This window comes from Gottfriedia sp. NPDC057991 (assembly GCF_042886615.1).
Classification (GTDB): domain Bacteria; phylum Bacillota; class Bacilli; order Bacillales; family Bacillaceae_G; genus Gottfriedia.
Genome location: NZ_JBHVQN010000003.1, coordinates 258,872 through 316,542, shown reverse-complemented (window position 1 = coordinate 316,542; position 57,671 = coordinate 258,872). Strand labels below are relative to the sequence as shown.

The 57,671-nt window shown below is 33.5% G+C and carries 55 protein-coding genes, 2 riboswitches and 4 other annotated features (1 of these 61 cut by a window edge); of the genes, 43 read left to right on the top strand and 12 right to left on the bottom strand.

The annotated features are described in order from the left end of the window. The 4 genes in view from ACFVR2_RS13000 to ACFVR2_RS12985 are tightly spaced (at most 21 nt apart) and all read left to right on the top strand, a layout consistent with a single transcriptional unit that may run on beyond the window. Window positions 1-1,082, top strand: partial view of a PTS mannitol transporter subunit IIBC gene (locus ACFVR2_RS13000; protein ID WP_387362801.1) — the 3' portion only. Its footprint begins 352 nt before the window's first position; only the last 1,082 of its 1,434 coding nucleotides appear in the window; the start codon falls outside the window, past its left edge; it ends in the stop codon at window positions 1,080-1,082. 21 nt (window positions 1,083-1,103) lie between these two features. After that, complete coding sequence (locus ACFVR2_RS12995) at window positions 1,104-3,206, top strand: BglG family transcription antiterminator (RefSeq protein WP_387362273.1); 2,103 nt, start codon at window positions 1,104-1,106, stop codon at window positions 3,204-3,206. A gap of 11 nt (window positions 3,207-3,217) precedes the next feature. Then, a complete protein-coding gene (locus tag ACFVR2_RS12990; protein WP_387362271.1) occupies window positions 3,218-3,655 on the top strand; it encodes a PTS mannitol transporter subunit IIA in 438 nt (145 codons plus the stop codon). Between the two features lies 1 nt (window position 3,656). Further along, entirely contained in the window at window positions 3,657-4,820 is a 1,164-nt protein-coding gene (locus ACFVR2_RS12985; protein WP_387362269.1) for a mannitol-1-phosphate 5-dehydrogenase, read from the top strand. 92 nt (window positions 4,821-4,912) lie between these two features. Here ACFVR2_RS12985 and ACFVR2_RS12980 read toward each other — a convergent pair whose 3' ends face one another. Further along, window positions 4,913-6,160 (bottom strand): helix-turn-helix domain-containing protein, encoded by a 1,248-nt coding sequence (locus tag ACFVR2_RS12980; protein WP_387362267.1) that lies wholly within the window; start codon window positions 6,158-6,160, stop codon window positions 4,913-4,915. Between the two features lie 406 nt (window positions 6,161-6,566). Here ACFVR2_RS12980 and ACFVR2_RS12975 point away from each other — a divergent pair, with 406 nt between their 5' ends. Both ACFVR2_RS12975 and ACFVR2_RS12970 read left to right on the top strand, forming a co-directional pair. Beyond that, entirely contained in the window at window positions 6,567-10,631 is a 4,065-nt protein-coding gene (locus tag ACFVR2_RS12975; RefSeq protein WP_387362265.1) for a S8 family serine peptidase, read from the top strand. Window positions 10,632-10,749: 118 nt separating this feature from the next. Next, a complete protein-coding gene (locus ACFVR2_RS12970; RefSeq protein WP_387362263.1) occupies window positions 10,750-11,571 on the top strand; it encodes a hypothetical protein in 822 nt (273 codons plus the stop codon). A gap of 76 nt (window positions 11,572-11,647) precedes the next feature. Here ACFVR2_RS12970 and rluF read toward each other — a convergent pair whose 3' ends face one another. After that, a complete protein-coding gene (gene rluF, locus ACFVR2_RS12965) occupies window positions 11,648-12,364 on the bottom strand; it encodes a 23S rRNA pseudouridine(2604) synthase RluF (protein WP_172795404.1) in 717 nt (238 codons plus the stop codon). A gap of 196 nt (window positions 12,365-12,560) precedes the next feature. Next, a riboswitch (purine riboswitch) is annotated at window positions 12,561-12,662 on the top strand. A gap of 87 nt (window positions 12,663-12,749) precedes the next feature. Between rluF and ACFVR2_RS12960 the strand changes: the two genes are divergently transcribed. Beyond that, on the top strand, window positions 12,750-14,051 hold the full coding sequence (locus ACFVR2_RS12960; protein WP_387362260.1) for an NCS2 family permease: 1,302 nt from the start codon (window positions 12,750-12,752) through the stop codon (window positions 14,049-14,051). A 64-nt stretch (window positions 14,052-14,115) separates the two neighbouring features. Here ACFVR2_RS12960 and ACFVR2_RS12955 read toward each other — a convergent pair whose 3' ends face one another. Then, window positions 14,116-15,450 (bottom strand): APC family permease, encoded by a 1,335-nt coding sequence (locus ACFVR2_RS12955; protein ID WP_387362258.1) that lies wholly within the window; start codon window positions 15,448-15,450, stop codon window positions 14,116-14,118. A 397-nt stretch (window positions 15,451-15,847) separates the two neighbouring features. Between ACFVR2_RS12955 and ACFVR2_RS12950 the strand changes: the two genes are divergently transcribed. The 3 genes from ACFVR2_RS12950 (at window position 15,848) to ACFVR2_RS12940 (ending at window position 17,909) form a co-directional block, all read left to right on the top strand. Beyond that, a complete protein-coding gene (locus tag ACFVR2_RS12950) occupies window positions 15,848-16,045 on the top strand; it encodes a hypothetical protein (protein ID WP_387362256.1) in 198 nt (65 codons plus the stop codon). Between the two features lie 102 nt (window positions 16,046-16,147). Next, complete coding sequence (locus ACFVR2_RS12945; RefSeq protein ID WP_387362254.1) at window positions 16,148-17,032, top strand: LysR family transcriptional regulator; 885 nt, start codon at window positions 16,148-16,150, stop codon at window positions 17,030-17,032. A gap of 82 nt (window positions 17,033-17,114) precedes the next feature. Beyond that, complete coding sequence (locus ACFVR2_RS12940; RefSeq protein WP_387362252.1) at window positions 17,115-17,909, top strand: SDR family NAD(P)-dependent oxidoreductase; 795 nt, start codon at window positions 17,115-17,117, stop codon at window positions 17,907-17,909. 47 nt (window positions 17,910-17,956) lie between these two features. Here ACFVR2_RS12940 and ACFVR2_RS12935 read toward each other — a convergent pair whose 3' ends face one another. From ACFVR2_RS12935 to ACFVR2_RS12920, 4 genes are all read right to left on the bottom strand, one after another. Further along, complete coding sequence (locus ACFVR2_RS12935) at window positions 17,957-18,577, bottom strand: DUF47 domain-containing protein (protein WP_387362250.1); 621 nt, start codon at window positions 18,575-18,577, stop codon at window positions 17,957-17,959. A gap of 74 nt (window positions 18,578-18,651) precedes the next feature. Next, window positions 18,652-19,737 (bottom strand): Ger(x)C family spore germination protein, encoded by a 1,086-nt coding sequence (locus ACFVR2_RS12930; RefSeq protein ID WP_387362248.1) that lies wholly within the window; start codon window positions 19,735-19,737, stop codon window positions 18,652-18,654. 11 nt (window positions 19,738-19,748) lie between these two features. Further along, window positions 19,749-20,840 (bottom strand): GerAB/ArcD/ProY family transporter, encoded by a 1,092-nt coding sequence (locus ACFVR2_RS12925; protein ID WP_387362246.1) that lies wholly within the window; start codon window positions 20,838-20,840, stop codon window positions 19,749-19,751. Further along, complete coding sequence (locus ACFVR2_RS12920) at window positions 20,837-22,324, bottom strand: spore germination protein (protein WP_387362244.1); 1,488 nt, start codon at window positions 22,322-22,324, stop codon at window positions 20,837-20,839. The genes ACFVR2_RS12925 and ACFVR2_RS12920 overlap by 4 nt, the downstream gene beginning before the upstream one ends. Before the next feature lie 237 nt (window positions 22,325-22,561). Continuing rightward, window positions 22,562-22,812: a binding site (T-box leader), on the top strand. 42 nt (window positions 22,813-22,854) lie between these two features. Then, window positions 22,855-23,118, top strand: a binding site (T-box leader). 110 nt (window positions 23,119-23,228) lie between these two features. Here ACFVR2_RS12920 and trpE point away from each other — a divergent pair. From trpE to ACFVR2_RS12805, 23 genes are all read left to right on the top strand, one after another. Continuing rightward, on the top strand, window positions 23,229-24,596 hold the full coding sequence (gene trpE, locus ACFVR2_RS12915; RefSeq protein ID WP_387362799.1) for an anthranilate synthase component I: 1,368 nt from the start codon (window positions 23,229-23,231) through the stop codon (window positions 24,594-24,596). Next, a complete protein-coding gene (locus ACFVR2_RS12910; RefSeq protein ID WP_387362242.1) occupies window positions 24,580-25,191 on the top strand; it encodes an anthranilate synthase component II in 612 nt (203 codons plus the stop codon). Before trpE ends, ACFVR2_RS12910 begins: the two co-directional genes overlap by 17 nt. Further along, window positions 25,163-26,191 carry an anthranilate phosphoribosyltransferase gene (gene trpD, locus ACFVR2_RS12905; RefSeq protein WP_387362240.1) on the top strand — a complete coding sequence of 343 codons (1,029 nt, stop codon included), beginning with the start codon at window positions 25,163-25,165 and terminating at the stop codon, window positions 26,189-26,191. The genes ACFVR2_RS12910 and trpD overlap by 29 nt, the downstream gene beginning before the upstream one ends. After that, complete coding sequence (trpC, locus tag ACFVR2_RS12900) at window positions 26,192-26,980, top strand: indole-3-glycerol phosphate synthase TrpC (protein WP_387362238.1); 789 nt, start codon at window positions 26,192-26,194, stop codon at window positions 26,978-26,980. It begins immediately after the preceding gene. After that, a complete protein-coding gene (locus tag ACFVR2_RS12895; RefSeq protein WP_387362236.1) occupies window positions 26,977-27,582 on the top strand; it encodes a phosphoribosylanthranilate isomerase in 606 nt (201 codons plus the stop codon). Before trpC ends, ACFVR2_RS12895 begins: the two co-directional genes overlap by 4 nt. Further along, the gene (gene trpB / locus ACFVR2_RS12890; RefSeq protein WP_387362234.1) at window positions 27,583-28,782 is read left to right on the top strand and encodes a tryptophan synthase subunit beta; all 1,200 of its coding nucleotides are present in this window, start codon (window positions 27,583-27,585) and stop codon (window positions 28,780-28,782) included. A 2-nt stretch (window positions 28,783-28,784) separates the two neighbouring features. After that, window positions 28,785-29,570: a tryptophan synthase subunit alpha gene (gene trpA, locus ACFVR2_RS12885; RefSeq protein WP_387362796.1), complete on the top strand. Its 786-nt coding sequence runs from the start codon at window positions 28,785-28,787 to the stop codon at window positions 29,568-29,570. 750 nt (window positions 29,571-30,320) lie between these two features. Next, window positions 30,321-30,746, top strand: a complete 426-nt coding sequence (locus ACFVR2_RS12880) for a DMT family transporter (protein WP_335409920.1) — start codon at window positions 30,321-30,323, stop codon at window positions 30,744-30,746. Window positions 30,747-30,774: 28 nt separating this feature from the next. Next, window positions 30,775-31,473, top strand: a complete 699-nt coding sequence (locus ACFVR2_RS12875; protein WP_387362231.1) for a Crp/Fnr family transcriptional regulator — start codon at window positions 30,775-30,777, stop codon at window positions 31,471-31,473. Between the two features lie 42 nt (window positions 31,474-31,515). Further along, entirely contained in the window at window positions 31,516-31,998 is a 483-nt protein-coding gene (locus ACFVR2_RS12870) for a DMT family transporter (RefSeq protein WP_387362229.1), read from the top strand. A gap of 28 nt (window positions 31,999-32,026) precedes the next feature. Beyond that, the gene (locus ACFVR2_RS12865) at window positions 32,027-32,746 is read left to right on the top strand and encodes a YjjG family noncanonical pyrimidine nucleotidase (RefSeq protein ID WP_387362227.1); all 720 of its coding nucleotides are present in this window, start codon (window positions 32,027-32,029) and stop codon (window positions 32,744-32,746) included. 222 nt (window positions 32,747-32,968) lie between these two features. Beyond that, the gene (locus tag ACFVR2_RS12860) at window positions 32,969-34,465 is read left to right on the top strand and encodes an FTR1 family iron permease (protein ID WP_387362225.1); all 1,497 of its coding nucleotides are present in this window, start codon (window positions 32,969-32,971) and stop codon (window positions 34,463-34,465) included. Beyond that, the gene (locus ACFVR2_RS12855) at window positions 34,455-34,829 is read left to right on the top strand and encodes a hypothetical protein (protein WP_387362223.1); all 375 of its coding nucleotides are present in this window, start codon (window positions 34,455-34,457) and stop codon (window positions 34,827-34,829) included. Before ACFVR2_RS12860 ends, ACFVR2_RS12855 begins: the two co-directional genes overlap by 11 nt. A gap of 225 nt (window positions 34,830-35,054) precedes the next feature. After that, complete coding sequence (locus ACFVR2_RS12850; RefSeq protein WP_387362221.1) at window positions 35,055-35,285, top strand: FeoA family protein; 231 nt, start codon at window positions 35,055-35,057, stop codon at window positions 35,283-35,285. Beyond that, window positions 35,279-37,279 (top strand): ferrous iron transport protein B, encoded by a 2,001-nt coding sequence (gene feoB, locus ACFVR2_RS12845; protein WP_387362219.1) that lies wholly within the window; start codon window positions 35,279-35,281, stop codon window positions 37,277-37,279. The genes ACFVR2_RS12850 and feoB overlap by 7 nt, the downstream gene beginning before the upstream one ends. 18 nt (window positions 37,280-37,297) lie before the next feature. Continuing rightward, window positions 37,298-37,450 carry a FeoB-associated Cys-rich membrane protein gene (locus tag ACFVR2_RS12840; protein ID WP_025568315.1) on the top strand — a complete coding sequence of 51 codons (153 nt, stop codon included), beginning with the start codon at window positions 37,298-37,300 and terminating at the stop codon, window positions 37,448-37,450. 106 nt (window positions 37,451-37,556) lie between these two features. Further along, a riboswitch (TPP riboswitch) is annotated at window positions 37,557-37,667 on the top strand. Window positions 37,668-37,802: 135 nt separating this feature from the next. Continuing rightward, window positions 37,803-38,609 carry a bifunctional hydroxymethylpyrimidine kinase/phosphomethylpyrimidine kinase gene (gene thiD / locus ACFVR2_RS12835; protein ID WP_387362216.1) on the top strand — a complete coding sequence of 269 codons (807 nt, stop codon included), beginning with the start codon at window positions 37,803-37,805 and terminating at the stop codon, window positions 38,607-38,609. After that, window positions 38,602-39,840 carry a putative hydroxymethylpyrimidine transporter CytX gene (cytX, locus tag ACFVR2_RS12830; RefSeq protein WP_387362214.1) on the top strand — a complete coding sequence of 413 codons (1,239 nt, stop codon included), beginning with the start codon at window positions 38,602-38,604 and terminating at the stop codon, window positions 39,838-39,840. The genes thiD and cytX overlap by 8 nt, the downstream gene beginning before the upstream one ends. Next, the gene (gene thiM, locus ACFVR2_RS12825) at window positions 39,824-40,636 is read left to right on the top strand and encodes a hydroxyethylthiazole kinase (protein ID WP_387362212.1); all 813 of its coding nucleotides are present in this window, start codon (window positions 39,824-39,826) and stop codon (window positions 40,634-40,636) included. Before cytX ends, thiM begins: the two co-directional genes overlap by 17 nt. Beyond that, window positions 40,627-41,262 carry a thiamine phosphate synthase gene (thiE, locus tag ACFVR2_RS12820; RefSeq protein ID WP_387362210.1) on the top strand — a complete coding sequence of 212 codons (636 nt, stop codon included), beginning with the start codon at window positions 40,627-40,629 and terminating at the stop codon, window positions 41,260-41,262. The genes thiM and thiE overlap by 10 nt, the downstream gene beginning before the upstream one ends. A 496-nt stretch (window positions 41,263-41,758) precedes the next feature. After that, window positions 41,759-42,373, top strand: coding sequence for a VC0807 family protein (locus tag ACFVR2_RS12815; protein ID WP_387362208.1), 615 nt, complete (start codon window positions 41,759-41,761; stop codon window positions 42,371-42,373). Between the two features lie 20 nt (window positions 42,374-42,393). Next, on the top strand, window positions 42,394-42,903 hold the full coding sequence (locus ACFVR2_RS12810) for a GNAT family N-acetyltransferase (protein ID WP_387362206.1): 510 nt from the start codon (window positions 42,394-42,396) through the stop codon (window positions 42,901-42,903). A gap of 45 nt (window positions 42,904-42,948) precedes the next feature. After that, a complete protein-coding gene (locus ACFVR2_RS12805; protein WP_387362204.1) occupies window positions 42,949-43,539 on the top strand; it encodes a TetR/AcrR family transcriptional regulator in 591 nt (196 codons plus the stop codon). A gap of 62 nt (window positions 43,540-43,601) precedes the next feature. Here ACFVR2_RS12805 and ACFVR2_RS12800 read toward each other — a convergent pair whose 3' ends face one another. The 3 genes from ACFVR2_RS12800 to ACFVR2_RS12790 form a co-directional block, all read right to left on the bottom strand. Next, the gene (locus ACFVR2_RS12800; RefSeq protein ID WP_387362202.1) at window positions 43,602-44,798 is read right to left on the bottom strand and encodes a hypothetical protein; all 1,197 of its coding nucleotides are present in this window, start codon (window positions 44,796-44,798) and stop codon (window positions 43,602-43,604) included. A gap of 97 nt (window positions 44,799-44,895) precedes the next feature. Then, window positions 44,896-45,636 (bottom strand): YiiX/YebB-like N1pC/P60 family cysteine hydrolase, encoded by a 741-nt coding sequence (locus tag ACFVR2_RS12795; RefSeq protein ID WP_387362200.1) that lies wholly within the window; start codon window positions 45,634-45,636, stop codon window positions 44,896-44,898. A gap of 260 nt (window positions 45,637-45,896) precedes the next feature. Next, window positions 45,897-46,199, bottom strand: coding sequence for a hypothetical protein (locus ACFVR2_RS12790; protein ID WP_387362198.1), 303 nt, complete (start codon window positions 46,197-46,199; stop codon window positions 45,897-45,899). A gap of 261 nt (window positions 46,200-46,460) precedes the next feature. Here ACFVR2_RS12790 and ACFVR2_RS12785 point away from each other — a divergent pair, with 261 nt between their 5' ends. The 9 genes from ACFVR2_RS12785 (at window position 46,461) to ACFVR2_RS12745 (ending at window position 55,166) form a co-directional block, all read left to right on the top strand. Further along, window positions 46,461-47,606: an acyl-CoA dehydrogenase family protein gene (locus ACFVR2_RS12785; RefSeq protein ID WP_387362196.1), complete on the top strand. Its 1,146-nt coding sequence runs from the start codon at window positions 46,461-46,463 to the stop codon at window positions 47,604-47,606. An 11-nt stretch (window positions 47,607-47,617) separates the two neighbouring features. Continuing rightward, window positions 47,618-48,958 (top strand): acetyl-CoA carboxylase biotin carboxylase subunit, encoded by a 1,341-nt coding sequence (locus ACFVR2_RS12780; protein ID WP_387362194.1) that lies wholly within the window; start codon window positions 47,618-47,620, stop codon window positions 48,956-48,958. Between the two features lie 11 nt (window positions 48,959-48,969). Further along, complete coding sequence (locus tag ACFVR2_RS12775; RefSeq protein WP_056469678.1) at window positions 48,970-49,191, top strand: acetyl-CoA carboxylase biotin carboxyl carrier protein subunit; 222 nt, start codon at window positions 48,970-48,972, stop codon at window positions 49,189-49,191. A gap of 12 nt (window positions 49,192-49,203) precedes the next feature. Then, the gene (locus tag ACFVR2_RS12770) at window positions 49,204-50,115 is read left to right on the top strand and encodes a hydroxymethylglutaryl-CoA lyase (protein WP_387362192.1); all 912 of its coding nucleotides are present in this window, start codon (window positions 49,204-49,206) and stop codon (window positions 50,113-50,115) included. After that, the gene (locus tag ACFVR2_RS12765; protein WP_387362190.1) at window positions 50,116-50,892 is read left to right on the top strand and encodes an enoyl-CoA hydratase-related protein; all 777 of its coding nucleotides are present in this window, start codon (window positions 50,116-50,118) and stop codon (window positions 50,890-50,892) included. Window positions 50,893-50,896: 4 nt separating this feature from the next. Further along, window positions 50,897-52,426 carry an acyl-CoA carboxylase subunit beta gene (locus ACFVR2_RS12760; protein WP_387362188.1) on the top strand — a complete coding sequence of 510 codons (1,530 nt, stop codon included), beginning with the start codon at window positions 50,897-50,899 and terminating at the stop codon, window positions 52,424-52,426. Window positions 52,427-52,724: 298 nt separating this feature from the next. After that, the gene (locus ACFVR2_RS12755; RefSeq protein ID WP_387362186.1) at window positions 52,725-53,987 is read left to right on the top strand and encodes a DUF2157 domain-containing protein; all 1,263 of its coding nucleotides are present in this window, start codon (window positions 52,725-52,727) and stop codon (window positions 53,985-53,987) included. Beyond that, window positions 53,977-54,495 carry a GDYXXLXY domain-containing protein gene (locus ACFVR2_RS12750; RefSeq protein ID WP_387362184.1) on the top strand — a complete coding sequence of 173 codons (519 nt, stop codon included), beginning with the start codon at window positions 53,977-53,979 and terminating at the stop codon, window positions 54,493-54,495. The genes ACFVR2_RS12755 and ACFVR2_RS12750 overlap by 11 nt, the downstream gene beginning before the upstream one ends. Before the next feature lie 164 nt (window positions 54,496-54,659). Continuing rightward, window positions 54,660-55,166, top strand: a complete 507-nt coding sequence (locus ACFVR2_RS12745) for a VanZ family protein (protein WP_387362182.1) — start codon at window positions 54,660-54,662, stop codon at window positions 55,164-55,166. 72 nt (window positions 55,167-55,238) lie between these two features. Here the strand turns inward: ACFVR2_RS12745 and ACFVR2_RS12740 are convergent, their stop codons facing one another. Continuing rightward, window positions 55,239-55,805 carry a biotin transporter BioY gene (locus ACFVR2_RS12740; RefSeq protein WP_387362180.1) on the bottom strand — a complete coding sequence of 189 codons (567 nt, stop codon included), beginning with the start codon at window positions 55,803-55,805 and terminating at the stop codon, window positions 55,239-55,241. A gap of 236 nt (window positions 55,806-56,041) precedes the next feature. On the opposite strand from ACFVR2_RS12740, the gene ACFVR2_RS12735 reads away from it, so the two are divergent. Beyond that, window positions 56,042-56,479: a GrpB family protein gene (locus ACFVR2_RS12735; RefSeq protein ID WP_387362794.1), complete on the top strand. Its 438-nt coding sequence runs from the start codon at window positions 56,042-56,044 to the stop codon at window positions 56,477-56,479. Between the two features lie 313 nt (window positions 56,480-56,792). Further along, window positions 56,793-57,015 (top strand) — a binding site (T-box leader). 51 nt (window positions 57,016-57,066) lie between these two features. Beyond that, window positions 57,067-57,298 (top strand) — a binding site (T-box leader). Window positions 57,299-57,484: 186 nt separating this feature from the next. Here ACFVR2_RS12735 and ACFVR2_RS12730 read toward each other — a convergent pair. Then, window positions 57,485-57,671 (bottom strand): hypothetical protein (locus tag ACFVR2_RS12730; protein WP_387362178.1); only part of this gene is annotated, 187 nt, incomplete at its 5' end.

Sequence of the window (57,671 nt, the reverse complement as noted above, 5' to 3'; positions counted from 1 at the left end):
AATTTGACCAAGCTATTCAAGGAAAAGTTAAGTCAGGATTTGAGATGTTAGTTAATAATTTCTCAGCGGGTATTTTAGGAGCAATTTTAGCAATAATTGGTTTAATAGGTATTAATCCAGTTGTTTCGACACTAACAGAAGCATTAGCTAACGGTGTAGATATGATGGTAAAGGCAAATGTCATTCCATTGGCAAACATATTTATTGAACCAGCAAAAATCTTATTTTTAAACAATGCGATTAACCATGGAATTTTAAGTCCAATTGGTCTTGAACAAGCAAAATCAACTGGAAAGTCACTTTTATTCCTACTAGAAGCCAATCCAGGGCCGGGCTTAGGCGTACTATTAGCATATGCGATATTCGGAAAAGGTACAGCTAAACAAACAGCCCCAGGGGCAGTGATTATCCATTTCTTAGGTGGGATCCATGAGATTTATTTCCCATATATCTTAATGAGACCTTTATTAATCTTATCAGTTATCGCTGGTGGTGTGGCTGGTACATTTACTTTTAATCTATTAGGTGCGGGTCTAGTAGCAGCAGCTTCTCCAGGTAGTATTATTGCAATATTAGCAATGGCTCCAAAAGGAGGATATTTACCAATTCTTGCGGGGGTTTTTGTTGCAACAGCCGTTTCATTTATTGTTTCAGCTGTAGTTCTAAAATCATCTAAGTCAGTTGCATCAGATGAAGATTTAGAAAGAGCAGCTCAAAAAACACAAGATTTAAAAGGAAAAGAAAGTAAAGTAGCTAGTCTATTACAGACTGAAAAAGAGGTAGCTAGTTCTCTTGGTATTGATAAAGAAGTGAAGAAGGTTATTTTTGCCTGTGATGCTGGTATGGGATCTAGTGCTATGGGAGCATCAATATTACGCAAAAAAGTAAAAACGGCGGGAATAGAATTAGAGGTTACGAATGTAGCAATTAATAATTTGCCTAACGATGTAGATGTTGTCATAACTCATAAAGATTTAACTGATCGAGCAAAAGCAAAAGTACCGAATGCAGTTCATATCTCAGTAGAGAACTTCTTAAACAGTCCAAAGTATGATGAGTTAGTGAATTCTTTAATAAAATAATAAAAATTTAAAGAGGTATATATGTATATATCAGCAAGAGAAAGAGAAATCATTAATTTGTTGTTGGATCATCCAAACGGAATCAATGTTCAAGAAATTGCAGAGAACTTAAATGTTAGTAGCCGGACCGTGCAGCGGGAACTAAAAGGAGTCGAAAGTATTGCCTTGGCTCATAGTCTTTTCTTAAAAAAGGTATTAGGTGTCGGAATGTATATTGAAGGGACACCTGAGCAAAAAAATGAGCTTCAAATTGCAATATTAAAAAGTGGGCAAGAGTTTACTCAAAAAGAAAGACAGGAGTTAATTCTATGTTCCTTATTAAAAGAACCAGAATCTATTAAACTAAGCTCACTAGCACATGATTTACATGTTACCGTTGCTACAGTTAGTAATGATCTCAATAAAGTAGAAGAATGGTTAAAAGACTTCGATTTGGAGCTAATGAGAAAGAAAGGGTACGGCATTGCTTTACTAGGTTCGGAACGAAAAAAAAGAAAAGCCCTAGGACATATAATTGCACAGCAATTAAATGAATATGAGTTTTTATCTGTAGTGGAAGATGAGCATGAGTCAAAGAATAGACTCTCAAATGGATTATTAGAAATAATAAAACTAGAGAAACTCACCATGATTGGAAAAATGATTCGAGATATTGAACAACAATTACCTTATTCTCTAGCTGATAGTGCATTTATGACATTTACGATTCACTTATCTTTGGCGATAGAAAGAATTATTCAAGGCGAAGTAGTACAAATGAATAAAAAGGTTCTCGAGGAATTAAGTACCTCTAAAGAATTTAATATGGCAGGTCAGATTGTTAATGAATTAGAAGAAGTGTTTAAAGTTAATATTCCAAATGCTGAAAAAGGGTATATTACAATGCATTTGTTAGGTGCAAGGCAGCGTAAAGAGAAAAATGATTGGCTAGAAGAGAGCAGTACGGAAATCATTGTAGGCTCAAAAAAGTTAATCAATTATGTATCTAAAGAATTTGAAATAAATTTTGAAGAAGACCAAGCCTTATTTGAGGGACTAATTACTCATATTGAACCAGCAATCTATCGAATTCTAAAAAAACTAGATGCAAATAATCCTTTAGCAGGTCAAATTCAAGAAGATTATCCTGCACTGTTTAAGATCATTCAAGAAGGATTAAAAGAAGCTTTTCCATCAATTGTTTTTCCAACTGAGGAAATCGCTTATCTTGTCCTTCATTTTGGTTCATCTCAAGTAATCTATGATAACAGTAAAGAAGTTAGAGCGCTCGTATTATGTTCAAGTGGGATTGGTTCTTCTAAAATGTTAGCGAGTCGAATCAAAAAAGAGATAAAAGAAATAACGGATATCGAAGTATCGTCTTTAGCAAACTTAAGAAATATTCAAATTGAACAATATGACATTATTTTATCTACAGTTGAGATGCCGGGATTTTCCAAAAAATATATTACCGTAAATCCTTTATTGCCAAAGAAAGAGGCTGAGCAGATTCGAGATGAAATAAAACGCAACTCTCTTACAACAGAAGCAACGCTACTAAGAAAGCTCCAAAGCAAAAAGTTTCAGAAGCAGATCAAGCTAGAAACGCCAGAATTAATTAAACAAGATTTTGAAGTAGTTCATCAGTACTCAGAAACTGTACTCCATATTTTGAATACGTTTGAGACAATTTCATTACCGTTTATCCCAACCTCTTCTATTTTATTATTGGAAGTATGTAAACAAGCAAATGTTAGAGGATTAATTGGTGATTATTTTGAGGTGACTAATCAACTCACAGAAAGAGAAAAGAAGGGTGGTCTAGGGATACCAGGTACTAGCATAGCATTGTATCATTGTCGTTCAGAATATGTTATGCAACCAGTGTTTTTATCCTTTTTGCTTCATGAGCCAATGGTAGTCAAGGCAATGGACCACTCATCAATAAAAATTAATACATTATTATTATTACTAGCTCCAGTTGAAATGCAGACAGGTCAATTAGAGGCGTTAAGTACAATTAGTTCAACAATTATTGAAGATGAGGAATCAACGCGGATTTTTGCATCTAATAACTATACAGATATATATAACAAATTAAGCTATGCATTATATGAAAATTTACAAAAAAGATTTAAGGATTGAGGGATTAATAAATGATTCAAACAGTATTACCAACAGATAATGTTTTATTAAATGTAGATGTGAAAACAAAGTATGAAGCTATTCGTTTAGCAGGAAATCTTTTAGTAAAAAACGGTTATGTAAAAGAAAGTTATATTGAAAAGATGATTGAAAGAGAAGAGTCTTTAACAACTTATATGGGGAACTTTATCGCGATTCCACACGGAACTGAGGAGTCAAAACAAGAGGTAATCTCATCTGGTATTTCGATTCTTCAAATTCCTAACGGAGTAGACTTTGGGAACGGAAATATCGTAAAGGTAGTATTCGGTATTGCAGGCAAAGATAATGAGCACCTTGATCTGCTATCTCAAATTGCGATCCTTTGTTCAGAGGAAGAAAATGTACATAAATTAGTCGCAGCCACATCAAAAGAGGAACTAATTTTAATGTTTAGCGAGGAGGAGTAAGATGTTAGCTGTACACTTTGGCGCAGGAAATATTGGAAGAGGTTTTATAGGACAATTATTACACAAGGCAGGATATGAGATTTGCTTCGTTGATGTAAACGAAGAGATTATTAATGAGCTGAATGAAAAGAAATCGTATACTGTCATGCTAGCAGATCGTACCCAAGAAAAAATAAAGATAACAAATGTAAGAGGTATTAACAGTCTGAAAGATCCACGTGAAGTAGCAAAAGTAATTGCACAGGCTGCTATTGTAACAACAGCAGTAGGTCCCTCAATTCTTCCTAAAATAGCAAAGCTAATTGCAGATGGATTAATTGAAAGGGTTGAGAATTCGGATAGAGCGTTAAATATAATTGCATGTGAAAATATGATAGCTGGAAGTACTTTTTTAAGAGATGAAGTGTATTTAAATATGACATTATCTCAGAAGAAAAAAACTGAACAGTCGGTCAGTTTTCCAAATGCTGCAGTAGATCGAATCGTACCGATTCAAAGTCATGAAGATAAATTATTAGTAGCAGTAGAACCATTTTATGAGTGGATAATTGATCAATCAAAAATGATAGGTGAAGTTCCAGCAATTAATGGTGTGACTTATGTAGAGGATTTACTTCCTTACATTGAACGAAAACTATTTACTGTAAACACTGGTCATGCAGCGACTGCATATTTAGGTAATTTTTACGGATACAAAACGATTAAAGAAGCAATTTCTGATGAGAATATTAGAAATATTGTTAGGTCTATTTTAGATGAAACAGGGAAGTTATTAGTTAAAAAATATAACTTTGACTTAGATCAACATAGCGCCTATATTAATAAAATAATTGGTAGATTCGATAATGAATATATTTCAGATGAATTATCTCGTGTTGCTCGTTCTCCAATTCGTAAATTAGGAGCAAATGACCGTTTTATTAAGCCAGCAAGAGAGTTACTTAACTTTGGGATAACACCTACCTATTTAGTTAAAGCAATTGCGGTTGCTCTATTCTATAAAAATAATGATGATCACGAAGCAGTTGAACTACAAAGCTTTCTCCAAGATCACTCTGTAGAAGAGTTGCTCGTTAAATATTCAGAATTATCAGATTACTATGAGTTAATTAGCTTAATTCTTGATGAATACAATCAGTTAGAGAAGGACTTACTTGTACATTAATTTTACTAGAATGATAGACTTTACGAAATCATTGAAAGGGACTGATTTTATTGAATCAATCCCTTTTAGTTAATATGCCTTATCCATTTTTTCTAATTACCATTAATAAACATATCCCCAGCATGAACTGCTTTCTCATACTGCTTAGTCTTAACATAGTACGAGTAGAGCAACTTTGCATACTTACTTGAATGTGTGACATGATGGTGATCCTTAAAGAAAGGAAATGCAGTTTGTTCCATGAAATCATAATATTCATCAAATTTTTCGTTAAAACGTAAAATTAGAAGGGTAAAGAGAATCTTATATAAATCATTCATCGCTTTTTCTGATAGAACAAGTCCTTCATTTGCCTCATTTAGCAATTCATTCTTTGATAAAAGCTTCCCTTCTTCAGCATTATCTAAATAGTTATACAAACGATTTAAATAAGGTAAGGATTGTTTATTAGCTTCTTCAACGGATTTTTTATAAAAAATATGTGCATTTTTAAAGTCTTGCTTCCAAAAATACATTAGACCCAAATTATGTAAGATCATTCCTCTTTTATCTAAAAGACCTAAAGCCTCGCTATGTTCAATTAAACTCTCATACCTTTTTACAATTTCTTCAAAATCTAATTGCGTACTTTCTTTTAATTGTACTAGCATTAATGATTCCGCCAAGATTGCTCTTGCGTAATTATTTGTTTTGTTAAAAAATCTGAATGCTTTTTCGCCATAGAAATATGCCATAACTTTAGAGCGTGTCCAATGATAGGCCGATCCTAGATGATAGTAATATTCTTTATTTCCGTATTCCTCTATATTGACCTTCTTTAATTCTTGTAATGCAATTTGTCTATTCACATTTTCTAGACGGGTATATTGAGCTAAATAATATATTCCTCTGACATGATGAAATAAGTTCTTTTCATAAGTCGACATGGGAGGAGAATCTTTTTCAATCCGTTTAATAATACGCTCTGCTTTTTCAATGTTTTTACATAAAATAAAATATCGGGCTAATAAAAGCTGGAAATAGATAGCATAGTTGGACGCACTAATATAGTGAATGCTTTCTAGTTCTTCTTTAATTATTATGACATCCTTCATTCGCTCTAATATGATTGCATTGTGCCATTTTTGGAGTTTCTTTTCAATATTGTGAACAGCGGCTATCTCATTTTTTATGTCAATCTGAAGACGTTGAGAGAACAGTTGAATAATTTCTTCAGAATATCGAGTTTCTCCTCTTTCAATTCTACTTACATGGGTAGCGGTACAAATGTCTTTTCCTAATTCCTCTTGGGTCAATCCCGCTTTTTTACGATAAAATTTAATGATTTCGCCTTCTAGCATATGTACTCTCCTTTTCTAATTCCAGTTGATTAACTATTGAAGTTTTTTGCGTCAATTCAAGATTACATTCCTACAATTTGCGAATGTTCATTTTGCAACGCAAATCTAAGAAACTAGAAAGTACAAAGACTTTGAAATACCTATTTATTTATTATAACTAGAATTTTTAAAAGTCAAATACTTTCATTTTAAATTAAAAATAACACAAGTTTTATAGCAAAATTCCATGCTTTTTTAATATTTAATGAAATTTCCTTTCAATTTTCAATACTTTTAGTAAAAAAATCCTACAAAATGACCGGAATTTCGATTAAAAATAACACAATATGCTTTTTTCTTAAATGATATTACTATTTAAATAGTAAGAATTTTTTAACTATATATAGATAAATGGGGGATGGAGTTTATGAAGGCAACAACATTGGCAAAACACTCGGCAGTACTTGCCCTTTCAACAAGTCTGCTTATTTCACCTTTCAGTGCGAAGTCATATTTAACGGCAAAGGCAGCAACTTCTAAAGCAGAAGAAATTTTAGCTTCAATTACTAAAGAGCAAAGAGAAGCACTAAAACAACTAGAATTAAACAATCAAGAAGGACTTCAAGGCTTCGGGGAAAGTGAACTGAATTCCGATAAAGATATTTCTGTTATCGTTCAGTTCAAATCGGATCCAAGTAATGTCGCAGTATTAGAAGCTGCAGTCGATGGGAAATCATTAACAAACACATCAGCACAATCACAAGTTGACAAAGAGCATAAGGCTTTTAAAGAAGATGTAGGAAAGTTTGTAAAGGTTAAAGAAAAGAAAAATGCTCCTGTCATTACAAAGACGTATAAAACAGCATTTAATGGTGCGGCAGTTAGACTTCCTGCTAATGAAGTAAAAGAGCTATTAAAATCTGATGCTGTTAAAGCGATTTATAAGGATGTTACTTTTAATGTAGATCCTGTTAAAGAAGATGTTCCAACAGATGTTGCAAGTAATACAACTACATCAGTAGATAGCATTTCTTATTTAAATGTGGACAAGCTACATAAAGAAGGAATAACAGGGAAAGGCGTTAAGGTAGGGGTACTAGATACTGGTATTGACTATAACCACCCTGATTTAACAGACGCTTTTAAAGGCGGATACGATTTTGTGGATAATGATAAAGACCCAATGGAAGCTACATACAAGGACTGGCAGGCATCAAACCAACCTGAAAGTATTGGTAGTAGTTCTTACTATACAGAGCATGGTACACATGTATCGGGGACAATTGTAGGACAAAACAAAGGTAAAAGTGGAGTATCAGTAGAAGGTGTTGCACCTGATGCAGATTTATTTATGTACCGCGTACTTGGGCCATATGGAAGCGGCTCTTCTGAAAATGTAATTGCAGGTATCGATAAAGCAGTTCAAGATGGAATGGATGTCATTAACCTTTCATTAGGTGCAGCTATTAACGATCCATATTATCCAACTAGTACGGCAATAAATTATGCAGTACTAAATGGCGTAACAGCGGTAGTTTCGGCAGGAAACAGTGGACCTAATGCTTATACTTTAGGATCACCGGGTACAGCAGCATTTGCTTTAACAGTCGGAGCAAGTGATGTCCCAACTACAATTTCAACATTTGAAGGAAAAGTGGAAGGCGGATGGTCAACTGATCTTGTAAGTATGGCTAGAAGCTTCGCTGATAGCTTTAATAGTTTAGAAGGAAAATCACTTGAACTAGTAGATGTTGGATTAGGAACATTAGCTGATTACAAAAATAAAAATGTTGCAGGAAAAATTGCTTTCGTTCAGCGTGGAAACTTTGCTCTAGTAGATAAAGTGAAGTTTGCAAAGCAAAATGGAGCAAAAGCTGTCATTATGTACAACAATGTTGATGGCCATGTTGGATATAACTTAGGTGAATCAATGGAATATATTCCTGCATTCTCAATGACAAAGAAAGCAGGCGAAGAATTAAAGGCGAAAATTGCAAATGGAAATACAACGTTCACTTTTACAAATTTAAAGGAAAAGTCTACTGAGGGTGATAAGCTAGCGGACTTCAGCTCAAGAGGACCAGTTAACGGAAACTACCAAATGAAGCCTGAAATCACGGCACCTGGTGTAAGTGTGCTATCTACTGTTCCTTCATATATTGCAAATCATGATACACCAGAAGACTATAGATATGCATACCAAAGAATGGATGGAACGTCTATGGCATCACCATTTGCAGCTGGTGTAGCGGCATTATTAATCGGACAGAATCCAAACCTTGAGCCAGCAGACGTTAAATCAATTCTGATGAACACTGCTGATCAACTTAATGGAGACTATAGCGTTTTTGAAGTTGGAGCGGGTCGTATTGATCCATCCCAAGCTCTTCATACTCAAACAGAAATTAAAGTTCAAGACGAGACATTAATACCTGTTGGTGACAAATTACTAACAGCTGAGAATGAAACAGGTGGGTTAAGTTTCGGTAGACAAGCCGTTAAAGATGGCACTCAATTAAAATTAAAGAAAGATATTCAGTTTACAAATAATGGCAGCAAAAAGAAAACATTTGATGTCAAAGTGGTCGATAACGCACAAGGATCAAACGGATTGGAAGAGAACGATGTTGTTTTAGATATGGGTGATTCAATTAAAGTTAACCCAAACTCTATTAAAACAATTAAGACAACATTAACTGTGCCTCCTACAGCTAAAAAAGGTTTTTATGAAGGGTATGTTTTAATCACAAATAGTGCAGATCAAACAGAGCAATACCGTATACCATTTAGTTTTAAGAAATCTGATGAAGGCTTTGACACGCTTAGCATTTTATCGCATGCTATCTCTCCATTGTTCTATGGAACATATGACGCGTTTAAAACATCGGCAACATCGTTAAAATTCAATTTAGGTTCTCCAGTTAACACGTTAGATGTAGTATTACAAGACGCTAATACAAATGAAGATCTAGGACTTGTTGGTACTATCAATTTGAAAAATGCAACAACAGATGTAGATTACTACATGCAACAAGCATTTTATGGCTCGTATTACAAGTTTACAGGTGATAAAAATCACCCTGTATCAACAGAAGAAAGTCAGGCTAAACCTGGACATTATAAACTGAAATTCATAACAACATTACCAAATGGGAAACAGAAAGTTAAATTTGAAGATATCTTTATTGATATTGATACACCAACAGTAAAAAGTTCCCTAGATGGAGATTCACCTTTCATTGAGTACAAGTCAGGACAAGAGACTTATCCTTTTGAAATGGAAGTAAAAGACACTGCTTTAACAGATATGCAACAAGCTGGTATTGGTCTAGACGAAACATCAAACTTTGCAGTATATACTTATGGATTCCCAATTCCTAACGGTCCAGTCCATATGGACAAGAACGGTAAGTGGGTTGATGAAGTACAAATGAATGAAAGTACTCCAGCACTGTCATTCAACTTAATTGGCTATGATGCTGCAGGAAATCAAGCAAACTGGAAGGAATACTACTTTGTTAAAGAAGGTACACCAGTTGCATATGCTAAACATAATGTACAACTAGCTAGATCAGGAGATATTCTATCTGCATCGTTAGTATTAGATAACTTAGAAGGTGTAAAAGAAGCAACTTGGAATTTTGATGATGCTGGGGCTGCGAGTATCCCTTATGTTAATCTTGTAGAGGCAGCTTTATCGGATAAATTTAAGGACAACGCTAGTATTCAAGTAAATGGTAATCAAATCAAAGTAAAGTTTAATAAAGCAATGAAGTTTGATCATACAGAAGTAGTGAATGTAAAAGTAAAAGTACAAGATCAATTCTTTTACCCAATTGGCTACATTAATCCATCAACTACGATTGTAGATGCTAATGATCAAAAAGTGAAGTTACTAAATGCTGGTAAACGATTCCAATTAAAACCAAGATTTAACCGAGTTCAAGGAACTATTCTTCCTGAAGGGTATCTAGTTCAAGAAGAAGGTCAAACACCTTATTTAGGATCTCGTGACTGGACAAAAGTAGGAGCAACAGTAAAAGTAACAAATGGTAATTATAGTCTAGACGTTACTAATTTGATTAGTAGAGGTAAATTTAATCTAGAACCATTTGCTTTAAGTAAAGATGCCTATACATTTGAAGTAAATGTTCCAGGTCACTTTATTACTAAGAAATCTCAGAACTTCGGTTTTGAATACAAAGGCCAATTATACGGAAAATCAAGTTCAATTAACATTGATTTAATTGGTGGAGATGTAAACCAAGACAACGTAATCGATGTTCAAGACGCTCTTTATGTTCAAACTTACTGGGGAACAAACAAACGAAGCGCTGATATTAACTTTGACGGAACTGTAGACGCAAAAGATTTCGCATTTGTAGAGAAAAATTATTTACAACAAAATCCAACAGTACAAAATGCACCAACTCCGAAAAAGAAATATAAAAACCAAACGATTGAAACAATTAAAAGTGAATTAGGCTTATAATCTTAAATTCCAAAGAAGCTACTATTAATATTAATTAATAGTGGTTTCTTTTTTTATGGAGAATTTAAGTCATACACGTATTCCACATTTGCCCATAAACTAAACTAGGGTGATAAATATGTTAAGAAATCAAATAGATCTAAAAGCGTACCATCAAAAATACTTTCGTCCATCTTGCTTACACGCTTTAAATTTAGGGCTCAATTCTTATAAGTTCTTTGATCCTTTTTATAATAAAACTTATGACCAAATTCAACTTCCAACTCAATTAACAAATACCCCCGAAGATATGCTAATCAACTATTTTAATATTCTAAGGGAAGCCGAAAACATGTTTAGAAGAAGCTGTGGAACAGTTGGTCAAGCGCGAATTCCGTTTCCAATTGCCTATAACTTCTTATCAAAGGAGTATCAAAAACGATATAGCTATGATGATTATTTTAACTCATTTGCTGGAATAGGGCATACGAGTTTAATCAAGCTTTGTCGAGTACCGGATATTAAAGGGGAGATAAAGTTTTTTTATGAAATTGAAACGATCGTATCAGTTAAAGATAGTAGAGCAGAGTATTTTGGTTATTCTTATGGGTTTATCAAACTGATTCATGAACAAAAGGGCTATCGAATTTCAGATATCGAACAAATTCCAGAGGATTTCTTATGTGCACCTTACCATGGCTGGAATCATGATGCAGAAGCAGTTGTAGATGTGAAGTTTGGAAACTGGTGTAAGCTAATAAAAAAAAGGCACCCTACAAAGCTAGAGGAGTACGTTAAATATATTTATTTTGACGGCAATGATGGATTTGACTACTGCATGTTATTCTTTACATTAACAAACGGAACCGACATCGAAATAGCCCAATTCCGTAAAGCTGTAAATGAAAATTGGATACAGATAGACTATAAACCAGAAGATCATTGTTTATCGGATGCTTAAAAGTTTATTTTTTTAAGCATTTTCCTTATATAGAGCAAAAAAAAGACTAATTCAATTGAATCAGTCTTTTTTAAGTTCACCATTCATTTGGTTCATAATTTAATTCTCTAAACAGCTGAGTCTTTTCTTTCTTAGATAAGTCTCTCCATTGACCCATTGGTAGATTGCCTAGATTAATATTCATAATTCGAGTTCTTTGCAATCGGTATACTTCATATCCAAGTGCTTCACACATACGACGAATTTGACGGTTTAAACCTTGTGTTAAAATGATTTGGAAATCAAATTTTGAAAGTTGTTTTACCTCACATGGTAATGTTTTTGTACCTAATATTTTTACCCCTTCAGACATTTTAGTTAAAAAGTCAGGAGTAATTGGTTTATCTACTGATACAATATATTCTTTTTCATGTCTATTTTCAGCTCGTAAAATTTCATTTACAATATCTCCATCATTTGTAAGGAGAATCAAACCTTCAGAGTCCTTATCCAATCTTCCAATATTAAAGATACGTAATGGATGGTTTACGAGGTCAACAATATTCCCTTTAACACCCTTTTCAGTAGTACTTGTTATGCCAACTGGCTTGTTCAAGGCAATATAAACATGATTTCGAGCTAGTCTAATATGTTCACCATTTACAATTACTTCATCACCAGGTTCAACTTGATCGCCGACTTTTGCTACTCTACCATTTAATTTTACTCTTCCTTCACTAATTAACTTATCCGCTCCACGTCTCGAAGCCTTTCCAGACTCACTAATAAATTTATTTAAACGAATGTTAAACAACCCCTTAAATTCTAAATTATACTTTCAGAATAACATAGATAGCTTTTTAATGAGAATACGATTCGACTATTACTAAAAAGTACTTTTAAATAATTGTTGTTTACTACTATTTTATCCACATTCTTTGTATTATTTTCTAAATTATATAACAAAAATGTTTTTTATTGACAGACCGTAAGCCAGGTCGTATGATAGAAAAAATATATTAATATTTTCTCATATAAACTTGAAAATAAGGTTCAAGAGTTTCTACCTAGCGCCCGTAAATTGCTAGACTATGAGGAAGAGCTCTGGATTTTTGTTTTCTATAAAATGTAAAACTGCCTGCTTTTTCTCATGAAGAGCGGGCAGTTTTTTTATTTTAATATAATAAAGGAGTCATCACATGTTTCAACTTAAAGAACGAAATACTTCAGTTAAAATTGAAGTATTAGCTGGTTTAACTACATTTTTAACTTTGGCGTACATCATTATTGTCAATCCTATGATTTTAAAGGACGCAGGTGTACCGTTTAATCAGGCATTTTTAGCTACTATTTTAGCAACAATTATTGGTACTTTAACAATGTCATTAATAGCTAATTATCCAATCGTTATTGCACCTGCAATGGGGTTAAATGCTTATTTTACTTATTCTGTAATTGGAGGACATAATCTCCCATATTCAGTCGGTTTTTCCGCTGTTTTTATTACCGGACTTTTATTTTTACTACTTTCTTTAACATCCTTCCGAACAAAATTGATCCAGGCAATTCCTGCTAACTTAAAGCATGCAATTGCTGCTGGAATTGGTTTGTTTATTACCTTTATTGGCTTGCGATTATCAGGTATTGTCGCAGATCACCCTACTAATCTAGTACAAATTGGTGATTTTAGTTCTCCTAAAGTTGCACTAACATTGATCGGTTTACTAATAACAATTGTATTTATGGCACTTAACTTAAATGGTGCATTATTTCTGGGGATGATTACGACAGGTTTAATTGCATATTTTACAGGTCAGTTAAACTTTGCTCATGGTTTTGTTGCTATGCCTCATTTACCAAAAGGAATTTTAGTATACAACCCAATTGATTCCATTAAAGACATTATTGAATATGGACTTTATAGTGTAATTTTTTCATTCTTACTTGTCATGTTATTCGATACAACAGGAGCTTTACTAGCAATCGTTAAACAAGCAGGTCTTATTAAAAATGGTAAGTTAGAAAAGGGAGGAAGTGCATTCTCCGCTGATTCAATTGGAACAATTGTTGGTGCAATGTTAGGAACAAGTCCAACTGCAGCAACAGTAGAATCCTCTGCTGGTGTTGGTGCTGGTGGAAAAACTGGTTTAACGTCATTAACTGTTGTGGTCTTATTTGTAATCGCAGCATTTTTTAGCCCAATGATTGGTTCTGTATCAGAAGTGGCGGCAATTACTGCGCCAAGCTTAATTATTGTTGGCTGTTTTATGATTAAGAGTATTTCGGAGATTAAATGGGATGATTTTGAAGAAGCATTCCCGGCATTTTTAGTCATTGTTAGTATGCCATTAACATCAAGCATTGCAAACGGTATTGCACTAGGCTTTATTTCTTATCCAATCATGAAAATCGTAAAACGTAAATTTAAAGACGTACACCCATTTGTTTATTTATTTGCAGTATTATTCCTAGTTCAATTAGTATTTTTTGCACATAAATAATAGAGAACATAAAAAGCAGGTAAAAGATTTGAAGTCTTTTACCTGCTTTTTATTAACCTATATATCAACTTGCTTTATATTTTTCATCGCTACTAGTAGTCGACTTTAGTCTCCAATAAACAGGCAAACCAACAATTGCAATACCAATTGATACAAGTGCATCTATTGGTGAATTTATAATCGTACTACCAACGATGTAAAGTGTACCTAAAATTGCGACAATCGGAGTGATAGGATATAAAGGCACTTTATATAATTTCTTTCCACCTTTATCTTTTTTACGCAATATGAAGATAGCATTAAATGCTAGTCCATAAAATAAGAAGACTGCAAATATAGCCATATCAGAAAGTCGATCTGGGTTCCAGAATATCATCATTGCTAATGCTAAAACAATTTGAAAAACTGTAGAGCCTACTGGTGTATTAAATTTAGGATGAATACTAGATAATACTTTTGAACCAGGTAGGAAGTTTCGTTCTGCCATCGCAAATGTAACTCTTGGGAATGTAAGAATTTTGCCATTTAAACAGCCAAAAATAGAAATTAAAATTCCGATGGCAAGAATTTTTCCACCAATATTACCAAATAGCGAGGAAGCTGCTGCAGTAGCTGCATTAGGACCTAATTCAACAATTTTACTTGCAGATAAAACGTGTAACATTGCGATATTAACAGAAAGATAAGCTAAAATAACAATCACAATACCAGAAATAATGGCTCTAGGAAGAGTCTTTGAAGGATTCTTCATTTCTCCTGCCATAAAACCAACATTCATCCAACCGTCATATGCCCATAAAGTCGCTAATACTGCTGCGCCCATACTAAGTGCTTGAGTGGAACTACCACTCTCTGCATTAAAAACTGATACGTCCCCTTGAAGAATACCAAAAACAGCAATTAAAATAATAGGAACTAGTTTTCCAACAGTTGAGATTGTTTGAATAAATCCGCCAAGTTGGGTGCTTAGTATGTTTAGACCACCAAGTAAGATAATCGTGATAATACCAATAACTTTGCTACTTCCATGAAATCCAAAAAAATCTGCTAATAAAGAGCCAAAATAAAGACTAAGAGCACCCATAACAGCTGGTCCATAGACAAGGGTTTGTACCCAACCGCATAAAAATCCCCACTTCTCACCATAAACCTCTTCTATGTATGCATATAATCCACCAGTTCTCGGGATTTTTACACTTACTTCAGCGATCGTTAATCCACTTGCTAGTGTAATAACGCCACCGATAATCCACGCTAAAAGAGCCATAGTGGAGTTAGCAGTTGAAGACAGCACAATTCCAGGTTTCATAAAGATTCCAGAACCGATTACTGTACCGATTACTAAAGACGTTGATACGAAAAAGCCAATATTTTTCTTTAAATTTACTTCTTTTTCCACGTTATACGCTCCTTCCAGGACTATATTTATAAAATTAGAAAGATTATAGCATATGAATTTTCTAATCTATTTTTTTCTGAAAAGTTAAAATTATGACGTATGTATTTTGGATTTAGTGGATAATACCCATTAATTCTAATAAATCTTACATACTATTTATTCGTTATGACTAGATAACATATTGATATAAGGTTATTAGTCATAAATATAGAACACTATAACGTAGGTATTTCAGACCGATTTTTAGCTACACCTGAAGGCTTTGGTATTTTAGAAAGAGCTTAATTTTGCACTTTAGAAAGGTTAGAATGGAATATTCTTACCAATAATGAACTATATAGACTGTAAAAGGGTTTCTTTAAAATACTTAAAATTATTTTAATGGGAGTGCATTGTAATGAGGTTAAAAACATTAATTGGGCTATTATTAGGTTCATTGACAACATTCTTCATTTTAAGTCTTCTAAGTAATAAACTTACCAATAAAGAGTACTGGTTTTATGCAATTATCTATCTTGTCTTTATGGTTTTAGCATACTTGGCAATTAACTTAATACGAAAAGTTAAGTCATCAAAAAAGACTGATTCGTTCTGAATCAGTCTTATCTATTTACCTGTTTTATCAAATTTCTTATTATAAGAAAAATAAATAATGATAATATTGATAATAAGTAAATCTGATACTAGGAGATAGAGTATGGATCAAATTCTTTTAGTTTTTATGGCGGTCGCTGAAAAAAAAAACTTTTCAAGAGCGGCTGAAGAGTTACATATGACTCAACCATCCGTTAGTCAGCAAATTCAATTACTTGAGAAGCATATCGGTGCAAAGCTTTTAATTAGAACGAATAAGTATGTTCAGCTAACGAAAGCTGGAGAAATTGTTTATTTGCATGCTAAGGAAATAACTAGTTTATACAAGCGTATGTCGACACTTGTAAATGATCTGATGAATGAGGCTAGTGGTCATCTTAAAATAGGTGCAAGTTATACATATGGTGAATATGTTTTACCGCAAATTTTAGCGGAAATGAAGAGACTTTTCCCGAACGTCATTCCATCAGTGCAAATCGGGAATACTCGAGAGATTGTTCAGGCTGCACTAAGTTATCAAATTGATATTGGGATAGTTGAAGGAGAAGCGACTCATACAAATTTAAATATACAGCCTTTTGCAAATGATGAAATGTATATTATAGCTGGAACTAAGAGCGAAATATATGCTAATGAAGCTGTGACATTGAATCAAATTGAAAATGAAACTTGGATTGTTAGGGAAGAAGGATCTGGAACAAGGGAAGCGACTGAAAAATTATTTGAATTATTAAAGATACGTCCTAAAAATATAATTGAATTTGGTAGCACACAATTAATTAAAGAGTCTGTAGAAGCTGGAATGGGAATTACCTATTTATCTGAGCTAGCAATAAAAAAAGAAAAACAGCTAAATACCATTGATTATCTTAAAGTAGAAGGGACACCTATCCAACGGAATTTTTCAATTATCACAGATAAAATCGAACTTCAAACGAAATCAATGGAAATATTTATTGAGTTAGCTAAGAAATATTCACAGAATTAAAGTAGGAATCCTTTTTTTATTTAGTTGAACATATAATAAAACGAAAGGTGTTCAAACGATAAAAAGATAAAGGATAATTATAATGACTTTCAAAAAACAAGAGGGAAAAACAGTATTAATTACCGGGCCAACGGAAGGAATCGGCTATGAGTTAACTAAATTATTTGCAAAAGATCATTTCAACTTAGTTTTAGTTGCTAGGAATAAAATTAAATTAGAAGAAATGGCTAATTCATTGATGAAGGAATTCAATATAAAAGTACTGGTTATTTCAGAAGACCTTTCTCAAGCAAATTCTGCTAAGGCCATTTTTGATCAAGTTTCAAAATCTCAAATGGAGATTGATATTCTAGTAAATAATGCTGGAGTTGCCCTATACGGAGACTTTGGTCGGACTGATTTAAAAAAAGAGTTAAAGATGATTCAGCTAAATATTGTTACTTTAACAGAGCTAGTAAAATACTTTTTACCAAATATGCTTCAAAAAAATTCGGGCCAAATTATTAATATTGCATCTACATCAGCTTTTCAACCAGGGCCAAAAATGTCTGTCTATGCAGCTTCAAAGTCTTATGTACTATCATTTAGTGAAGCTCTTTCAGAGGAATTAAGACATACTGGAGTTAGCGTAACTGCTGTTTGTCCAGGGCCAACTAGAACGGGAATAATTAATTCATCTGGTGGAAATAATTCAAAGCTATTTAAAGGTAAAATTATGACCCCGAAAAAAGTTGCGAAGTTGACTTATGAGGCAGTTAACAAGAAGAAGACTGTTGTTATTACAGGTATAAAGAATAAAATTTTAGCGCAATCTGTTCGATTCATTCCAAGATCGATCGCTAGAAAACTTGCAAAAAAACTAATAGAAGAGAGATAAAAAAATACAGTCTAATAATTAGGCTGTATTTTTTGGTTACTATTTAATTACGCATTGCCCATAATTATCTGTTCAAGTGTATTTGCTACATCTTGTGCACTATCAGAAACTGATTCTAACATTTCATAAATTTCTTTGAACTGAATTATTTTGATTGGATCTTTTTCATTTTTAAATAGCTCTTTAATGGAAGTGCGTAATAATGCATCACACTGTGACTCATAATCTTTTACTTGAATTGCATGTACACGCATTTCTAATAATTTCTTCCGTGAAAGTAATTGAATTGCTTTTAATATTTCATTCGACGCACTACGAATATTTTTAACAAATTTAACCATGAAATCATCTATTTGAATGATGGAGTACATTTCAAACGTTGCTGAACATTGCTCCATTCCGTCTAGTACATCATCCATTTTATTAGCAAGTTCTAGTATATCTTCACGTTCAATTGGTGTAATAAATGTTTTATTTAATTCAACGATAATTTGATGAATATATGTATCACCTTTTGTTTCATAAGCCTTCATTTCTGCAGAGAATGTTTTTAAATCAGTAGCATTTTTTATTTTAAAGTCATCAAAATAAATCGAACATTCATTTACATTATTTGCAATATTTAAGAGCATTTCAAAGAATGTATCATTTTTTTTACCTAGTCTCAAAGTATGATTCCTCCTATTGATTCAAATCCTTACATTATGTTGCTCAAGAGAATGAAATATTATAAATATGATTCTTAAAAAACAGGTCCAGTTCGATCAATTTTTGCTTTTAAGGAAGTTTTGAACTTAACATTCTTATATTCTTTGTCCCAATTTATTTTTTTCCATAAATCTGGATAAGAGCTAGATAAGATTCCTCCAATGCCTAATGCGTCACAATTAGCTTCCAATAATAATTTAGTAATTTCATCAGACTGTTTAGTAAGAATTTTTGAAACATCCTTATTTAATTTATCTTTGTTTAGCTTTTCGCCTACCTTACCTGTATAACTAATAATTGTTAAATCAAGGGTTAGATTTAGCGTACAAGTTATTTTTTTTGTCTTTTTATCTACTTTTATATTTAAATTTCTTTTCATTTTTTTTACTCTAAAAGAAATTGATTTATGTTCTCCTAACTCTACAGCCATTTCACTATATTTAGTTAGACGATCCATTAGTAACAATAAAAGACTTCCTTTTTCGTTAGGTAAGCTAATTCCTGTAAACTGATCCCCATTAAATAGGTCTATTCCACCGATTGTAATTTTATTATTTTCGTCTTTTTTTACATAAGGTAAAACGGTATCTCTACCTTTATCTGTAATTTGCGTCCATGCTGTAAATGCGGTTACTTTCGGAATCTTTGTTGTTTCCTCAGCGGCTTCTAGTCCTTTTAAAATGACAAATGCAATAGGGCTTGTTCCAGGATCGAGTGTAATAATATCTGAAGCTTTATCTTCTGCTATTACAACTCTACTAGAAACATAAGCTTGTCTCGGGCGATAAAAAAGTTCTAAAAAAGGATAAATCCCTTTCTTTGCCAAGTCCCTTCCAATTAAGATTATATGAGCTTTACTTACATCAATTAGACCAGGTAGTTTATTATTAATGTCAATTTCCATTCCGGATACACTGGGTCGTTTTACTTTAACAAGTTCGTCCTTAACTTCAAACTGTCCTCCACCTTTATTTTCAATATTTAAAGCTCTAACTGTAGCTAATAAATTATCGTCTGGATCTAAATCGAAGCTAATACCATTAACCATTTTTTTATCTATTAATAGATTTTGGTCCCAACAGCTTGCTAAAAAAAAGGTAAACAAACATAAGGTTATCAAAAATGATTTTCTTATAATTGTTCACTCCTTTCAGTTTTTGAAATGATGAAGGATAGACAAAACAGAATGAGGGGAAGTCCAAATACAACCACATAGCTTAAATAAGTTACATATTTATCAAAGATAGCTAGCTGATCCTCATCAAATGGTATGATTGTTATGAAAAAAATTAAGATTCCACTAATAAATACATTTTTTTTAAATGATTTTTCATTACTAATACTTTTAGCTGATAAAAATAAGTAAATGATTACCGAGGTTGTCATTGGTACAATCCAGACCGATAAAAAGATCAAATCCAAGCGGTCGATCATTTCAAACGAAAGGGCTTTAAATAAATATAAAACAGGCTCCCTAATTTGCAGAAGTTGTGTTGGACTAAAGCTTACTAGGCAAATAAAGGTAAAATATGTATAGAATAATGTCACAGAGAAGTTGGCAATACTCACAGTTTTTAATATTCCTTTTTCAGTATCAAGCACAAAAGGAAAAATTAGTAAAAGACTTTCAAATCCTAATATTGAGAGTAAGGATTTATGACTTCCTAAAATTATGTTTTTCACTCCTGAATGCCCAATCGGAAGAATAAAGCGTAATTCTTTTGGTAAATAAAAGGTAAAGAACGATAGTAAAAATAGAAGGATGATTAGAACCGATGCTAATACAAAAAATCTCGATATAATTCTTAAATCACTAATTGTTAAATAAATGCTTGATAAAATAATAATTAGTGATAGTACCCAAAATGGAGTTAACGGTAATAACCAAAGAGTTATGCTTCTGATAAAAAGAACACAAGCCAGACTTCCAATCATAATAAAATAGATATAGATAAATAAGTTACAGAACTTTCCTACATATTTACCTAAAATTTTTTTTGTAATATCTGTATATGTAGCATTTGGAAATCTTCTTAGTAAAAGCCAGTAAATGAATAATGTAATTTGGACTGCTACTCCTGCAATAAGGGTAGAGATCCACCCATCACCTTTAGCTGTACCTTGAACCGCATTCGGTAATGCGAGTAGTCCAATACCGATTTGACTCTGGACAATAAAAAAGTAGAGCTGTAATTTAGAAATTGAATTACTGTTCGTAATCATTCTTTCTTCCACACCCTAGAAATTCTTTGCTGTGCAATCTTTTGGGGACGTGCATCAGTTGGTCTTGTATTTTGCTTCCATGAAGGGAGCCTAAAGAAAGTATCCTTTATATCTTCCTTTCGAAAAGGTGCCATCGGAGAAAAGTAGGGCATGCCAAAAGATTTTAATTTACACATATGCATAAAAATTAACATTAAAGTTAGTGTGATCCCAAAGAAACCCAATATCGAAGCCATGATCATCGTCGGAAAGCCCAATAGTCTCATACTAGTACCCATCTCACTAACTGGTGCTACAAACGAAGCAATTGCTGTAAAACCAATTACAACGATCATTGTGTTTGATACTAAATGCGCTTCAACAACAGCTGTACCAATAACTAGCCCACCAACTATTCCAATTGTTTGAGCGATAGGAGAAGGTAGTCGAATAGCGGCTTCCTTTAGTAGCTCTAATATGATTTGCATTGCAAAAGCTTCGACGAGAGGGAGAAATGGTACAAACTCTAAAGAAACTCTAATTGAATAAAGAAGACCTATTGGTAGTACTTCAGAGTGGAAGGATACGATCGCAATGTATATGGCAGGTAAGCTAATTGCAACAATAAAGCTAAATACCCTAATAATTCGAAAAAATGAACCAATCAACCATCGATGATTATAATCATCGGGAGCCTGATAAAATGCGAAAAAGGTAATTGGTACAATAGAAACAGTTGGATTCCCATCTACAAGTAAATTTATTTTCCCGTCTAATAGATAAGATGCAGCCCGGTCTGGTCTTTCCGTGTTTAATACTTGTGGAAATGGTGAAAACGTACTATCCTCAATCAATTCTTCTAGTTGTCCTGTAGAACGAAGACTGTCTAATTCAAGACCTGAAATTCTTTCTTCAATGACCTCAACAAGTTTTCGATTTACAATTGAATCGATATAAACCATCGCAACTTTAGTATTCGTAATCTTACCAATCGTAAAATACTTAATCTTTAGCTCAGGTGTACGGATTCTTTTTCTTAGTAATTGTATATTTGTATTTATACTTTCGACAAAACCATCGTGAGCACCATTAATATTTTGTTCATTAGCAGGTTCAGTAATTGCACGTTCCTTATCATCTGAAGCTGCTGCTAGAATTCCATTTGAACAATTTTCTTCTAAAATTAGACAAAACCCGTCTAATAAACTATCTCCTAATTCTGAGATATTTGTTGAGTTTTTAATCTCATATGATTTGACGATATTGCCTGTTTCATCCTTTGTTTCTCTTAAAATAGGTTCAATAATAAATGATTGAAGTGCCTCAATTTTTATCATCGATTCAAGAAACAAAATAGCAAAAATCTGCGCATTTTTATGGATAATCTTAACAACCAAATCTTCTGTATGACTTAAATAATCTTGAATCATTTCAATATTATTTTTTAGATTATTTGATAAAACTTCTTCTTTATTTGACTTAATTGTAGTTGTATTGGTTCGCATTTTGATACCTCTTTGATGGAAGGTCTAATTGGGTTTATTCTTTCCAAAATTAGGCTGTGTATGCAATGATGAATCGTAGGGAAAATCATTTGCGATTCCGTTTTTTAGATTAACAAAAACGTATAATATTAGTTTCCTAAAAAGCAGAAAAATCGAATCTTGTAGAAATAAACTTGTTGACTTTTTATTTTTTGCATAATAATATAAGGACAATTAATTTAAATAAACATCCATATATACTTTGCGTTGACGAAGAGTAGTAACGATTACGGAAACTAAAGAGAGCTGATGGTTGGTGCGAATCAGTGTGAAAGTAATCGCGAATGGACTTCTGAGCATTCAAACCGAACCTTAAATAAGTAGTAGGCTTTGGCGAGTAGTCTTCTCGTTACAAAAGACGGGTATTCAATGGAAAGTTGATTGGATACCGACAAAGCGAGCTGTTAATCAGCTAATGAAGGTGGCACCACGGGTCTCTCGTCCTTATTAAGACGGGGGGCCCTTTTTGTATTCTATTTTAATTTAATAATAATAAATCGCTGAGTAAGAAGAGTAAATATTGGTGAATGTCACAGAGAGTTAGACAATGGTGGGAGTCTAATACAGGAACCTTTATCGAATGGGCTTACGAGAGGCATCTTGAACAATAAAGTAGGGATGCACGGATTTCCGCCGTTAAAAGGATAGGGTATCGGAATTATTTAAGTAACTAATTCCCGTATCTGAAAAGTGGGATTCAGTTAAATCTGATCCAATCTGAGGTGGTACCGCGGTAGCAACTAATCGTCCTCTATATGCACAATCTTTGTGCGTATAGGGGACTTTTTTTATATTCATTATTAACTTTTGGAGGTCGAACAAATTGTCAGTACAAAACAAAGCAGAAATAATCATTGAAACGATAATGGGGGATTTGTTTACACCAATTTCATTATTTAAGAAATTGACCGCTAGCAAAAAGTTTTTATTTGAAAGTTCATTTAAGCATCAAGATTCTGGACGGTATTCATTTGTTGGTTCAAAACCTGCTTTTGAATTAATTGGAACAAATCAAGGAGGCCAAATCATCCATAACAATGGTCAAAAAGAAGAGTTTATTGGAAATCCTCTTTTAAAACTGAAAGAGCTAATACCAAAGCAAGATTACTTGGAAGCACTTGAACTTCCTTTCATTGGCGGAGGAATTGGATATGTAGGATACGATATGATTCGCCAATTTGAAGAAATTGGTGATGAGTTGGAAGACGGTATTGGAATGCCAGATCTCCATTTAATGTTTTTTGAAGTCATTATTGTATTTGATCATTTGGAACAGAAAATTCATTTGGTTGGAACAAAGCTTTCCGATGAAACAACATTAGAAGATTTGAAGAGCGAAATTCAGAAGTATAAGCAAGTAATTGTAGCTAACTCAAATCAAGAGGAAGCAAAACCGGTTGTATTTTCTACTTTCGAGTCAGAACTTAGTAAAGCTGACTACATGTCCAAAGTAGAAAAGGCAAAGTCATTTATTCAAAAAGGAGATATTTTTCAAGTCGTTCTTTCACATCGAATGGGAGCAAAATTTGAAGGAAATCCATTTGACTATTATCGAAAATTACGAATCCAAAACCCGTCACCATATATGTATTATATCGATTTTGGGGATAGCGTTGTTGCTGGTACTTCCCCTGAAAGCTTAATAAAAGTTAAAGGGAATCAGGTCATAACCAATCCAATTGCCGGTACGAAACGAAGAGGGAAAACGGATGAACAAGACTTAATGATTGAAAGGGATTTATTACAGGATGAGAAGGAACTAGCCGAACATAAAATGCTTGTTGATTTAGGAAGAAATGATCTAGGTAAAGTTTGCGAGTTTGGAACAATCAAATTAGAAAAATATATGAACGTTGAGAGATACAAATATGTAATGCATATCGTTTCCGAAGTTAGTGGGCAAATAAAAAAACCACTTACTTCACTTGATGCTCTTATTGCTTGCTTACCAGCCGGAACCGTATCTGGTGCACCTAAGATTAGAGCAATGGAAATCATTAATGAATTAGAGAGTTCAAAGCGAGGGGTATATTCCGGTGCAGTCGGTTATGTATCCGTTAATGGAAACCTTGATTTTGCATTAGCTATTCGAACGATGATTATAAAGAATCAAATGGCCTATATTCAAGCAGGAGCAGGTATTGTTTATGACAGCAAACCCGAACACGAATATGAAGAAACCATTAATAAACTAAAAGCGTTTCTGGAGGAAAATCATGATTTTAATAATTGATCACTATGATTCTTTTACTTACAATCTTTATCAATTTTTGGGAGAGCTTGGCGAAGAAATGAAAATCGCTAGATATGACAAAATTTCAATTGATGAAATAAAAGAAATGAATCCAAAAGCAATTATTCTTTCTCCGGGACCAGGTAAGCCCGAAGAGAAGCAGGAAACGATTGAACTCATTCAAACTTTTCATAAGACTGTCCCAATACTAGGCATTTGCTTAGGGCACCAAGCAATCGGTTATGCATTCGGTGCAAAAATTAGTAAAGCTAGACAAATCAAACATGGAAAAACATCGAAAATCAGGCATGATGGTAGCAATTTATTTGCCTACATGTTCCAACCGTTAGAGGTTATGCGATACCATTCACTGGTAATTGAAAAAGAAACGATACCGCCATTATTTGAAATTTTAGCATTCGCTATGGACGATCAAGAAATCATGGCTATTAAACACCGAAAATATCCAATCTACGGTTTGCAATTTCATCCGGAATCTATAGGAACAGAATTAGGAAAACAACTTTTATTAAACTTTTTAAATGAAATAAAGGAGGAATTAAAAGATGAAAGAGTACCTTCAACGCTTAGCTAATCGAGAGTCGTTTACAGCAGAAGAAATGCAAGTAGCTGTCGGTCGGATTCTACAGGATGATCAAATATCAGATAGTGAAATCGCAGCATTTTTAGTTGCTTTAAAAACAAAAGGTGAAACAGTAAATGAAATCGCAGGACTAGTAAACGCAATTCGAAATCATACGGTAGGATTTACTAGGAAGTTTCATAATGTCATTGATAATTGTGGGACAGGTGGAGATAACTCATCGAGCTTTAATGTGAGTACAACTTCGGCATTTGTTATAGCGGGAAGTGGAATTCCAATTGCAAAACATGGAAATCGTAGCATGTCCAGCAAAACAGGTAGCGCCGATGTATTAGAACAATTAGGTGTGGAACTATCGATTCCAACACAAGCTTCTGAGGAGCTTTTAGACGAAATAGGAATTGCCTTTTTATTTGCACCATATGTTCATCCAAGATTAAAAAAAGTTATGAAGGTTAGACGTGAGTTGCAAATTCCGACCATTTTTAACTTAATTGGACCTTTAACAAACCCAGTTGAATTAGAGACCCAACTATTAGGAATTTACAGAAGAGATTATTTAGAAGTATTTGCAGAAGTGCTAAATAAATTAGGACGAAAACGAGCGATTGTATTAAACGGTGCAGGGCATTTAGATGAAGCATCGTTAGCTGGTGAAAATCATATCGTCCTACTAGAAAATAATGAGCTGAAAAAGATGACACTTCATCCGGAAGAAGTTGGATTAACTTATTACCCAAATACTGAAATCAAAGGTGGAGATGCAAAGAGGAATGCAGATATTCTTCTTCGAGTTTTACAAGGAGAAAAAGGAGCTTTTAGAGATACGGTTTTATTAAATGCTGGTTTAGCAATCTATACTTCAGGTATTGTCAATCAAATTAAAGATGGTATTAAGAAGGCTGAAGAGAGCATTGATTCTGGTGCAGCTTATGAAAAATTACAAAAACTAGTCGAAAAAACTAGCAAACTAAAAAGAGAGGTTATATAAATGGAAACCATTTTAGATCGAATTATTTCTCAAAAACAAATCGAAATTAAAAGTTTAAGAGCAATTAGTCGGAAAATAACGAATCAATCAAAGAATTTATCATTAATTAAAAAGTTAAAAGCTGCAGACCATTTATCGATCATTGCGGAGTTTAAACGAGCGTCACCATCAAAAGGGGATATTAATACAAATCTTAATCCAGCGGAACAAGCAAAGAAATACGAAGAAAATGGAGCAGCCGCAATATCCGTTTTAACAGATACAACTTTCTTCAAAGGTTCCTTTAAAGATCTGAAAATCGTACGTGAGTCCGTTAATATTCCGATATTATGCAAGGATTTTATTATCGATCCAGTTCAAATAGATATCGCAAAAGAGCATGGAGCAAACATTATTTTACTAATTGCTGCTGCATTACCTTTTACAGAACTAAATCATTTATACCAATATGCTAAACAGCAAAATCTTGAAGTATTGATGGAAGTACATGACGAGGAAGATTTAGAAAAAGCACTAAAAATTGGACCCGGGCTATATGGCATCAATAACAGAAACTTAAAAACGTTTGAAGTGAACCTGGGTGTAACAGAAAGACTAGCACCACTTATTCAAGCAACTGGGGGTTTCATTATTAGTGAGAGTGGAATTTTCAATCAGTATGATGCAAAACGAGTAAGAAATGCTGGAGTAAATGGAATTTTGGTTGGAGAGGCATTAATGAAGAGTAATGAATTATCATCCAATATGAGAGAGTTGATGGTTCCTATTCTAAAGGAGGCTAAGCAGTGAAAGTGAAAATTTGTGGCATCACCGATATAAAAACAGCTCAAAGTGCAATAAATGCAGGAGCTGATGCAATTGGATTTGTATTTGCAGAAAGTAAACGTCGTATTGAAATGACTGAGGCAAAAAAAATCATCGAATCACTGCCAGATTCGGTATTGAAGATTGGCGTTTTTGTAAATGAAACAAAAGAAACATTAGAATCCATCTACCAGGAAGTTGGTTTAACACATCTTCAGTTACATGGAGATGAAACGCCAGAATTTTGTCGTTCATTATCTTTTCCAGTAATCAAAGCATTACGAGTTCAATCAGAAAAGGACGTTGAAAAAATCGCAGAATATGATTGTGATTATATTTTAGTAGATAGTCCGAGTGGAAAATACCGTGGCGGAAATGGAACAACATTTAACTGGGACCTTATGGGTTCAAAAAAAATAGATAACTTGATATTAGCTGGTGGATTGACGATTGAGAATGTAATACCTGCTAGTAGCGTCGTAAAACCAAAAATGGTTGATGTAAGTAGTGGAGTTGAAACGAACGGGAAAAAAGATGAAGAAAAAATAAAAAGTTTTATAAAAAAAGTAAAATTAGGAGGAATTTAAATGTCTACTTACACACTTCCAGATGTAAAAGGCCATTTCGGTATGTATGGAGGGAAATATATACCTGAAACGCTTGTTCAAGCCATAACTGAATTAGAAGAAGCTTATTCAACTATAAAAGATGATCTAGCATTTAATGAGGAAATTGAAAGATTATCAAAGGATTATGTAGGTCGCCAAACACCTCTTTACTTCGCAGAAAATTTAACTAAGCATGCAAACGGAGCTAATATTTATTTAAAACGTGAGGACTTAAATCATACTGGTGCTCACAAAATTAATAACGCGATTGGTCAGGCGTTGCTTGCGATTCGAATGGGTAAACGAAAAATCGTTGCTGAAACAGGAGCGGGACAACATGGCGTAGCAACTGCAACAGTTTGTGCCCTTTTAAATTTAGAATGTGTTATTTTCATGGGTGCTGAGGATGTTCGAAGACAAGAACTGAACGTTTTCCGAATGGAATTACTAGGCGCAAAAGTGATTAGTGTTGAATCAGGAAGTGCGACATTAAAGGATGCAGTAAATGAAGCCCTTCGTTACTGGGTTGCAAATGTAGATGATACTCATTATTTATTAGGGTCAGTAATGGGGCCACATCCTTTTCCTATGATGGTACGAGATTTCCAAAGTGTAATTGGCAAAGAAACAAGACAACAATTTTTAGCGAAGGAAGGTAAACTTCCTGATGCAGTAGTAGCTTGTATTGGCGGAGGAAGTAATGCAATTGGTATGTTCCATCCATTTATAACGGATGAAAGTGTAAAGTTATTTGGAGTAGAAGCGGCTGGTCATGGAATCCATACAGATAAGCAAGCAGCGTCTTTAACAAAAGGTGTACCAGGTGTATTACACGGTGCATTAATGTATTTACTTCAAGATGAAGATGGTCAAATACAAGAAGCCCATTCAATTTCTGCGGGGCTTGACTACCCAGGGGTAGGTCCTGAACATTGCTATTTGAAAGATATTGAACGAGTAAAATATGAATCAATCACAGATGAAGAAGCACTTGAAGCATTCCAATTGCTAGCAAGATTGGAAGGAATAATTCCAGCATTAGAAAGTGCACATGCAGTAGCATATGCAATAAAGCTAGCAGCAACGATGAAGAAAGATGAAAATTTAGTCATTTGTTTATCTGGTAGAGGCGATAAAGATGTTCATACCATTCGTGAGCGATTAAAGGAGGAAAAATAATGATGAATCGAATTGAAACCCAGTTTTCTGAACGACTTAAAAAAGGGGAAAAACTATTTATTCCTTATGTAATGGCAGGAGATGGTGGTCTAGAAGTATTAGGAGGAAGACTAGCTTTACTAGAAAAGTTTGGTGCATCAGCGATTGAAGTTGGTATTCCGTTTTCAGACCCAGTAGCAGATGGACCAGTAATTCAACAAGCGGGAATTCGAGCATTACAAGCGGGTACAACTTTAAGAGCTGTACTTGAAAAGATAAAAGAAGTTCGTAAATTAATCTCTGTCCCTTTAATCGTTATGACATATATGAATCCTATTTTAGCTTATGGAATAGACAGGTTCGTATCTGACCTTCAACAAGCAGGAGTAGACGGCTGTATTATTCCTGACCTACCAATCGAAGAAGAAGAAATTATCATTCATAAACTTGAAGAATTTGGAGTAGAACTAATTCGATTAGTCACAATGGCTACACCAAAAGATCGAATCATTAAAATTGCTGAAAAAGGAAGAGGTTTCTTATACACAGTAACGGTAAAAGGGATTACTGGTGTTCGAAATGAGCTAGACGTCAGCCTATCGTCCTTTTTAAAAAGTGTTAAAGAAATTAGTAATAAACCTGTAATAGCCGGATTTGGTGTATCTACTCCAAAACAAGTAAATGAATTAAGCCAAGATTGTGATGGAGTCATTGTTGGAAGTAAAATCGTTGATTTATTTAATCAAAATAAGATAAATGAAATTAAACTTTTAATGGAATCAAGTTTAGTAAGCGGGGAAGTAATTTAATAAAAAGTGAATCAGGTTAGATCAGTGGCCTGATTTTTTTATTTTTCAGGGTATTCTTTCGAGCCTAACCATGCTTAGCTCTGAAAAAAGCTGAATCTAGATAATAATTGGTCTTTTGTTAACCTTTTTAGATGAAAAAGATTGATTAGGATAGATATTATCATCTGATTTTAGTGGAATTACACGTGAAATACGGTAAGCGGTATGGGTATAATAACCATTTAATTGCGGTTTTCTTAATTTTAATTGCAGATTTGCTATTTTTATTTGCGATTCCAAAAATTTAATTGCAGATTTGATCATTTTAATTGCGATTATCGAAATTTATTTGCAGTTCCTCAAATAATTGCAGACTATGGGGATTTAATTGCGAATCAATATACTTTATTTGCAGTTTTTTCACTAGATCAGATTTTAATTTCTTCTTATAGTATCCGACTTCAACTATTTAGTAACAAAGTATCCACAAAACTAGACGCTCCTCAAAAAAATGCATCATCAATTTATCCACTAATAGTTACGATTCTCCACATTTTTATTTGAGGTTTTCCACATAATAGCAGAGTATCCACAGAATTCTCACACTCCCCAAACTATCTCTACAAACTATCCACAGAAATTTATATAATCTAAAAAGTTTTCCACAATTGCAGAGATCGTTCAATTTTCTCTTTAGGACATATGTCCTTCCCAAACAACCTTCCAATATCGTTTAATAATGAAGAAATCAATATGTCAGGAGTGAAAAATATGAAAGGAATTTTATTAGCAATTATCGGCGGAGCATTTATTACACTACAGGGAGTTGCAAATTCACAAATTAGTAGCGATATTGGCACGTGGCAAGCAGCTACAATTACACAGTTTACAGGTTTTATTGTAGCTTTATTCGTACTACTATTAATAAAAGATAAAAAATTAGCTGAAGTTAAGAAAGTGAATCCAATTTATTTATTAAGTGGGGCACTTGGAGCATTTGTTATCTTTTGTAATGTGACATCAATTCATATTATTGGTGTGACATTTTCAATTTCTGTACTTTTAATCGCACAGCTAAGTTTAACATTTATCATAGATAGTAAAGGCTGGTTCGGAGTCAAAAAGCTTACTATTAGTCCGTCACAATTTATTGGAATTGGTATGATGATGATCGGTGTGATTGTGTTAGGATCTTAAAAGTAAATTTACAGGAGGTGAAGTTAACTTGAAAATCACTAGTGATATTGAACAAATTAATCATTTTTTAGTTGAACATAATATTGAAGCAGTCTTTAATGAGGATTTAAAAGCTCATATGACTCTTAAACGATTCATGCAAGGAGACCTTATTTGTTCTCAAGGAGACTCACCAAAAACTTTGTTTATTTTAGTAAAAGGGAAAATCAAAGTTTATACTTCTTCAGCGGAGGGTAAAACATTAATTCTATCATTTAAAACGCCTCTTGAAATAATTGGAGATGTTGAATATGTAAGGGGCTCTAACTATATAAATACGGTTCAAGCCATATCTGCGGTTGAGATGATTGCTGTAGATTATCGCTGGCTAAAAAAATTTGGTAAAGACTATGCACCGTTTCTTCAATTCTTATTAGAAATCATAACGGAAAAGTTTCTTATTAAGTCGAATTCAATGAGCTTTAATTTAATGTATCCAGTAGAAGTTCGACTAGCAAGCTACTTATTATCGGTTTCATACCATGAAGCGAATTCATTACAAAACGATAATTTAAATCCGATCAATCTTAAGGACGCAGCAAATCTAATCGGAACGAGTTATCGACATGTTAATCGAGTTATTCAACAGTTCTGTAAGGATGACCTAGTAGAGCGAAAAAACGGGGGTATCCTTATTAAAGATCAAACCGGTTTGAGTATTCTTGCAAGGAATAATATATACGAATAATAATTTTAGGACTCATACAGAAATTTTTTGGAGGTGCAATTTATGCTTTATGGATTAATATTATCTTTAATAGCAGGATCACTAATTGGTTTACAAAACATATTCAATAGTAAAGTTAATGAACGGGCGGGAATATGGGTAACAACTACATTTGTATTAGGAATGGGCTTTTTAGCTTCTTTCGGAATGGGGCTTTTATTTGAAGGTAAGGAATTATTTGTTTTGCATAATATGAAAAATTGGTATTGGATTAGCGGAATAGTCGGTGTAGGTGTTGTTTTCTGCTTAACGAATAGTACTAAAATTCTTGGACCAACTTATGCGATATCAATTGTTCTCACATCTCAATTATTGTTTGCAATGTTATTTGATTCTATGGGATGGCTAGGTCTTGAGAAAGTTCCGTTTTCTTCTAAGCATCTAATTGGTGTTTTGCTTATTATAAGTGGTATATTAATTTTCAAATTAAGCGGAATAAGTTTGAAACGTATTAAGCTAGTTAAAAATCAATCTAGTAAAATATGAATTAAATAAATAGAGATGGGGAAATGTTATGAAAACATACAAAACATTATTATTAGATGTAGATGATACATTATTAGATTTTGGTGCAGCGGAAAAAGTAGCATTACAATCTCTATTTAAAGATCAAAATTTACTATTAACAGATGAAGTTAAGTCAAGGTACAAAGAAATAAACCATGGACTTTGGAAGGCTTTTGAAGAAGGTAAAATAAGTCGAGACGATGTGGTGAATACCCGTTTTTCAACGTTATTTAATGAGTTTGGTATTGAAGTTGACGGTTTTCTGCTGGAACAGTCTTACCAAAATTATTTAGGACAGGGAAATCAATTAGTTGAAGGTGCATTTGAATTACTTACAAGTCTTCAGCATGAATTCGATTTATATATTGTTACAAATGGCATTTCAAAAACACAATATAAACGCTTGAATGCGGCGCTTATTTATCCTTTCTTTAAAGATATTTTCGTTTCTGAGGATACTGGTTATCAAAAACCGATGAAAGAATATTTTCAATATGTATTTGATCGAATTCCAAATGTTGAATTAGATAAGATATTGATTATTGGAGACTCATTTAGCGCAGATATAATTGGTGGGGCAGGGTCAGGAATTGATACTTGCTGGCTCAATCCAAAAATGATTTCAAATGACTCAGATGTAGTTCCTACTTATGAAATTCAAAAACTTGATGAACTTTACAAGATTTTAAATATTGAACAGAAGGTTTTAGTTACTTCATCTAACTAATGACCTCTTAAAAAGCAAAGTTTTCAATTAGACTGAATCGATGATTACTTTCTATACACACTTAAAGCAAAAAGTTTTATATACTTTTTGCTTTTTTATTTTGATTATTGTTGATATACACATTAGAAATAATTAATAAAAATATAATTGACTTTGACTTGAAATAACCTTATTATCAAGAGGTGATAATGATTATCATTTATATTAAGGGGAAAATCAACGATGAAGCAGGCTCTTATTAAAGTAACTTTAACAGCTTTACTATTATTAGTTTTACCGTTTAAAACCTTTGCTGCAAGCCCTGAAGAGGATTTAACACATGCAAATTCGTTTGTGGAAAGTGCAATCCAATCTGCACAAAATGGAGATTTTAAATCTGCTGAGCAGGAGTATAAAAAATTCAACGACGAGTGGCTTGATAAAGAGGATGGAATAAAAAATAAATCGATTGATGCGTATGGCAAAATCGAGGAAGCTATGGGGATGGTTCAGTATAACCTAGCACAAAAAACAGTGAATCAAAATGCACTCGTTACTGCACTGAAAGAATTAGAAGGGGTAAATGAAAAGTTTATTTCTCATCAGTTCGCTAGTTCAAAATTGGATTCAAAAAGCACTGGTAGTGTTGAAGATTTAATCGAAATACTAAACAAAGCTTTAGCAGATTTAAAAGATAATAATGTATCAGGAGCAACCTCAGAGATTGATCAGTTTAGAAAATCCTGGATCAATATTGAAGGTGTAGTATTAACACAATCTCAAACAGTGTACACTGACGCTGAAAGAGATATGGTTACATCCTATGCAATGCTTACGGCTAAAACGCCAGATGTGAAAGCGGCTACAAAAACAATTACTGATATGCGCGACTATCTATTACCATTAGCGTCCAAAACTAGTTATACAATGGTAGATGCTATTACAATCTTGCTTAGAGAAGGTTTAGAAGCATTACTAGTAGTAGTTGCATTACTAGGATTTATTAAAAAATCTGGACAAGAAAAGAAAAGTAAGTGGATCTGGTTCGGTGTTGGTGCTGGGTTAGGTGTCAGTATCATACTTGGGGTCATCATAAACCTTTTATTCTCAGCAGGTGCTTTTGGAAGTAACAACTTCTTAATCGCAGGTTGGACTGGAGTATTTGCTGCTGTCATGCTTTTATATATGAGTTATTGGTTACATAGCAAATCCAATACAAAGCAATGGCAAGAGTATATTAAAACTAAGAGTGATAAAGCATTAAATACTGGTAGCTTATTATCTTTATCAATTCTTGCATTTTTAGCAGTTTTTCGTGAAGGAACTGAAACCGTATTATTCTTTATTGGAATGGCATCATCAATTAAACTATCAACTTTATTAATAGGAATCGGATTAGGATTTGCAATTTTAGCAATACTGAGCTATTTAATCTTAAAGGTTGGTCTGAAAATTCCAATGAGACCGTTTTTCCTTGTCTCAAGTATTTTAATGTTCTACTTATGTTTTAAGTTTGCAGGTATGGGTATTCATGGTTTACAACTTTCTGGATTACTTCCAGCGACCCAGGCTCCTATTCCTACAATTGATTTCTTTGCGATTTATTCAACTTGGGAGAGCTTTGTACCCCAGATGATTTTGTTGCTAATAGCTTGTATTACTGTTATATATAATAGATTCTCAAATAAAAATAATAAAAAAAGTAGTAAAAATTCGGGGGGAACGAAAAATGTTATCTAATAAAAAACTAGTCGCAGCAATGGCTTTAGGATTATCTTTAACTTTATCTGCATGTGGAACGAAAACAGACGATGCAATTAAAACTGGTTCTGACGATATGATCAAAACGATTTCAGAATTAAAAACACAGGTTTCTAATAATGATGAAGCAAAGGCAAAAGATAGCGGAGAAGCTCTTGAAAAATCATGGGAAAAATTCGAAGACTCGGTAAAAGATAAAGACAAGGCACTTTATGAAAAAGTTGAAACGCCACTTCATATTATTGAAGCAGGAGTAAAAGTATCTCCATTGAATGCAGATACACTTAACCAAGCTGGAGACGAATTAGAAAGTGTATTAAAAGAAGTTAAAGACCTAAAATAATAAAGAACTAATTAATCATTGTTTTCTAAAAAAGCCTACATAGAATTTTCTTTGTGGGTTTTTTCTTGCTTTTTTCCGCTCAATTTTGTAAATGTTCTCTTGCGTAAACCTTTTCATAAAAGCAGGTAGACAATTAACTTGTCTTAACTTAAGATAAAGATATTGATAAGGATTATCATTATTGATTGTTTATATATAATAAGTTTTGATTCGGGGGAATTACTTATGTTACTTTCAGAATTAAAAAAAGGCGAAAAAGCAAAAATAACAGATTTGTCATCACTAGGTGAGGCAGTGAAGAGACGTCTTTTAGATCTAGGGATAAGTGAAGGCTCTATGGTCTGCCTACAATGTACAATGCCGTTCAAGGGACCTTGTATGATTGAAAATTGCGGACAATCACTTGGCATTCGATTTCTAGATGCTTCGGGGATAAAGGTAGAAAGAATATGTTAAATATAGCGCTTATTGGAAATCCAAATACAGGAAAAACTTCTCTATTTAATAATTTAACAGGTACATACCAATATGTAGGTAATTGGAGTGGGGTTACCGTTGAAAAAAAGGTAGGGACTATTAAAAATAAACTTGGAAATCTAATTGATTTACCAGGTATCTATTCTCTGAGCCCTCTTTCAAAAGATGAGGCCGTTGTTTCACATTTTTTTGTAAATGAAACATTTGATGGGATGATTAATATTGTTGACGCTGCCCAACTAGAGAGAAATTTAATGCTCACTCTTCAACTTCTAGAGTTTCATAAATCAATGATTATTGGTCTAAATATGGTTGATGTTGCTAAAAGGAGAGGTATTTCAGTTGATCCTTCTAGTATCTCAAAGATATTACAAGTACCAGTTATTCCAATTGATGCTAGATCTGGTAAGGGAACAAACGAAGTAAATGAATTACTAGAGACAATTCCTCAATCTGAAGTTGAGTTTGAAATTGATTATGGAACAATTATTGAAGACGGTATTAAAAATATTATGACTCAATTACCTTCAACTTTATCTATTCCTAAAAGATGGACTGCAATTCAAATCTTAGAGGGTAATAAAGAGGTAATTGAATTTATAGCTTCATCCTACGATTTTAGTAAAATTGACCAAGTAATTAAAATAACAGAGGAACAATTAAACAGTGAACAAGGTGTATCACCTTCAAAATGGATTTATTCTGTAAGAAAAGAAGTGATTTCAAATTTAATTGGTAGATCGGTAGAGAGAGAATCTAATGAAGCAGTTACACTAACTGATCGCATTGATCGATTTGTTACACACCCAATTTTGGGTATTCCTATTTTCCTAGTGACAATGTTTTTAATGTTTAAGCTTACTTTTGATTGGTTGGGGTTACCCTTATCTGACGCATTAGATGGGTTTTTATCAGGACCTGTGACAGACTGGTTAACAAACGGATTAAATGCAATACATGCATCTGGTTTTATAAAAGCAGTTATTCTTGATGGTATTGTTGCCGGTGTAGGTGGAGTTTTAGTCTTTGTTCCACAAATTTTTATTTTGTTTTTACTAATATCATTCCTTGAAGATTTTGGATATATGTCTCGAGCGGCTTTAGTAATGGATCGTTCAATGGAAATGGTTGGTTTAACCGGGAAAGCATTTATTCCAATGATTATAGGATTTGGTTGTAATGTACCTGGAGTTATGGCAGCTAGAACAATTGAACAGCCTAGAGAGAGACTACTCACAATTTTGTTAACACCATTAATGTCTTGTTCGGCACGTTTACCAGTGTATGCACTATTCGTTGGAGCCTTTTTTGCGAAAAACCAAGCAATAGTTGTATTTTCACTTTATATACTCGGAATAGTAGTTGCACTAATATTAGCTAAGGTTTTTTCATCTACTATATTAAAGGGTGAGTTTTCATTATTTGTCGTAGAACTCCCACCGTACCGTATGCCACAAGGTAAAGCTTTGTTTAGAAGTACATGGGATAAAGGTAAAGGATTTATTCGAAAAGCAGGTACGTTTATTTTTGGTGGTTCTGTCGTAATATGGTTATTATCTTACATGGGACCAAGTGGTTTAGGTGTTTCGATGGATGATAGCTTTTTAGCAATGATTGGGGGCATACTTACACCAATACTTGCACCGTTAGGATTCGGAACATGGCAAGCAGGTGCTTCTTTACTAACAGGATTTTTGGCTAAAGAGGTTGTCGTATCTGCCATGAATATCATCTATCACGTGCCGAATGCGAATTCTTTACAAGGGATATTGTCAACACAATTCTCTGCACTTTCTGCATTTAGCTTTATGGTTTTTGTCTTATTGTATGTACCATGTCTTGCAACTGTTGCGACAATTCGTAAGGAAACAGGTTCAGTGAAATGGACGTATTTCTCAGTTGGATATGCATTAGTTATTGCATATGTATTAGCGCTAATGATCTATCAAGTTGGGAGTCTATTAGGCTACTAAAGAAAGGAGTATTTACTTATGATTGTCAATATTATAATAGGAGCTCTTATTTTTGGATACGCAGGGTGGACACTTTTACGATATATAAAGAAAACTAAAAAAGGTAAATGTGGTTCCTGCTCAATCGCAAAAACTTGTAGTTCAAATTGTGATACAAATTATTCAAAATAGAAATATAGCGTTAACTAGAAAAGATTTAATTTAAAGTAATCTGTCTAAATACTTGAATTAAGTAGAAGGATTAATTAAGATGATAAAGTAATCAACTTAAATAATTGAATAGTACTAGGGGTGCCGTAAATGGTCGGCTGAGATTAAGACACAATAGTCTTTGACCCTTTAACCTGATCTGGATAATGCCAGCGTAGGAAAGTGAACGGTAGAATACATTTTTTGTATTCATAACATTGATTTGTTCGAGCACAGGTCCTTATGGGATTTGTGCTTTTTTGTATTTAAAATCAAGTTTCATCTTCTATCTGTAAGATCAAAGAGTTCTATTCATGAAATAGGGGGAAGAAAATTGAAAAAAGTATTAACGATAGCAGGCTCTGATTCAAGTGGTGGTGCAGGTATTCAAGCGGATTTAAAGACGTTTTCGGCTCATCGTGTTTTTGGAATGAGTGTAATTACAGCAGTAACAGCTCAAAATACGCAAGGAGTGTTTGCAGTACAAGACATGACACCAGAGATTATTGCTAGTCAGTTAGATGCAATTTTTACTGATATTGAAGTAGATGCTGTAAAAATTGGAATGGTATCCAAAATAGAGACGATTAAAGTAATTGCTGAGAAACTAAAGCAATATAAACCAAAGCAAATCGTAGTTGATCCAGTTATGGTTTCAAAAAGCGGATTTGATTTATTAAGTCCGGATGCAAAGGAAGCTTTAATACAAGAATTGATTCCGCTAGCAACTGTAATTACGCCAAATCTTCCTGAAGCAGAAGTTATTACCGGAAGAAAAATTACAACGATTGACGAGATGAAAGAAGCTGCTATTCAAATTCACTCATTAGGTGCTAAGAACGTCCTTGTAAAGGGTGGTCATCTAGAAGGTGAAGCGACCGATATTTGTTTTAATGGTGAGGAGTTTACAAGCTTTAACAGCGTTAGAATTAATACAATTAATACCCACGGTACAGGTTGTACTTTATCTTCAGCGATTACATCTAATTTAGCAAATGAACTTGAATTAAATGAGGCAATTAGAGAGGCGAAAACCTATATAACATTAGCAATTCAACATTCCTTTTCAATCGGAAAAGGGGTAGGTCCTGTCCATCATTTCTACTCATTGTATGAAAAGGCAGGCGTTCAACATGTCTAATCAAAATGCAAAAATGACAAAGTGGAACTTTACAACACTTTGGTTTGGTGCGGCAGTTTCCGTAGCGGAAATTATGACTGGTGCACTGGTAGCACCACTAGGTTTTAAGAAAGGTTTGACGGCCATTTTAGTAGGGCATTTACTTGGAACACTATTACTTATTTTAGGTGGAGTCATTGGTTCTCAACAAAGATTGTCAGCAATGGAATCTACAAAAATTTCATTTGGTAGCTATGGTAGCTATTTGTTTTCGATTTTAAATGTTCTACAGTTACTAGGCTGGACGGCAATTATGATTTTAACAGGAGCTCGCTCAATCAATTTAGTTACAATAAAAGATTATAAATTTGATCACTTATGGGTTTGGTGTTTAGTAATTGGAATATTAATCGCAATCTGGTTGTACTTTGGACAAAATGCTTCAAAAAAACTTAATAGTTTAGCCGTTTGTTTATTATTTGTTCTAACAATTGTACTGTGTTTTGTTATTTTTAAAAGCGATAAAATCTTAACTCAACCAAGCACTACCGGATTATCTTTTGGAGAAGCAGTTGAATTATCAGTCATTATGCCACTATCGTGGATTCCATTAATTAGTGATTATACTCGATTTGCAAAGACAACAAAGGATGGAGCAATTGGTAGTTTTATAGGTTATATGTTTGGTAGCTCTTGGATGTATATTATTGGGCTAGGCGCAGCACTTGCTTTTAATGAAGTAGACCCGGTTGCTGTTTTAATGAGTGCAAATCTAGGATTGTTTGCAGTAGGTATCGTCGTCCTAGCTACTGTTACAACAACATTCATGGATGCATATTCTGCCGGAATATCAGTTACAACCATTTTTCCAAAACTAAATGGAAAACATATAGCCCTTATCGTTACAGCTATAGGAACATTATTAGCCGTTATTTTCCCAATTGAAAAGTATGAAGGATTTTTATATACAATTGGTTCATTTTTTGCACCGCTATATGCAATTTTATTAACGGATTATTTTATTCTAAAAAGAACAAGTATAAATAAATCGTTGAAAATTGATTGGATCGCGTTTATTACATGGGTTTTAGGAGTTTTTATTTATCGTAAGTTTGTACAATTAGACTTCTTCCTTGGGGCTACTGTACCAAGTATGATTTTAATTTGTGTAATCTATATTGTTGTTCAATTTGTTATAAATAAGCTTTTTCCAAAGAAAATAGGGAGAGAAAAAAATGTTAACTATGAATGAAATGAGTCAAATACTTGAAAGCGTGAAAGAGAAAAAGCCTTTAGTTCATCACATTACAAATTATGTAACTGTAAATGACTGTGCAAATATGGTGTTAGCACTAGGTGGATCACCAGTTATGGCAGATGATTTAGCCGAAGTAGAAGAAATGGTATCTTTTGCTTCAGCTCTTGTTATTAATATTGGAACATTAAATGAAAGAACAATTCAATCAATGATTAAAGCTGGTAAAAAAGCTAATCAATTAGGCGTACCAGTTATATTAGATCCTGTTGGTGTAGGAGCAACAACTCTACGTACAGAAACAGCTGCTAGATTATTGAAAGAGGTACGTTTTGCAGTAGTTCGTGGGAATATGTCAGAAATTAAAATGATTGCTGGCTTAAATGTTCAAATTAAAGGTGTTGATTCTGTAGCTGATGAAGAAGACGGTGTTGAAATTGCGAAATCTCTTTCAGCAAAATTAGGCTCAGTAATCGCAATTACAGGTGCGGTAGATATTATTGCAGAACAAGATCGAGTATGTACAATTTCAAATGGAGTTAAAATGCTAGCTGATGTAACTGGAACTGGGTGTATGAGTACATCATTAATTGGAACTTATGCTAGTGCAACGAATAATTATTTCCTAGCAGCTGTTTCCGGTATAACTACAATGGGTCTATGTGGAGAGCTTGCTAAGGCTCGCCTAACTGAAGGACAAGGAATCGGTACATTTAAAGTAAACTTATTTGACGAAGTATCTAAAGCTTCTGTTGATACACTTTTAACAGGAGGAAAAATCGAATGGCTATAACAAAAAGTAAAATAGATTATAAGCTTTATTTAGTAACGGATCGAGATGTATTAGGATCAAGAGATTTAGTTCAATCTGTTGAGGAAGCAATTAAAGGCGGAACAACAATCGTACAAATAAGGGAAAAGAATTGTAGTAGTCTTGATTTCTACAAAATTGCTATGCAAGTTAAAGAAGTAACTTCAAAGTATAATGTTCCATTGATTATTAATGATCGTTTAGATATCGCTTTAGCTATTAATGCAGATGGCTTGCACATCGGACAAGAAGACTTACCTTTAACTGTAGCAAGAAAGATTGTTGGAGAAGATATGATCATTGGTGTATCTGCAACAACATTAGAAGAAGCAATGATTGCGCAGGAACAAGGTGCAGATTATGTAGGAATTGGTTCAGTGTACCCAACGAGTACAAAGCTAGATGCAAAGTATTTAACGCTAGATGAATTACGAAACATACGTGAAGCAATAAAGATTCCAATCGTAGGGATTGGTGGTATTAATGAAGAAAATGTTTCAGAATTAATGGAAACAAATATTGACGGTGTTGCAATTGTTTCTGCGATATTAGGGAAAGAAGATATAAAATCGGCTGCTGAACATTTGAGTGTGCTAGTTAATAAGTAATAAGTTAGTATCTGGGGCATCTATTACATCGTTATTTGATGGATAGGTGCCTTTTTTTGTCTATCTAAAAGTTAAATAAATTGTAAGAAATCATACGTAAACTCCCTCGAATTAATTCAAAGTTTACCGGAATATTTCAAGAAGGTAGCAGCAGATGATCCTTCAGCCTATTTTCAAAAAAGATGTATTTTTTATTAGCATACCGTCGGTCGGTACATAATATAATCTTACAGAGAAACAAACCGACTGTCGGTCTTTAACCTGATGTAGCAAGGTTGTATACGAAAGGAATGGGAGTGCGGCGAAATAGTATTTGTCACCCCTCTAATTTTACTCATCTTATATGTTTCAATCAGTGTCTCGTTTCCACCGAAGTCTTCCTATCAATCATAGAAAATATCCTATTCACTGAACTTTATTTAAGTAAAAAAAGAACATCATTCGTAGTACAAAGGCAGAACCCTCTATTTAAAAAATAAGTCAAAGGGATGATCATATGTCAAAAAAAATGTATGTTATTTTTACATTAGTAATTAACGGTATTTTACCTTGGGTTATTTATATTATGTTATCAGATTACATGAGCAGTATTTTAGCTCTTTCAATTGCAACTCTAATTCCTTTAGTTGATAATGTAGTTCATTTGTGGAAGCATAAAAGGCTCGATGCCTTTGGAGGTTTAATGCTTTTTACATTAATTCTAACCCTTTTGTTAGTTCTCCTTGGTGGCAGTGAAAAGGTTTTGCTTGTAAGAGAATCATTAATTACAGCTTCTGTTGGAATAATCTTTTTAGTATCGCTATTATTTAAACGCCCTTTAATGTTTTACTTAGGAATGCGATTTATCCAAAATAATCGTTTTGCTGAAAACTGGAATATTAAATATTTTCGTTTTGTTATGCGATTAATGACCTTTGTCTGGGGAACTATGTTGTTATCAGAAGCAGTTGTACGAATCATTATGGTTTATGATTTATCAACTGAAAGATATCTACTTTTCTCAAATTATGTCCTTTATGGATTTATAGGTGCTGCAATTTTATGGACTGTTATTTATAGAAGAAAGTCAGCAAAAAAGCTTCAAGAGATTAAATTACAGCTAACAAAGTAATTTAGATAAGGAGAGTAGAAATGGATATTTTTTCGATTCAAAAGAAAGATAAGAAAAGCATTTTGAATCTTTATAAAACCGTGACGAAGCATTTGCGCAGTAACCATAATGAGCAATGGGATTTATTTTACCCGAATGTGTTGGTTATTCGAAGTGATATAACTAATCAAAATATATATGGAATAATAGACGATCATGTCGCAATTGGGGCTGTTGTACTCGATGAATCACAGAGTAAAAAATATGAACAAATAGATTGGGATGACAAAAATGGAACCCCAGTTTGTATACACCGACTTGCAGTACAACCTGATTACCAAGGAAGAGGAATCGGAAAATTACTTTTAGAGTATGCAGAACAATTGGCAATACAAAGGGGTTATACAAGTATTAGATTAGATGTATATTCTACAAATAACGAAGCAGTGGGACTGTATACAAAGTATGGTTATGTTAATAAAGGGACTATTGAGTATCCATTGCGAAAAAATCCCTACTATTGTATGGAAAAACAACTAAATAATAATTAATTTAATAGATTAGTATCATTAAAGGTTTTGCCACAGGAGGTAAACATGAAAGAGAATTCGCAGCTAAATTCAAGCTTTCAATTGATATTATCAGTTACGGAACAGCTCATCGTAGAAAAAGGCTGTAGAAAAACAACGATGCAAGATATTATTGATGGAACAGGACTTTCTAAAGGGGCTATCTATCACTATGTTACTGGAAAAGATGAACTGTTTGGATTGATTTTGAAAGCACGTATCGGGCAAGTCGATGTAAAATTTTTTGAAGTCGTTTCGAGGAAAGAAACAGTAGGAATTAATGACCCACTCAAAGTAATTGCAAGTGGCGTAGCTAAACATTCTACAGAACAAGATGTCACGACTAAAATATTTATTTATCTACTAGGTCGAATGGATAATCAGAAAGTTGAAGAAATCCTAAAGGATGTATATTTGCATAGTCTAGCGACGTCAACAAAATGGATCGAAGTAGGGCAAGAAGAAGGTGTGATTCCTTTAGTAGTTGATGCAGAAAAAATGGCAAATTTATTTCTAACGTTTATGTATGGTTTACGGGTTCAAAATACAGTGAACAAAGGCAGTTCTATAATAAATATGGGGGATGTATTTAAAATTATGTTCCGTTCTTTACAGTAGTAAGTACTATCAGAACTCATATTTTAAATTGAAAAAGGGGCCATTTTTGGCCCTTTTGTTTTCTATTTACTTAACATCATGAAACCATAGGAGTAAATAGATTTTCCTCTCTTTTGCACTTGGTTCATAACCTCTTTTATACCAGTGATTTCTTGTTGGGATTCGTGTTTCCCTGTTAGAAGATTGTAAACATCTATTGTATACTTTTCGCTTTTCGGATTAAATCTAAAATAATAAACATGCTCATCTTGGAAGTAAACTTGCTCGTTATAACCAACTTTAGTTTTATCGGCATCAACAAACGAGAATTTTTTTTGAATTTGTTCTGTTTTTATATTAAATGTATAAACATCACCTAGTCCATCAACAAAATATAGCTCATCCTTGAAGAGGTATGCAGATTGTCTAACATTAAATACGATCGTTTCAATTATGTCGTTCACTCCAGCATAATGCACAAGTGGAAAGATATCTTGTTTTTTTGTTTGTTTATTTACCCTTATTAAAAGGTCTTCTTTATTGTGGTCATCTGCTGTAGCTCCCATAATAAAATAAAAATAATTTTGATCAGCTAACACTTCAGATTCTGCAGCTACTTCACTAGGAGTTTCAATCTTAGCTAGATCCTTAACATCAAATTTATTATCGAGGATTACTTCTTTTAACACAAACTCTTTAGGCTTAGTTTGATCGTTAGCCAAAACATATACATTGTCTCTTACTACACCAGAAGACACAAGGTAATTAGGTATGGAACCTGTTTTAAATCCATTTTCATTTCCATATCGTATATCAGAATCATATCCGCCAGTTTTATTGAATCCTGTATTATAAATGCTAAAGAATAAATCTTTACCTGGTAAATAACCGGAACGTTCTCCCGTATACTGACTTTTCTTTAAATGAAAATCCTTATACTTCCCACCTAAAAGTTGTATTCGATTTTTATCTTCTATAAAGACTTGATTCGCACTTTTAGTGATATTCCCTAACTCTAAACCTTCCATTTTAATACTGTTCGCTTGCCCTTTCTCATCAACGAACATCGCGTAACTCATACCATCATCATTTGAATCTTGATCAGCAGTAGTTGAAAAGTAGATTACAGCTCGTTTATCTTTTAAGAAATCAACATTTGTCATTTCATCTTCTTTTACTGAAACCTTTTCACTTGGGTCCCATGCGTACACATAAAAACCATATCCTCCACTTAAGATGAGTGCCACTATTAGGGTTGATAGTATAATTTTTAGTTTCATAATTCCTCCAATAGGTATTAGTAATAAATGGGAATAGCGAATATGTTAAATATTCGCTATTCCCATACTTACACCTTTTTATCCTATGTATATTATCTTATAATGTTTTAACTTTAGTAGTATCCTTTGCATCACGCACATCTCGCGGATATACTCCAAGTCCTTTATCTACATCAAGGTCTAAACCAGCTTTTTCTTTAAAAGCAGACCAAACTAATTTAGAGCAGTTTTTTGCTCCACTAGAGCTTGTTTGACGGTTTGTCGCAAAATTGTAAGAATAATCTTCTCCTAATTCACCGTATGCCCAGTTAGCTGCTGCATCTCTTTTAGCCTGTGTAGTATTAACTGACTTAATAACAGCACCTGTATCTACCTTTCTAGAACTAGATGAAATCGTACGTACTCCTTTGTCTGGAATAGACTCTACAATTGTAGTAGTTGTATAGTACATTCCAACGTGACCGTGATTTAAGTAAGCTGTTTCTGAATCTGTATAATAGAAGTTTCCTTTAGTGCTTGAACCAATAATAACCGTACCACCAGAACCTCCTAGTGGTTTAATAACATTTGATCGCTCCTTACTAGCTTTTACTTTATCAGCGGATAATTCTTTTTTCATTTGTGCTAGTACATCGTCTACTGACATATGTTGAGTTCTAGCAACCTCTTTTGCATCCTTTAAAATTTGAGCAGTAGTTAAGCCTTTTTCAAATTTAGAAACATCTGTAACTAAAGCATCTGTTTTTGAAAGTTTTATTGTTGCTGCAAATGTCGGATTTTGAACACCTAAAGCGAGAAACGCCCCTATTGATATTCCTAATACATTCTTCATTTTCATTCTATCACCTCATGGATTAATATTTCTTAATTAAGAACAAGTGACCATTCTCAGTAAGAACAGTTTCTATTATATTAGTATTTTTTAATGATACTACCATTTTATTCAAAAAAAGTAATATTTTACCATAAACTATTTGCGTTATTATGTATTAGGAATTGGTTAAAAAGTAGTAGTAAATGAAAGATACTTTTCATTTGTAGTTTAAATTATCCGTTTTTTAATAGATTCGTACCAATTTTTTATTGATTTAAACAGAATTAGAGAAAGTTTGTTAATTTTCCATTTGAAAAGGTCAACTGTTGTGCCATTTTTAGTGTGTAATACCTTATCTGGTATGGGTAACTATTCATTTTAATTGCAGTTATAACGAATTTAATTGTAGTTTTGATCATTTTAATTGCGGTTTTGATGTTTTTAATTGCAGAGATCGTTATTTTAATTGCAGATTTGCCATTTTTATTTGCAGTTCTCCTTTTATTTGCACTGATGAACTTCTTATTTGCAGCTCTCTGAGACTTATTTGCACCGATAGACTGCTTATTTGCACCCCTCTGAGACATATTTGCACTCCACCATCCAACAGTAGTTCAGACTACATCTCCACCCTCCTTCTAGTTTTCCTAACCTTTCCTCTTTTGTCTCAATTTGTCGAACATAGATTAAAGGGAAATGGTAGAAAATATCGAATATTATCAATTGTAGGACTAAAATATTTATTTCTTATACACGAAATATGGGACTCCACTGCTATTTGCTGCAGTTGGAGACATTCTTACGTTTTTTTAAACGTACCTAAATATTAAAAGGAGAGTGACTAACACATGGATTTTTTATTATCTAAAGAACAGCAAATGATTCAAGAAATGGTACGAGATTTCGCAGCGAAGGAAATTGAGCCTTTTGCAGAGGAACTTGATCGTGATAGCAAATTTCCGATTGAAACGTTCAAAAAAATGGGTGAATTAGGTTTATTAGGAATTCCGTTCCCTGAAGAATACGGCGGTAGCGGTGGCGATACTATTAGTTATGCGTTAGCTGTAGAAGAAATAGGGCGTGCATGTGGAGGAACAGGTTTAAGCTTTGCTGCAACATGTTCATTAGGTGCTTCTCCAATTTACTATTTTGGTACAGAGGAACAAAAGCAAAAATACTTAGTTCCAATGGCGCAAGGAAAAACACTTGGAGCTTTCGGTTTAACAGAGCCAAATGCGGGTTCTGATGCTGGTGGAACACAAACAAAAGCAGTTTTAGAAGGTGATGAATATGTGATTACTGGTGAAAAATGCTGGATCACAAATGCTCAGTATTCTAACACAATTATCGTAACTGCTTATACTTCTATTGATGAAAAAGGAAAGAAAAATATTTGTGCGTTTATCGTACCGACTGACTCAGAGGGATTAACAATTACAGATCCTTATGACAAGATGGGTGTTCGCGCTTCAAATACGACTCAAATCGTTTTAGACGGAGTACGTGTTCCAAAAGAAAATATTCTTGGCAATCCTGATAAAGGTTTTGGCCAATTCTTATATACATTAGATGGTGGTAGAATTTCAATTGCAGCACTTGCTGTAGGTATTGCACAAAAGGCATTTGATAAAGCATTAGTATATGCAAAAGAACGTAAACAATTTAAACAACCTTTATCTAGTTTCCAAGCTATTCAATTTAAATTAGCTGATATGGCTATGGGTATTGAGTTAGCAAGGAATATGGTGCATAAAGCTGCATGGTTAAAAGACAATGGAAAACCGTTTGCGAAAGAAGCGGCATTCGCTAAGTTATACGCATCTGAAATCGCTTCCAAAATTGCGAATGAATCATTACAAATTCATGGTGGATATGGCTATATGAAAGAGTATGGCATCGAACGTTTAGTCCGTGATGCTAAGTTACTTGAAATTGGTGAAGGTACATCAGAAATTCAACGTATGGTAATTGCACGTCAATTAGGATGCCGATAAGGAGAGAGAATATGATCAAAATACTTATTGCAAACCGCGGGGAAATCGCATGTAGAATTATCGAAACATGTAAAAAGCTTCGTTATCAAACTGTAGCAGTTTATTCAGATGCTGATAAGGAAAGTTTGCATGTTAAGTTAAGTGATGAAGCATTTTCTTTAAAAGGCAATCATACAAAAGATACGTATTTAAACGCAGATTTAATTATAAAAATTGCAAAAGAAAATAATGTAACAGCAATTCATCCTGGTTATGGCTTCTTATCAGAAAATAGTGATTTTGCTAGAAAATGTAAAGAAGCAGGTATTTTATTTGTTGGTCCTAAACCAGAGCATTTAGAGATGATGGGCGAAAAAATTAGAGCTAGACAAATAATGGAGCAATTAAACATTCCATTAATTAAAGGAAACTCTCACCCAATTCAATCAGTTGGAGAAGCGAGAGAAATAGCAGAGCAAATTGGTTATCCTGTTATGTTAAAAGCTTCTAGTGGTGGCGGCGGAATCGGTATGAAGTTAATCGAAAACGAAGCACAACTAGAAAAAGAATTTTTAACAACACAAACAAGAGCACTTCAATTTTTTGCGAATGATGATGTATTTATTGAAAAAGCGATTATTAAACCGAGGCATATTGAAGCACAAATCGCTGCTGATTCTCATGGCAACGCAGTTTTCTTATTTGAAAGAGATTGTTCAATTCAAAGAAGAAACCAAAAAGTTGTTGAGGAAGCACCATCACCATTCCTTTCTCCACAAGGTAGAAAGAAACTTGAAGAATATGCCTTAACGATTGCTAATCAAATGAAATATGTAAACGTGGGAACAATTGAATTTTTAGTTGATGAAAAAGAAAATATTTATTTCTTAGAAATGAATACTAGATTACAAGTTGAGCATGGTGTAACGGAAGGAATTACAGGAATTGATCTAGTTGAATGGCAGTTCCGTATCACATTTGGTGAAACACTTCCAATTCGTCCAACTCATGTAGAAATGAATGGTCACTCTATCGAAGTAAGGGTATATGCTGAAGATCCTAAAACTTTCTTCCCATCGCCAGGAACAGTTCAACACTGTAACTTCCCAGAGGAGATTGGTGTACGTATTGACACACATCTCTATGAAGGATGGGTTGTATCACCGTTTTATGATCCACTATTAGCGAAAGTGATTGTTACGGCTAATACAAGAATAGAAGCAGTAATTCAACTTCACAATTATCTTAAAAAGGTAGAAATTGAAGGTATTAAAACAAATCTGCCATTTTTGATTGATATTCTTTCAACGAGTGCATTCCAAGAAGGCGACTATACAACAAGTTTTATTAGTGAATATCAAAAAGTGAAATGAGGTAATTAGTAATGGAAAATTTAACTGCAATGATGGCTGGAAGCGTATGGAAATGTCTTGTATCTGTTGGTGACGAAATTAGTAGTGATCAAGATTATGTAATCTTAGAATCTATGAAAATGGAAATTCCACACACTGCTCCATATAAATGTAAAGTCGTAAATGTATTCGTTAACGAAGGCGACTTTGTAAACGAAGGCGACTCTTTAATTCAAGTTGAAAAACTAGGTTAGGAGCTATTAGTGATGAAGCTACCTCAATCGGCTTTTATAAGAGAAGTAGGTCCACGTGATGGTTTGCAAAATGAAAAACAGTTTGTTTCCACTGAAAAGAAGCTTGAGTGGATTAATTTATTAGTAGAGAGTGGTTTGTCTTATATTGAGGTTTCTTCGTTTGTAAGACCAGACTGGATTCCTCAATTAAGTGACTCGGTAGATCTATTTACGAAGCTTAAGAAAAAAGATGGGGTTACTTATGCAGCTCTTGTTCCTAATAAAAAAGGGTTAATGAGTGCATTTGAAGTAGATGCAGATGAAATTAATTTCTTTGTATCTGCTAGCGAAACACATAATTTAAAAAACAAGAACGCGAGTATTGAGCATTCAATGAACGATATTCGCTCAATGATTACAGAATGTAAAAATAATAAAAAGACTACTAGAGCATATATTTCAACTGTATTTGGTTGCCCATATGAGGGTGCTGTAGACCAAATGAAGGTCATCAAACTTGCAAACCAATTACTTGAATGTGGAGTAGATGAAATTTCCTTAGGCGACACAATTGGAATTGCTAATCCTCTTCAGGTAAATCAATTTTTAGAAAATCTAGTTAAAGAAGTACCAGTTAATCGAATTGCTATGCATTTCCATGATACTTATGGTCGTGCTGTTGCAAACTTATATACTTCTTTACTATTTGGTATTGAAAAATTTGATTCATCAAATGGTGGACTAGGTGGTTGTCCATATGCACCAGGAGCTAGTGGGAATGTAGCTACGGAAGATGTTGTTTCATTACTTCATAATTTAGGTATTACAACTAATGTAGATGAAAAGAAACTTCAACAGGCTACTTCATATATCTCTGAACAAATGAACTTAAAACCAGTTAGTAAGCTATTTTCCGTATGGAATGGTTCAAAGGAGAGTATTTAAATGGAATCAAGTTTATTAGTAAGTGATATCGGTCATATTAGAATTCTTACATTAAATCGTACAAATGCAGCTAATTCATTATCACGTGAGTTACTAGATGCTCTTCATGGCCAAATGGATGAGTTAAAAAAATCATCTGTACGTGCTGTCATATTTACTGGTAGTGGATCATCTTATTTCTGTAGTGGTGCTGATTTAAAAGAAAGAAGAGGCATGACTGAGAGTGAGGCTCGAGAAACTGTTGAAAAAATCGGGACGCTTTTTGAGAAAGTAGAAAGATTACCTATGCCAACAATAGCAGCAATCAATGGAGTTGCCCTAGGTGGAGGACTGGAACTTGCTTTAGCTTGTGATTTAAGAATTGCTCATAAAGAAGCAATCGTTGGTTTACCAGAAACATCTTTAGCGATTATTCCAGGTGCTGGTGGTACACAAAGGCTTCCACGTTTAATTGGACTTGGAAGAGCGAAGGAACTAATCTTTACTGGTAAACGTTTAAATGCACTTGAGGCTGAAGGCTACGGCATTCTAGAACATGTTGTTGAAATAGATGAATTACAAAATAAGGCGCTTGAAATATGCGAAACAATCGCAAGTAAAGGTCCTCTAGCAATCCGTGCAGCAAAAAAGGCGATTCAACGCGGTTTCGATCTTCCTTTAGATTTAGGACTAAGATTAGAAACTTATGAATATGAAACTTTACTGCATACAAACGACCGTATGGAAGGTTTAGTAGCATTTCAAGAAAAGCGTAAGCCGCAATATAAAGGAGAGTAATTGCATGTCAAACGAAGCAACATATCAAGCTCGAAAAGAACAAATACTTTCTGGTGGGAAAGAAAAATATCATGAGAGTAATGCCAAAATTGGTAAGCTCTTTGCAAGAGAAAGAATTAATCAACTTTTAGATAATGACAGTTTTGTAGAAGATGGTTTCTTTGCGAACTGTATGAATGACGAATTTCCAGCAGATGGGATCGTAACAGGAATCGGTAAAATTAATGGCCGTACTGTATGTGTAATGGCGAATGATTCTACTGTAAAAGCAGGATCATGGGGCGAAAAAACAGTAGAAAAGATTATCCGCATTCAAGAAACATGTTTAAAAATGCTTGTACCTCTAATTTATTTAGTGGACTCTGCAGGAGCACGTATTACGGATCAAGTATTTATGTTCCCAGGTAGACGTGGTGCTGGGCGTATATTCCATAACCAAATTAAGCTATCAGGTCAAGTACCTCAAATCTGCTTATTATTTGGACCTTCTGCTGCAGGTGGAGCTTATATTCCTGCTTTCTGTGATTCTGTATTTATGGTTGAAGGTAATTCTTCAATGTACTTAGGATCACCTCGTATGGCTGAAATGGTAATTGGTGAAAAAGTTACACTCGATGAAATGGGTGGAGCTAGAATGCACTGTTCAGTTTCAGGCTGCGGAGATGTATTGTGTGAGTCAGAAGAAGAAGCGATTGCTAAGTTAAAAGATTATTTATCTTACTTACCAGCTAATTTCAAGCAAGGGGCTCCAGTTGTTGAGGCGAAAAATCCTGTACAAAAGGAGAAGTCTTTAGCAGAAATTATTCCAAGCAATCAAAACGTACCATTTTCTATTTATGAATTTATTGACCGAGTAGTTGATGAAGATTCATTCTTTGAAATTAAAAAGCTATTTGCACCTGAACTAGTGACTGGTTTTGCTAGATTAGATGGACGTAGCGTAGGAATTATCGCTAACCAACCGAGAGTTAAAGGTGGCGTATTATTCCACGATTCAGCTGATAAAGCAGCTAAATTTATTAATTTATGTGATGCTTACCATATTCCTTTATTATTCTTAATGGATGTACCTGGCTTCATGATTGGTACTAAAGTAGAGCGTGCAGGAATTATCCGCCATGGTGCAAAAATGCTTTATAGCATGAGTAATGCTTCTGTTCCAAAAATCTCAGTTATCGTTCGTAAAGCTTACGGTGCTGGACTTTACGCAATGGCAGGCCCAGCATTTGAAACAGACTGTGTAATTGCATTCCCATCTGCTCAAATCGCTGTAATGGGTCCTGAAGCTGCTGTAAACGCAGTATATGCAAATAAAATTGCAAGCTTACCAAAAGAAGAACAAGCTGACTTTATCCAAGAAAAACGTAAAGAGTATGCTGAAGACATCGATATTTACCGTTTAGCATCTGAGCTAGTAGTAGATGTAGTCATTCAACCAGAAGAACTACGTACAGAGCTAATTAAACGTTTTGCATATTACTCAGAATCATATGAAACTCCTGCTACGAAAAAGCATGGTGTTTATCCTGTATAAAAGATGATGAAACAGCCCTAGAAATAGGGCTGTTTTTTTTGTATCGATGTAGTATGAAATGATTAATTAGGATTAGTTAGAGGACATACTTCAAAAAGATCTATATGAAAATTCAGGTGGTCATATGTAGCTCTTAGTGGAAGAATTTACAATTTAAACAAACGTTTGATTAACCATCAAATATTGATTTAAACATATTCTCCTAAAATTTTAGATTTAGAGGTAATTTATGTTTTATTAAGAAATTATAATAGTAATAGAAGTAGTTTTATATACTGCTATTAAAAGGGGGGATTACATGAGTAAATTAGATCAGAAGCTAAAAGAATGGCACAAGCATAACTTACTAGATGAAGAATCATTAAATCGAATAGTTGAGTATGAAAGGCACCGGGCTAAGGCTGAAAAGCAATCATTTTTAGGAGATATTGTCCCATTTTTAATAGCCTTACTAGTAGCATTTTCAATTTTAGCGCTTGTGGGCAGTAACTGGAACGACTTTAGCCAAACCATGAGATTAGTCATTATTTTTATAACATTATTAGTTTTCCATGCAGTTGCTTTTATAAGCTATCAAAAGGGTAAAGAATTGTTTGGACATTGTTTAAACTTTATTAATGTAATTGGGTACGCATGTGCGTTTGTTTTAATTGTACAAATGTATCAATTTACTAGTGACAGTCCAGTATTTTTGATCACTTGGACAATGCTCGCGTTCCTTTACTATTATGTGTTAAAGCATAACATGTTTTATTATCTTTTCTTAGGAATCGGATTTTTTAGTTTGAGCTATAGTGCTGGATTAGAAACAGCACATGTTTATCTTCTCCAAATTCCATTGTTACTTTGCTCCATTTATTTCTTGAAAATAATGAAGAACAGGTGGAATGCAAGCTTTAATTACACATTTCTAGGCTATATTGTAATCATGTTTTTCCAAACATTTTCAGATCGCCAATATATGACTCCAATTATTCTAGTAGTGTTTATTCTTTGGTATTTAAATGAACGTGGTATTATACATTATGTTCTTTTACCTGTATTTACTATATTTATATGGTTATTTACATTTTTCACTTCATTATTTGGAGGATCATATGATGTAATTCACGAGTTACAAAAGGAATTTTCACATGGATTTTTAAAACCGATTGCAGTACCACTGTTTGATACAATCATTCTATTAATCCTCTTACTAGCAATCTATACTGTGTACAAGAAGTGGAAGGACAATATACTGTTTAATAATTATCTTTGGATTTTCTTATTTATATTCGTATTACCAATATTAGGAATAAAAGATCAATTAGCTAATATGATCGTAGGCGTATTAATATTATTTGCTTATTCATGTATACGTTTATTTAAAGGTGTATCAGGCCAGGAAAAAGGAAGCATTATTATTGGTTTTATAACATTTGCCTCACTCGTAATCGGAATTTATACAGGATTTGCCATTTCATTTATAAGTAAATCAATAGTGTTTATTATCCTTGCAGTAGTATTATATTTTGTCTATACCCAATCGAAAAAAGCAAGAGGTGATGAACATGCAAAATAAGAAGAAATTACTTTTGCTTTCAATCATTCAATTTGTACTATTGCTAGCTTTACTTGGAAACATAATGTACTTTAAGCAATCAGCTGATACGTTTAAAATAAAATCAGAAAGTTTGGATCCAGTAGAACCTTTATTAGGACATTATGCAGCACTATCTTATGATTTTGACTCAATATCAAGGGATAATTGGAAAGGTAAAACGGAACTTAAAGAAGGAAAAACAGCTTATATTGTTTTTCGAAAAGGAGATAACAATCTTTATCTATTTGATTATGCAACTGACCAACGTCCAAAACATTCAAAATTCATTAAAGCAACAGTAGAATACGTATATTGGGGCAGCGGAGAAGACGAGGACGTGGATGAGATTAACTTCAAACACAACCTGAGTCGCTTTTATATTCCTGAAAGTCAAATGGACAAATACAATCGTGGTGGAAATGAATACATCGTTACCATCCAACAAAAAGGAGATCGATCAGTCGTTAAAGCTGTTGATGTACAATGAAGTAACCACTCTATTGAGTGGTTATTTTTTTTAGTAACTTGAATGAGTTTACAGTACAACGAAATGGAATTTGATTTTTAGACATATTTAATTAATGAAATCACCTTTATAAAATGGGGATATATGGTATTATTTAGTGTATAAAATGACGGAGATTTTAAAAGATGAATAAACTTATAAAAATAATATTATTACTATTACTCTGTTTCTATTTAATGATTCTTACTGAAAGAATTCTATTTAAATATTTACCAGTATCACAATTTATTAGCCATTTGGAATTTAATTTCACTAGAGATCATTGGTGGAAATCAAATAACTTTATTCCATTCAAAACGATTATTTTTTATTTGTTTTTGGCTGATATTAATTTTGATATTAGAATTAGTAATTTGGCAGGCAATATTATCGGGTTTATGCCATTTGGCTTCTTGTTGCCCTTACTAGTTAAGAAGTATGATCGTTTGAAATCAATCTTAAAAGCGACTTTCATTTTAAGTATAACTTATGAAATACTTCAGTTATTAATATTTGAGCTAGGAAGCTTTGATGTTGATGATTTGATATTAAATACACTTGGCGGTGGATTAGGTTATTTAGTTTTGAAAATAATAAAATTGATTTTTAATTTGAAGAATAAACAAAGGGTTAATACTTCTAAAATGTATTGAAGAATTCTATTTCTAAACTCCCTTTCAACAATATAAAAAGAGCTCACATCATAAGAATGAGCTCTTTTTGTATTACGCTGAAATTTCATCACGTTTTAATAAATTAGCTTTTGCTAAACGTTTTCCAATAATAACACCTAATGCAGATGCTACATAGGCTTTAACTAATCCAAGAATAATGAAAGGATAAAAACCGAAAGCCATTGCATCGTGCCAGCTTAGAGAAGCTGCAATTTTTAACCAGACAGTACCAAAAATTAATGTAACAAACATTCCGATTGTGTTTGCAATCATTGCATTTAAAACTGTGAACTTAGTTTTTTCAATATAGTAAGCGATGATGAAAATAGTTGGAATAAATCCAATTAAATAACCGCCGGTTGAACCGACTAGTACGCCAAACCCCGCAGCACCACCTGCGAAAACCGGAATTCCGATTGCTCCAAGTGCTAAATAAAGAAGTAACGAGATTGTTCCGTATTTTTTACCTAAAATCGTAGCTGCTAAGCCAATTGCTAATGTTTGTCCTGTGATTGGAACAGGAGAAAAGGGTAAAGGAATAGATATTTGAGATAGTATACCAATAATTGCTGCAAATAAAGCTGAATTAATAAGCATTTTTAATCTTTCTTGTTGCATTACTATATCTCCCTCTCTGTATGTTAACTTATTTTATTTGTTAGTTAACATATTATAAATTAATTATATTTTATATAAGAGGATTGTCAATATGTATAAATTTAAAGGTAAAATTTATTAAGAATAGAAAAAAATTAATGATGAAGAGGTGAAAACGTGACAAGAGCATATGTCTTGATAAAAAATTATGATCCTAATTGGGAACTACAATTTGAAGAAGAAAAGGGGGGAATTCTATCCGCCATACCCCAAAATTAATTCAAATTGAACATATTGGAAGTACTTCAATTAAAGGATTAGGAGCAAAACCAATAATTGATATTATGATTGGGGTAACTAAATTAGAAGATTTTAAAGAGCTAATTCAACCGTTAAGCACAATTGATTTTGAATATGTCCCGAAGCCGGAACTTACAGATAGAAGGTTTTTTAGAAAGGGTTTATGGGGACAAGGTACGTGTCATTTACATATTTGCGAACATACAAGTATAGAATGGATTGAAAAATTATTATTTAGAGATTACTTGAGAGAGAATCCTAAAATTGCTGAAGATTATTTGAATCTAAAAAAGAGTCTCGCTAAGGAATATCAATATGATCGTCAAACTTATACAAAGAAAAAAGAACCATTTATTAGAGAAGTTATTAAGTGTGCTCGGAATGGAATATTTTAATATAATGTTTTTTTGTTCGTTCTCTGTGAGCATGAGATAAATATAAAAAAGTAAATATAACTTTTTAAATATGTTAATTGTTAAATAATTGTTTAGATTGTACAGAGCGAAAGGATAAATGTGTTGTTTTTATATAAATTAGGATACGAATTCTTGAATTAGTTTATGGGGTTAAATGGTGCATTTTGAACAGTTTTTTCTAAAGATAATGATTTAAAATTATATCCGGATAATAAAAACTTCTGAAAAAATAAATATTAAAAAGTGTTGACATTTACGGGAAATAGGAATAAAGTATGTATTAATTGAATCGCGAAAAGCAAAGATAGGAATTAAAGTAGTGGAGTTTTCCCTGTAACAGAGAGCTGGTGGTTGCTGCAAACCAGTACATAGAACACATGAATTACGATCCTAGAGCATCTTCTTCGAAACGAATAGTGAGGGGAAGACGGTGAAGAGCCGTTATGAAATGAAGATATTAGTATCGTTTTTTTACTAATAATTTAGGGTGGTACCGCGAATATTTCGTCCCTACTGTGCAAACAGTAGGGACTTTTTTATTTTTAGAATATAATTTAATTAAATAATAATAAGCAATGAATGGAACTAAAGTAGTGAAGTTTTCCCTGTAACAGAGAGCTGATGGTTGGTGCAAATCAGTACATAAAACGACATGAATTACAATCCACGAGCATCTTCTTCGAAACAAATTGTGAGGGGAAGACGGTGAAGAGCCGTTATGAAATGAAGATATTAGTAAGTTTTAGTAAACCAGCTAATAACTAGGGTGGTACCGCGAATTTAAAGTTCGTCCCTACTGTGCAAACAGTAGGGATTTTTTTATGTTCAAAAATCTTGGATTCATGTATAGATGTAACGGAATAAGCTACTAGTGTGAGAAGAACTTAGGTGAAATACAAGCTTGTCTTGTTTTGAGTTGTCTAGTTCCAGGCGTTAGCCCCTCGAGGTCAAAAGCCAAAGTCCAATAAAGGTAAAAACCAACCTTTACCGGCCTTTGTCTTTTGCTTGTCGGGGCTGAGCAAACGCCTTCCACATTTCGTGTTGTCTAGTTCCAGGCGTTAGCCCCTCGAGGTCATAAGCCAAAGTCCAATAAAGGTAAAAACCAACCTTTACCGGCCTTTGTCTTTTGCTTGTCGGGGCTTTAGCAAACGCCTTCCACATTTCGTGTTTG

Bases quoted from the DNA above. Each gene is read 5' to 3' on its own strand.
- ACFVR2_RS12880 (WP_335409920.1), top strand. From the start codon at position 30,321: ATGAAAGGAATTTTATTAGCAATTATCGGCGGAGCATTTATTACACTA.
- ACFVR2_RS12785 (WP_387362196.1), top strand. From the start codon at position 46,461: ATGGATTTTTTATTATCTAAAGAACAGCAAATGATTCAAGAAATGGTA.
- trpB (WP_387362234.1), top strand. From the start codon at position 27,583: ATGTCTACTTACACACTTCCAGATGTAAAAGGCCATTTCGGTATGTAT.
- ACFVR2_RS12800 (WP_387362202.1), bottom strand. From the start codon at position 44,798: ATGAAACTAAAAATTATACTATCAACCCTAATAGTGGCACTCATCTTA.
- ACFVR2_RS12980 (WP_387362267.1), bottom strand. From the start codon at position 6,160: ATGCTAGAAGGCGAAATCATTAAATTTTATCGTAAAAAAGCGGGATTG.
- ACFVR2_RS12950 (WP_387362256.1), top strand. From the start codon at position 15,848: ATGAGGTTAAAAACATTAATTGGGCTATTATTAGGTTCATTGACAACA.
- ACFVR2_RS12850 (WP_387362221.1), top strand. From the start codon at position 35,055: ATGTTACTTTCAGAATTAAAAAAAGGCGAAAAAGCAAAAATAACAGAT.
- ACFVR2_RS12985 (WP_387362269.1), top strand. From the start codon at position 3,657: ATGTTAGCTGTACACTTTGGCGCAGGAAATATTGGAAGAGGTTTTATA.
- ACFVR2_RS12760 (WP_387362188.1), top strand. From the start codon at position 50,897: ATGTCAAACGAAGCAACATATCAAGCTCGAAAAGAACAAATACTTTCT.
- ACFVR2_RS12795 (WP_387362200.1), bottom strand. From the start codon at position 45,636: ATGAAAATGAAGAATGTATTAGGAATATCAATAGGGGCGTTTCTCGCT.
- trpD (WP_387362240.1), top strand. From the start codon at position 25,163: ATGAAAGAGTACCTTCAACGCTTAGCTAATCGAGAGTCGTTTACAGCA.
- ACFVR2_RS12770 (WP_387362192.1), top strand. From the start codon at position 49,204: ATGAAGCTACCTCAATCGGCTTTTATAAGAGAAGTAGGTCCACGTGAT.
- trpA (WP_387362796.1), top strand. From the start codon at position 28,785: ATGAATCGAATTGAAACCCAGTTTTCTGAACGACTTAAAAAAGGGGAA.
- trpE (WP_387362799.1), top strand. From the start codon at position 23,229: ATGGGGGATTTGTTTACACCAATTTCATTATTTAAGAAATTGACCGCT.
- ACFVR2_RS12970 (WP_387362263.1), top strand. From the start codon at position 10,750: ATGTTAAGAAATCAAATAGATCTAAAAGCGTACCATCAAAAATACTTT.
- ACFVR2_RS12945 (WP_387362254.1), top strand. From the start codon at position 16,148: ATGGATCAAATTCTTTTAGTTTTTATGGCGGTCGCTGAAAAAAAAAAC.
- ACFVR2_RS12740 (WP_387362180.1), bottom strand. From the start codon at position 55,805: ATGCAACAAGAAAGATTAAAAATGCTTATTAATTCAGCTTTATTTGCA.
- ACFVR2_RS12750 (WP_387362184.1), top strand. From the start codon at position 53,977: ATGCAAAATAAGAAGAAATTACTTTTGCTTTCAATCATTCAATTTGTA.
- ACFVR2_RS12855 (WP_387362223.1), top strand. From the start codon at position 34,455: ATGTTATCTAATAAAAAACTAGTCGCAGCAATGGCTTTAGGATTATCT.
- ACFVR2_RS12790 (WP_387362198.1), bottom strand. From the start codon at position 46,199: ATGTCTCAGAGGGGTGCAAATAAGCAGTCTATCGGTGCAAATAAGTCT.
- ACFVR2_RS12995 (WP_387362273.1), top strand. From the start codon at position 1,104: ATGTATATATCAGCAAGAGAAAGAGAAATCATTAATTTGTTGTTGGAT.
- thiE (WP_387362210.1), top strand. From the start codon at position 40,627: ATGGCTATAACAAAAAGTAAAATAGATTATAAGCTTTATTTAGTAACG.
- ACFVR2_RS12840 (WP_025568315.1), top strand. From the start codon at position 37,298: ATGATTGTCAATATTATAATAGGAGCTCTTATTTTTGGATACGCAGGG.
- ACFVR2_RS12870 (WP_387362229.1), top strand. From the start codon at position 31,516: ATGCTTTATGGATTAATATTATCTTTAATAGCAGGATCACTAATTGGT.
- ACFVR2_RS12815 (WP_387362208.1), top strand. From the start codon at position 41,759: ATGTCAAAAAAAATGTATGTTATTTTTACATTAGTAATTAACGGTATT.
- ACFVR2_RS12865 (WP_387362227.1), top strand. From the start codon at position 32,027: ATGAAAACATACAAAACATTATTATTAGATGTAGATGATACATTATTA.
- ACFVR2_RS12805 (WP_387362204.1), top strand. From the start codon at position 42,949: ATGAAAGAGAATTCGCAGCTAAATTCAAGCTTTCAATTGATATTATCA.
- ACFVR2_RS12860 (WP_387362225.1), top strand. From the start codon at position 32,969: ATGAAGCAGGCTCTTATTAAAGTAACTTTAACAGCTTTACTATTATTA.
- ACFVR2_RS12765 (WP_387362190.1), top strand. From the start codon at position 50,116: ATGGAATCAAGTTTATTAGTAAGTGATATCGGTCATATTAGAATTCTT.
- ACFVR2_RS12755 (WP_387362186.1), top strand. From the start codon at position 52,725: ATGAGTAAATTAGATCAGAAGCTAAAAGAATGGCACAAGCATAACTTA.
- feoB (WP_387362219.1), top strand. From the start codon at position 35,279: ATGTTAAATATAGCGCTTATTGGAAATCCAAATACAGGAAAAACTTCT.
- ACFVR2_RS12775 (WP_056469678.1), top strand. From the start codon at position 48,970: ATGGAAAATTTAACTGCAATGATGGCTGGAAGCGTATGGAAATGTCTT.
- ACFVR2_RS12960 (WP_387362260.1), top strand. From the start codon at position 12,750: ATGTTTCAACTTAAAGAACGAAATACTTCAGTTAAAATTGAAGTATTA.
- ACFVR2_RS12940 (WP_387362252.1), top strand. From the start codon at position 17,115: ATGACTTTCAAAAAACAAGAGGGAAAAACAGTATTAATTACCGGGCCA.
- ACFVR2_RS12920 (WP_387362244.1), bottom strand. From the start codon at position 22,324: ATGCGAACCAATACAACTACAATTAAGTCAAATAAAGAAGAAGTTTTA.
- ACFVR2_RS12990 (WP_387362271.1), top strand. From the start codon at position 3,218: ATGATTCAAACAGTATTACCAACAGATAATGTTTTATTAAATGTAGAT.
- ACFVR2_RS12925 (WP_387362246.1), bottom strand. From the start codon at position 20,840: ATGATTACGAACAGTAATTCAATTTCTAAATTACAGCTCTACTTTTTT.
- trpC (WP_387362238.1), top strand. From the start codon at position 26,192: ATGGAAACCATTTTAGATCGAATTATTTCTCAAAAACAAATCGAAATT.
- ACFVR2_RS12975 (WP_387362265.1), top strand. From the start codon at position 6,567: ATGAAGGCAACAACATTGGCAAAACACTCGGCAGTACTTGCCCTTTCA.
- cytX (WP_387362214.1), top strand. From the start codon at position 38,602: ATGTCTAATCAAAATGCAAAAATGACAAAGTGGAACTTTACAACACTT.
- ACFVR2_RS12810 (WP_387362206.1), top strand. From the start codon at position 42,394: ATGGATATTTTTTCGATTCAAAAGAAAGATAAGAAAAGCATTTTGAAT.
- thiM (WP_387362212.1), top strand. From the start codon at position 39,824: ATGTTAACTATGAATGAAATGAGTCAAATACTTGAAAGCGTGAAAGAG.
- ACFVR2_RS12910 (WP_387362242.1), top strand. From the start codon at position 24,580: ATGATTTTAATAATTGATCACTATGATTCTTTTACTTACAATCTTTAT.
- ACFVR2_RS12745 (WP_387362182.1), top strand. From the start codon at position 54,660: ATGAATAAACTTATAAAAATAATATTATTACTATTACTCTGTTTCTAT.
- ACFVR2_RS12780 (WP_387362194.1), top strand. From the start codon at position 47,618: ATGATCAAAATACTTATTGCAAACCGCGGGGAAATCGCATGTAGAATT.